This window comes from Burkholderia singularis, assembly GCF_900176645.1.
In the GTDB taxonomy this organism is placed as follows: Bacteria; Pseudomonadota; Gammaproteobacteria; order Burkholderiales; family Burkholderiaceae; genus Burkholderia; species Burkholderia singularis.
The window spans coordinates 115,344-160,869 of the sequence record NZ_FXAN01000083.1 but is presented as its reverse complement, the minus strand read 5'-3'; the positions used below and the strand labels follow the sequence as shown (position 1 = coordinate 160,869).

42 protein-coding genes and 2 pseudogenes (1 of these 44 running past the window's edge) are annotated in these 45,526 nt (G+C 65.5%); 33 read left to right on the top strand and 11 right to left on the bottom strand.

Annotated features, from left to right (window positions below):
- Positions 1 to 173: 173 nt before the first annotated feature.
- Complete coding sequence (locus tag BSIN_RS18705) at positions 174 to 1,076, bottom strand: LysR family transcriptional regulator (protein WP_069235044.1); 903 nt, start codon at positions 1,074 to 1,076, stop codon at positions 174 to 176.
- A gap of 165 nt (positions 1,077 to 1,241) precedes the next feature.
- Here BSIN_RS18705 and BSIN_RS18700 point away from each other — a divergent pair, with 165 nt between their 5' ends.
- From BSIN_RS18700 to BSIN_RS18675, 6 genes and pseudogenes are all read left to right on the top strand, one after another.
- Positions 1,242 to 3,368, top strand: a complete 2,127-nt coding sequence (locus tag BSIN_RS18700; RefSeq protein WP_089341552.1) for a 3-hydroxyacyl-CoA dehydrogenase NAD-binding domain-containing protein — start codon at positions 1,242 to 1,244, stop codon at positions 3,366 to 3,368.
- Positions 3,369 to 3,458: 90 nt separating this feature from the next.
- Positions 3,459 to 4,658, top strand: a complete 1,200-nt coding sequence (locus BSIN_RS18695) for an acyl-CoA dehydrogenase family protein (protein ID WP_089341551.1) — start codon at positions 3,459 to 3,461, stop codon at positions 4,656 to 4,658.
- 17 nt (positions 4,659 to 4,675) lie between these two features.
- A complete protein-coding gene (locus BSIN_RS18690) occupies positions 4,676 to 5,815 on the top strand; it encodes an acyl-CoA dehydrogenase family protein (RefSeq protein ID WP_089341550.1) in 1,140 nt (379 codons plus the stop codon).
- A gap of 619 nt (positions 5,816 to 6,434) precedes the next feature.
- Positions 6,435 to 7,724, top strand: coding sequence for a dicarboxylate/amino acid:cation symporter (locus BSIN_RS18685; RefSeq protein WP_059517653.1), 1,290 nt, complete (start codon positions 6,435 to 6,437; stop codon positions 7,722 to 7,724).
- Between the two features lie 239 nt (positions 7,725 to 7,963).
- A pseudogene (locus BSIN_RS18680) lies at positions 7,964 to 10,035 on the top strand (sensor histidine kinase).
- Positions 10,036 to 10,069: 34 nt separating this feature from the next.
- Complete coding sequence (locus BSIN_RS18675) at positions 10,070 to 11,425, top strand: sigma-54-dependent transcriptional regulator (RefSeq protein WP_089341549.1); 1,356 nt, start codon at positions 10,070 to 10,072, stop codon at positions 11,423 to 11,425.
- Between the two features lie 399 nt (positions 11,426 to 11,824).
- Here BSIN_RS18675 and BSIN_RS18665 read toward each other — a convergent pair whose 3' ends face one another.
- Positions 11,825 to 12,346, bottom strand: a complete 522-nt coding sequence (locus BSIN_RS18665; RefSeq protein ID WP_059518015.1) for a peroxiredoxin family protein — start codon at positions 12,344 to 12,346, stop codon at positions 11,825 to 11,827.
- Between the two features lie 294 nt (positions 12,347 to 12,640).
- Here BSIN_RS18665 and BSIN_RS18660 point away from each other — a divergent pair, with 294 nt between their 5' ends.
- A complete protein-coding gene (locus tag BSIN_RS18660; RefSeq protein ID WP_256583873.1) occupies positions 12,641 to 13,261 on the top strand; it encodes a hypothetical protein in 621 nt (206 codons plus the stop codon).
- A 376-nt stretch (positions 13,262 to 13,637) separates the two neighbouring features.
- Here the strand turns inward: BSIN_RS18660 and BSIN_RS18655 are convergent, their stop codons facing one another.
- Both BSIN_RS18655 and BSIN_RS18650 read right to left on the bottom strand, forming a co-directional pair.
- Positions 13,638 to 15,359 carry a YifB family Mg chelatase-like AAA ATPase gene (locus BSIN_RS18655; protein WP_089341546.1) on the bottom strand — a complete coding sequence of 574 codons (1,722 nt, stop codon included), beginning with the start codon at positions 15,357 to 15,359 and terminating at the stop codon, positions 13,638 to 13,640.
- Between the two features lie 158 nt (positions 15,360 to 15,517).
- On the bottom strand, positions 15,518 to 15,763 hold the full coding sequence (locus BSIN_RS18650) for an accessory factor UbiK family protein (protein ID WP_059518016.1): 246 nt from the start codon (positions 15,761 to 15,763) through the stop codon (positions 15,518 to 15,520).
- Positions 15,764 to 16,128: 365 nt separating this feature from the next.
- Here BSIN_RS18650 and BSIN_RS18645 point away from each other — a divergent pair, with 365 nt between their 5' ends.
- The 7 genes from BSIN_RS18645 (at position 16,129) to ptsP (ending at position 23,616) form a co-directional block, all read left to right on the top strand.
- Positions 16,129 to 16,467 (top strand): P-II family nitrogen regulator, encoded by a 339-nt coding sequence (locus BSIN_RS18645; protein ID WP_089341545.1) that lies wholly within the window; start codon positions 16,129 to 16,131, stop codon positions 16,465 to 16,467.
- Between the two features lie 43 nt (positions 16,468 to 16,510).
- Positions 16,511 to 17,962: an ammonium transporter gene (locus tag BSIN_RS18640; RefSeq protein WP_173678713.1), complete on the top strand. Its 1,452-nt coding sequence runs from the start codon at positions 16,511 to 16,513 to the stop codon at positions 17,960 to 17,962.
- A gap of 299 nt (positions 17,963 to 18,261) precedes the next feature.
- Entirely contained in the window at positions 18,262 to 19,551 is a 1,290-nt protein-coding gene (gene gshA, locus BSIN_RS18635; protein ID WP_089341544.1) for a glutamate--cysteine ligase, read from the top strand.
- A 26-nt stretch (positions 19,552 to 19,577) separates the two neighbouring features.
- A complete protein-coding gene (gshB, locus tag BSIN_RS18630) occupies positions 19,578 to 20,534 on the top strand; it encodes a glutathione synthase (protein WP_089341543.1) in 957 nt (318 codons plus the stop codon).
- Positions 20,535 to 20,793: 259 nt separating this feature from the next.
- Positions 20,794 to 21,270, top strand: a complete 477-nt coding sequence (locus BSIN_RS18625) for a PTS sugar transporter subunit IIA (RefSeq protein ID WP_059517669.1) — start codon at positions 20,794 to 20,796, stop codon at positions 21,268 to 21,270.
- A gap of 82 nt (positions 21,271 to 21,352) precedes the next feature.
- Positions 21,353 to 21,622 (top strand): HPr family phosphocarrier protein, encoded by a 270-nt coding sequence (locus BSIN_RS18620; RefSeq protein WP_059517671.1) that lies wholly within the window; start codon positions 21,353 to 21,355, stop codon positions 21,620 to 21,622.
- 221 nt (positions 21,623 to 21,843) lie between these two features.
- Positions 21,844 to 23,616: a phosphoenolpyruvate--protein phosphotransferase gene (gene ptsP / locus BSIN_RS18615; RefSeq protein WP_089341567.1), complete on the top strand. Its 1,773-nt coding sequence runs from the start codon at positions 21,844 to 21,846 to the stop codon at positions 23,614 to 23,616.
- A 313-nt stretch (positions 23,617 to 23,929) separates the two neighbouring features.
- Here ptsP and BSIN_RS18610 read toward each other — a convergent pair whose 3' ends face one another.
- From BSIN_RS18610 to gpmA, 3 genes are all read right to left on the bottom strand, one after another.
- Positions 23,930 to 24,688 carry a HesA/MoeB/ThiF family protein gene (locus BSIN_RS18610; protein ID WP_069235034.1) on the bottom strand — a complete coding sequence of 253 codons (759 nt, stop codon included), beginning with the start codon at positions 24,686 to 24,688 and terminating at the stop codon, positions 23,930 to 23,932.
- A gap of 122 nt (positions 24,689 to 24,810) precedes the next feature.
- Complete coding sequence (locus BSIN_RS18605; RefSeq protein WP_059517675.1) at positions 24,811 to 26,379, bottom strand: S41 family peptidase; 1,569 nt, start codon at positions 26,377 to 26,379, stop codon at positions 24,811 to 24,813.
- A 297-nt stretch (positions 26,380 to 26,676) separates the two neighbouring features.
- On the bottom strand, positions 26,677 to 27,426 hold the full coding sequence (gene gpmA, locus BSIN_RS18600; protein ID WP_059517677.1) for a 2,3-diphosphoglycerate-dependent phosphoglycerate mutase: 750 nt from the start codon (positions 27,424 to 27,426) through the stop codon (positions 26,677 to 26,679).
- 140 nt (positions 27,427 to 27,566) lie between these two features.
- Here gpmA and BSIN_RS18595 point away from each other — a divergent pair, with 140 nt between their 5' ends.
- From BSIN_RS18595 to BSIN_RS18575, 5 genes are all read left to right on the top strand, one after another.
- Positions 27,567 to 27,974: a rhodanese-like domain-containing protein gene (locus BSIN_RS18595; protein WP_089341542.1), complete on the top strand. Its 408-nt coding sequence runs from the start codon at positions 27,567 to 27,569 to the stop codon at positions 27,972 to 27,974.
- 11 nt (positions 27,975 to 27,985) lie between these two features.
- On the top strand, positions 27,986 to 28,252 hold the full coding sequence (grxC, locus tag BSIN_RS18590; protein ID WP_089341541.1) for a glutaredoxin 3: 267 nt from the start codon (positions 27,986 to 27,988) through the stop codon (positions 28,250 to 28,252).
- A 110-nt stretch (positions 28,253 to 28,362) separates the two neighbouring features.
- Entirely contained in the window at positions 28,363 to 28,836 is a 474-nt protein-coding gene (gene secB / locus BSIN_RS18585; RefSeq protein ID WP_059517683.1) for a protein-export chaperone SecB, read from the top strand.
- Positions 28,837 to 28,886: 50 nt separating this feature from the next.
- Positions 28,887 to 29,885, top strand: a complete 999-nt coding sequence (locus BSIN_RS18580; RefSeq protein WP_089341540.1) for an NAD(P)H-dependent glycerol-3-phosphate dehydrogenase — start codon at positions 28,887 to 28,889, stop codon at positions 29,883 to 29,885.
- A gap of 123 nt (positions 29,886 to 30,008) precedes the next feature.
- The gene (locus tag BSIN_RS18575; RefSeq protein ID WP_089341566.1) at positions 30,009 to 30,536 is read left to right on the top strand and encodes an O-acetyl-ADP-ribose deacetylase; all 528 of its coding nucleotides are present in this window, start codon (positions 30,009 to 30,011) and stop codon (positions 30,534 to 30,536) included.
- A gap of 53 nt (positions 30,537 to 30,589) precedes the next feature.
- Here the strand turns inward: BSIN_RS18575 and BSIN_RS18570 are convergent, their stop codons facing one another.
- From BSIN_RS18570 to BSIN_RS18560, 3 genes are all read right to left on the bottom strand, one after another.
- On the bottom strand, positions 30,590 to 31,513 hold the full coding sequence (locus BSIN_RS18570) for a class I SAM-dependent methyltransferase (protein WP_089341539.1): 924 nt from the start codon (positions 31,511 to 31,513) through the stop codon (positions 30,590 to 30,592).
- A gap of 175 nt (positions 31,514 to 31,688) precedes the next feature.
- On the bottom strand, positions 31,689 to 32,159 hold the full coding sequence (gene trmL / locus BSIN_RS18565; protein ID WP_059517688.1) for a tRNA (uridine(34)/cytosine(34)/5-carboxymethylaminomethyluridine(34)-2'-O)-methyltransferase TrmL: 471 nt from the start codon (positions 32,157 to 32,159) through the stop codon (positions 31,689 to 31,691).
- A 70-nt stretch (positions 32,160 to 32,229) separates the two neighbouring features.
- Positions 32,230 to 33,132, bottom strand: coding sequence for a ComF family protein (locus BSIN_RS18560; RefSeq protein ID WP_369828204.1), 903 nt, complete (start codon positions 33,130 to 33,132; stop codon positions 32,230 to 32,232).
- Positions 33,133 to 33,229: 97 nt separating this feature from the next.
- Here BSIN_RS18560 and BSIN_RS18555 point away from each other — a divergent pair, with 97 nt between their 5' ends.
- The 8 genes from BSIN_RS18555 to BSIN_RS18520 all read left to right on the top strand — a co-directional run bounded on the left by BSIN_RS18555 (position 33,230) and on the right by BSIN_RS18520 (position 40,281).
- The gene (locus BSIN_RS18555; RefSeq protein ID WP_059517692.1) at positions 33,230 to 34,195 is read left to right on the top strand and encodes a methyltransferase domain-containing protein; all 966 of its coding nucleotides are present in this window, start codon (positions 33,230 to 33,232) and stop codon (positions 34,193 to 34,195) included.
- 269 nt (positions 34,196 to 34,464) lie between these two features.
- Positions 34,465 to 34,941 (top strand): DUF2244 domain-containing protein, encoded by a 477-nt coding sequence (locus BSIN_RS18550; protein ID WP_059517694.1) that lies wholly within the window; start codon positions 34,465 to 34,467, stop codon positions 34,939 to 34,941.
- Positions 34,942 to 34,988: 47 nt separating this feature from the next.
- Positions 34,989 to 36,581 (top strand): cytochrome c oxidase subunit II, encoded by a 1,593-nt coding sequence (coxB, locus tag BSIN_RS18545; RefSeq protein WP_089341536.1) that lies wholly within the window; start codon positions 34,989 to 34,991, stop codon positions 36,579 to 36,581.
- A gap of 43 nt (positions 36,582 to 36,624) precedes the next feature.
- The gene (ctaD, locus tag BSIN_RS18540; protein WP_059517699.1) at positions 36,625 to 38,232 is read left to right on the top strand and encodes a cytochrome c oxidase subunit I; all 1,608 of its coding nucleotides are present in this window, start codon (positions 36,625 to 36,627) and stop codon (positions 38,230 to 38,232) included.
- 74 nt (positions 38,233 to 38,306) lie between these two features.
- Complete coding sequence (locus tag BSIN_RS18535) at positions 38,307 to 38,447, top strand: cytochrome oxidase small assembly protein (protein WP_069235029.1); 141 nt, start codon at positions 38,307 to 38,309, stop codon at positions 38,445 to 38,447.
- A gap of 22 nt (positions 38,448 to 38,469) precedes the next feature.
- Positions 38,470 to 39,072, top strand: coding sequence for a cytochrome c oxidase assembly protein (locus BSIN_RS18530; RefSeq protein ID WP_059518024.1), 603 nt, complete (start codon positions 38,470 to 38,472; stop codon positions 39,070 to 39,072).
- 20 nt (positions 39,073 to 39,092) lie between these two features.
- Positions 39,093 to 39,293 carry a DUF2970 domain-containing protein gene (locus BSIN_RS18525; RefSeq protein WP_059518026.1) on the top strand — a complete coding sequence of 67 codons (201 nt, stop codon included), beginning with the start codon at positions 39,093 to 39,095 and terminating at the stop codon, positions 39,291 to 39,293.
- A 130-nt stretch (positions 39,294 to 39,423) separates the two neighbouring features.
- On the top strand, positions 39,424 to 40,281 hold the full coding sequence (locus BSIN_RS18520; RefSeq protein ID WP_089341535.1) for a cytochrome c oxidase subunit 3: 858 nt from the start codon (positions 39,424 to 39,426) through the stop codon (positions 40,279 to 40,281).
- Between the two features lie 162 nt (positions 40,282 to 40,443).
- Here BSIN_RS18520 and BSIN_RS18515 read toward each other — a convergent pair whose 3' ends face one another.
- The gene (locus BSIN_RS18515; RefSeq protein ID WP_089341534.1) at positions 40,444 to 40,653 is read right to left on the bottom strand and encodes a twin transmembrane helix small protein; all 210 of its coding nucleotides are present in this window, start codon (positions 40,651 to 40,653) and stop codon (positions 40,444 to 40,446) included.
- A gap of 87 nt (positions 40,654 to 40,740) precedes the next feature.
- On the opposite strand from BSIN_RS18515, the gene BSIN_RS18510 reads away from it, so the two are divergent.
- From BSIN_RS18510 to BSIN_RS18480, 6 genes and pseudogenes are all read left to right on the top strand, one after another.
- Entirely contained in the window at positions 40,741 to 41,475 is a 735-nt protein-coding gene (locus BSIN_RS18510) for an SURF1 family protein (protein WP_089341565.1), read from the top strand.
- 244 nt (positions 41,476 to 41,719) lie between these two features.
- Complete coding sequence (locus BSIN_RS18505; RefSeq protein ID WP_059517708.1) at positions 41,720 to 42,370, top strand: SCO family protein; 651 nt, start codon at positions 41,720 to 41,722, stop codon at positions 42,368 to 42,370.
- Positions 42,371 to 42,413: 43 nt separating this feature from the next.
- Positions 42,414 to 43,523 carry a COX15/CtaA family protein gene (locus BSIN_RS18500; protein WP_089341533.1) on the top strand — a complete coding sequence of 370 codons (1,110 nt, stop codon included), beginning with the start codon at positions 42,414 to 42,416 and terminating at the stop codon, positions 43,521 to 43,523.
- Between the two features lie 12 nt (positions 43,524 to 43,535).
- On the top strand, positions 43,536 to 44,438 hold the full coding sequence (gene cyoE, locus BSIN_RS18495; protein WP_089341532.1) for a heme o synthase: 903 nt from the start codon (positions 43,536 to 43,538) through the stop codon (positions 44,436 to 44,438).
- Between the two features lie 19 nt (positions 44,439 to 44,457).
- Positions 44,458 to 45,064 (top strand): annotated as a pseudogene (locus BSIN_RS18490) (SCO family protein).
- Positions 45,065 to 45,300: 236 nt separating this feature from the next.
- Positions 45,301 to 45,526, top strand: the beginning of a protein-coding gene (locus BSIN_RS18480; protein WP_089341531.1) for a MetQ/NlpA family ABC transporter substrate-binding protein. The gene runs 593 nt beyond the window's last position; only the first 226 of its 819 coding nucleotides appear in the window; the start codon lies at positions 45,301 to 45,303; its stop codon lies beyond the right edge, outside the window.

Below are 45,526 nucleotides of genomic sequence, written 5' to 3'. Positions count from 1 at the left end.
GCGTTCACAGGATCGTTCGGGTTCCGTAAGAATGAAAGCGGATCGCGATCTGCCGGCAAGCGGCTTCTTGCTTCTTGTGCCGCTCAAAATACTATCAACCCACTGCTTCGGCAATATCGCGAGTCCCGAATGCACGGTCGCTCGAAACCGTTGGACATCGCCCGCATTGTCGGCTATTCGCCGCGTCCCGCGCCGCGTGCATGATCGAGCACGAAATCGATGAACGTCGACATGGCGCGCGTGTGATGCCGGTTCGGCATGGACAGCATATACATGTGCGTGCCGAAGATGCTGAGCCGGTACGCATCGAGCGTCGTGACGAGCGCGCCGCGCCGCACGTCGTCGTGGACGACGTAATCCGGCACGATGCCGACGCCAAGCCCGGCAAGAATCGCGTCGCGCAGGAACAGGAAATTCTCGGAGATCAGCGTCGGCTCGAGCAGAACTTCATGCCGCTCGTCGCCCAGGTAGGCGGCGACGCGCAATTGCCGGCCGATCACCGCCGCCGTGATGACGGGCGCGCCGAAAAGCTGGTCGAGTTCGGTCGGCATCGGGTGTGCCGCGGCGAAGCCCGGCGACGCGCACGCGACGTAACGCACCGCGCCCATGTCGCGCGCGACCAGGTTTTGCGGCGGCTCGGACATCACGCGCACCGCGATGTCGACTTCGTCGCGCATCAGATCCTCGACCCGGTTCTCGAACACGACGTCGAGCACGATGCCGGGGTAGCGCCGCTTGAAGGCGATCAGCCACGTAGACATCACAAGCTGCCCGTAGCCGCTTGGTACCGACAGCCTGACACGGCCTTGCAGATCCTGGCCGAGCGTGGTCACCGCCTCGCGCGCGGCGAACAGCTCATGCTGAATCCGGCGGCCGTGCTCGTAGAGCTTGAGCCCGATCTCGGTCGGCTCGATGCGCCGCGTGGTGCGCCGCACGAGTTGCAGCCCGATCGATTTCTCGAGCTGGTTGAGCCGGTAGCTGACGTTCGCGCGGCTCATCTTGAGTCGGCGCGCCGCCTTGCTGAGATTGCCTGCATCGAGGATGTCCACGAGCAGGGTGAGTGCGTTCAGATCCATTTTCGAACGTAGGACATAGCCGCCTTTGTCAAATTTTCTTTGACAGGTTGTAAAGGAATGCGGGAATTGTCAATCCATCTGGATCAATCGAGAATCGGGGCATACCCCGCGCGTGGCCGTGCCCGATCGCTGCCGCCGCGCGCCTCATTCAGCACGGAGACAAACATGACTCACCCATCAGCCGATGAAACCGGTACGGTCACGCACGAGCGGCGCGACAAGGTGCTCGTCGTCACGATCGATCATCCGCCCGTCAACGCGCTGTCCGCATCCGTGCGGCACGGTCTCGTGCACGCGCTCGACGCCGCGGCGGCCGACGCCGCCGTCGCGGCCGTGCTGATCGTGGGCGCGGGGCGCAACTTCATCGCGGGCGCCGACATTCGCGAGTTCGGCAAGCCGCCCGTGCCGCCGTTGCTGCCGGACGTGTGCAATCGGATCGAGGCCAGCGACAAGCCGGTTGTCGTCGCGCTGCACGGTGCGGTGCTCGGCGGCGGGCTCGAAATCGCGCTCGCCGCGCATTATCGGATCGCCATGCCGGGCGCGAAGCTCGGCCTGCCGGAAGTGCAGCTCGGTCTCTTGCCCGGTGCGGGCGGCACGCAGCGCACGCCGCGCCTGATCGGCGCGCGGGCCGCGCTCGATCTGATGCTGAGCGGCCGGCACGTTGCGGCGGGCGAGGCGCTCGCGCTCGGGCTCGTCGATCGCGTCGCGCAGAGCGACGACACGCTCGCCGAAGGCCTCGCATATGTTCACGAACTGCTCGCGGCCGGTGCGCCGGTGCGCCGCACGCGCGACGCGCAGGGGCTCGCGGACCGCGCGGCGGCCCAGGCGGCGCTCGACGCGGCGCGTGCCGATGTCGCGAAAAAAACGCGCGGGCTGTTGTCGCCGGGCAAGATCGTCGACGCGGTCGCCGCCGCGCTGACGCAGCCGTTCGACGAGGGGCTGCGCACCGAGCGCGCGTATTTTGCCGAGTGCGTCGCGAGTCCGCAGCGCGCCGGGCTCGTGCATGCGTTCTTCGCCGAGCGCGAGGCGGCGAAGTCGCCCGAGGCGCGCCGCAGTGCGCCGCGCCCGCTTGAGCGGATCGGCGTGGTCGGCGGCGGCACGATGGGCGCCGGGATCGCGTTGGCCGCGCTCGACGCGGGTTTGCCGGTGACGATGGTCGAGCGCGACGACGCATCGCTCGCGCGCGGCCGCGCGCATATCGAAAAGGTGTACGCAGGCCTCGTCGCGAAGGGGCGGATGACGGCAGGCGATCAAGCCGCGCGGCTCGCGCGTTTGGAAGGCAGCACGTCATACGACGCGCTCGCGCAAGCCGATGTCGTGATCGAGGCGGTATTCGAGGACATGGCGGTGAAGCAGGCCGTGTTCGCCGCGCTCGCTCGCGCGTGCAAGCCCGGCGCGGTGCTCGCGACCAACACGTCGTATCTGGACATCGATGCGCTCGCCGCGAGCACCGAGCGCGCATCCGACGTGATCGGGCTGCACTTCTTCTCGCCCGCGCACATCATGAAGCTGCTCGAAGTGGTGGTGCCGGCGAAGGCGGGCGCGGACGTCGTCGCGACCGCGTTCGCGCTTGCGAAAAAACTGCGCAAGACGCCGGTGCGCGCGGGCGTGTGCGACGGCTTTATCGGCAACCGCGTGCTCGCCGTCTACCGGATGGCCGCCGATCACATGATGGAGGACGGCGCGTCGCCGTATCAGATCGACCAGGCGATCCGCGCGTTCGGCTTTCCGATGGGGCCTTACCAGGTCGTCGATCTTGCGGGCGGCGATATCGGCTGGGCGGCGCGCAAGCGGCGCGCGTCGACGCGCGACCCGCGGCTGCGCTATGTCGAGATCGCCGACCGCTTGTGCGAGCGCGGCTGGTTCGGCCAGAAGACCGGGCGCGGCTTCTATCTGTATCCGGACGGCGCGCGTACCGGCGTGCCCGATCCGCAGGTGGAGGAGATCATCGACGCCGAGCGCGCGCGCAAGGGCGTCGTGCCGCGCGCGTTCACCGACGACGAGATCGTGCGCCGCTATCTGGCCGCGATGATCAACGAAGGCGCGAACGTCGTGCGCGAGCGCATCGCGCTGCGCCCGCTCGACGTCGACACGGTGTTCGTGCACGGCTACGGCTTTCCGCGCTACCGCGGCGGCCCGATGCATTACGCGGACACCGTGGGCCTGGCCAACGTGCTCGCCGACATCCGCGCGTTCGCGCGGGACGATCCGTTCTTCTGGCAGCCGTCGCCGCTGCTCGTCGAGCTGGTCGAGCGCGGCGAGAACTTCGCGAGCCTGAACCGTATCGACTGACGCCCCGGCTTCGTCGCCGAGCGGTGGCGCGCTCCCCGGCGAAACCGGGCGTCCGCTTGTGCAATTCAACACGCATTCGAGGCACGCCAGATGGATCTGAATTTCACCGCAGAAGAGGAAGCGTTTCGCGCCTGCGTACAGCGCTTTCTCGCCGACAAATTGCCGAAGCGCCTATCGAGCAAGGTCAAGGGCGGCTTGCGCCTGACGCGCGACGACATGCGCGAATGGCATGCGATTCTCAACGAGCAGGGCTGGCTCGCGAGCCATTGGCCGCGCGAGTGGGGAGGCCCCGGCTGGAGCGTCGCGCAGAAGTTTCTGTTCGACAACGAATGCGCGCTCGCCGGCGCGCCGCGGATCGTGCCGTTCGGCGTGAACATGCTCGGCCCGGTGCTGATCAAGTACGGCAGCGATGCGCAGAAGCGCTACTGGCTGCCGCGCATCCTCGACGGCACCGACTGGTGGTGCCAGGGCTACTCCGAGCCGGGCGCGGGCTCCGATCTCGCGTCGGTGCAAACGCGCGCGGTGCGCGACAGCGGCCATTACGTCGTCAACGGCCAGAAGACCTGGACCACGCTCGGCCACTACGCGAACATGATCTTCTGCCTCGTGCGCACCGCGAGCGGCGCGCGCAAGCAGGAAGGCATCAGTTTCCTGCTCGTCGACATGAATTCGCCCGGCGTCGAGGTGCGCCCGATCGTCACGCTCGACGGCGAGCACGAAGTCAACGAAGTGTTTTTCACCGACGTGCGCGTGCCGCTCGACAACCTCGTCGGCGAAGAGAACCACGGCTGGACCTATGCGAAGTATTTGCTGACTTACGAGCGCACCAATATCGCGGGCGTCGGCTTTTCGGTCGCGGCGCTCGACAGGCTGCGCGCGGTCGCGGCGAAAGTCGTGAAGAACGGCCGGCCGCTTGCCGACGACCCGCTCTTCGCCGCGCGGCTCGCGCGCGTCGAAATCGACCTCGAGAACATGAAGACGACCAACCTGCGCGTGCTCGCGTCGGTTGCGGGCGGCGGCGTGCCGGGGGCCGAGAGTTCGATGCTGAAGATACTCGGCACGCAGATCCGCCAGGAAATCACGTCGCTGATGCGCCGCGCGATGGGGCCGCACGCGCTGCCGTTCGTCGACGAGGCGCTCGACGGCGGCTACGACGGCGATGCGCCGGGCGGCCTGCCCGAAGCCGCGAGCGCGGCGATGCAGTATTTCAACAATCGCAAGCTGTCGATTTTCGGCGGCTCGAACGAAATCCAGAAGAACATTGTCGCGAAGACGATGCTCGGATTGTGACGAAGGAGCGCGCACACATGGACTTTCGACATACCGACGAGCGCCGGATGCTGGCCGACAGCCTGCAGCGCTTCATCGCCGAACAGTATCCGTTTGCCGTGCGCGACAGGATCGCGCGGTCGGACGCGGGCTACAGCGACGAGATGTGGCGGCGTTTCGCCGAGCTGGGCGCGATCGGCGCGCTCTTTACGCAAGATTGCGGCGGCTTCGGCGGCGCGGGCTTCGATATCGCGCTTGTGTTCGAATGTCTTGGGCGCGGGCTCGTCGTCGAGCCGTTCGCGGGCGCGCTGATGGCCGGGCGCGCGCTGGCCGAGGCCGGCGGCGCCGCGCACCGCCCGCTGCTCGACGCGCTGATCGACGGGCGCGCGATCGGCGCGTTCGCGCATACGGAGCCGGGCACGCACTACGAACTGCACACGGTGCGCACCCGCGCCGTGCACGACGGCTGCGCGTGGGTGCTCGACGGCGAAAAGGCCGTGGTCGATTGCGGCGAACACGCGACGTTCTATGTCGTCAGCGCGCGCGTGGCGGGCGCCGACGACGCGCCGGCGGGCCTCGCGCTGTTCGTCGTGCCGAAGGCGGCGCCGGGCCTGTCGGTGCGTGGCTATCGGAAGATCGACGGTGGCCGGGCGGCCGATTTGCGCTTCGAGCGCGTGGTGCTCGGCAGCGACGCGTTGCTCGGCGCGCCGGCCGGCGTGCCCGATGCGGGCGAACTGATCGAACGCACGATCGGCTACGGTCTGCTCGCGCTCGCGGCGCAGGCGCTTGGCGCGATGGACGCCGCCAAGGAATACACGCTCGATTATCTGCGCACGCGCAAGCAGTTCGGCGTGCCGATCGGCAGCTTCCAGGCGTTGCAGCACCGGATGGTCGATCTGCTGATCGAGATCGAGCAGGCGCGCTCGGCGGTGATCAACGCGGCCGCGCGGCTCGACGCACCACGTGCCGCGCGCGAGCGCGCGCTCGCCGCCGCGAAGTACAGCGTCGGCCGGATCGGCGCGCTCGTCGCGCAAGAGAGCATCCAGTTGCACGGCGGAATCGGGATGACGTGGGAACTGCCGCTGTCGCATTATGCGAAGCGGCTCGTGATGATCGACCATCAGCTCGGAGACGAGGATCATCATCTCGCGCGCTATATCGCATTGTCGAATGCGTGACGTGCGGGCAGGGCGCGAGCGCTAACGGCGCCGGGCATAAAGAGTGCGAATGTGCGCGGCGGTTGCCCCGGGCCGGGATGAGGAGCGGGCGGCCGAGCGCGCGCAACGGCGATTGCCGCGCACCGAAAAATCAGACAATATCGCGCGATCGTCCGATAATCCGGATCGATGGATTCCGGTTTTCCGGAAAATCGGAACGCGGGTGGGGGAAAGGTCCGGAAAATCCGGATAAATCAACAGGCCGGCGCTGACTTTCAAGCTGGCATCGACCTTGCTCTAGATGTCGTCACGGCCGCTCTTGGCCCGATAAATACAGTAACTTTGAATGGGGTAGGAGTAAGTGCTGAAAGGCGCTGACTCTGGCCGACCGCCGAGGGGTTGGAGTAAGCGCTGAAGCGCCCACTCCAACCAGCCACGGCATGGGGCCAGAGTAAGTGCTGAAGCACTAACTCTGGCCGACAAGGAGACAACCGATGACCACTGCCATCCATCCCCCCCGGATTCCCTGAGGCCATCGCTTGTTGCGGCACGGCAGCCGCGCGGGCGAATGGCGCTCCCCTGACATTCGCCCGCGCGCGTGACGCCGCCCGTTCCCGATTCATCTCCCTTCTGCGGAACCATCGTGAAGAAACCGTTCTATAAAGTGCTTTACGTGCAGGTGATTTTCGCCATCGTCATCGGCGTGATCCTCGGCCATTACTATCCGTCGCTCGCGATCGACATGAAGCCGCTCGGCGACGGCTTCATCAAGCTGATCAAGATGGTGATCGGGCCGATTATCTTCTGCACGGTCGTCACCGGCATCGCCGGGATGCAGGACATGAAGAAGGTCGGGCGCGTCGGCGGCAAGGCGCTGCTTTACTTCGAGATCGTGTCGACCTTCGCGCTCGTGCTTGGTCTCGCGGCCACGCACCTGCTGCGCCCGGGCGCCGGCTTCAACATCGATCCGGCAACGCTCAACGGCAAGGAGGTTGCGTCATATGCGGCGAAGGCGCACGGCCAGTCGACGGTCGATTTCCTGTTGCACATCATCCCGAACACGATGGTCGACGCGTTCGCGCAAGGCGAGATCCTGCAGATCCTGCTGATCGCGCTCCTGTTCGGCAGCGTGCTCGCGCATCTCGGCGAGCGCGGCCGCGCGGTCACCGATTTCATCGATGGCATCACCCGCGTGCTGTTCGGCATCGTCCATATCGTCACCAAGCTCGCACCGATCGGCGCGTTCGGCGCAATGGCTTTCACGATCGGCAAGTACGGCGTCGGCTCGCTCGTGCCGCTGCTGAAGCTGATCGGCACGTTCTACCTGACGTCGGTCGTATTCGTGCTTGTCGTGCTCGGCGCGGTCGCGCGCTTCACCGGCTTCTCGATCATCCGTTTCATCGGCTACATCAAGGAAGAACTGCTGATCGTGCTCGGCACGAGTTCGTCCGAAGCGGCGCTGCCGCAACTGATGGAGAAGCTCGAGAAAGCCGGCTGCTCGCGCTCGGTCGTCGGCCTCGTCGTGCCGACCGGCTATTCGTTCAATCTCGACGGCACCAACATCTACATGACGATGGCCGTGCTGTTCATCGCGCAGGCGACCAACATCGAACTGACGTGGATGCAGCAGCTCACGCTGCTCGCGGTGGCGATGCTGACTTCGAAGGGCGCGAGCGGCGTGACGGGCGCGGGTTTCATCACGCTTGCCGCAACGCTCGCCGTGGTGCCGACCATTCCGCTGTCGGGCATGGTGCTGATTCTCGGCATCGACCGCTTCATGAGCGAGTGCCGCGCGTTGACGAACATCGTCGGCAATGGTGTTGCGACGGTCGTCGTGTCCGCGTGGGAAAAGGAACTGGACCGCGCGAAGCTGCAGGCGGCGCTGTCCGGGCGCGGCCAAGAGGCGGCAGGCGAGACCGCCCAGGTTTGACGTGCGTGGCCGGGCGTCCGGCGGCGCATGCGCCGCCGTGCGAAGGCGCGCTTGATGCGGGCGAGCGGGCTTGCACGGTGCGGATGGCGCTGAATCGATGCGGGCCGATGCGCGCGCGCTCGGCCCACGGCGGCTCGAGCCGGGCGCACGCGACGCAAGCTGGGTTGCATCGATGAGCAGCAGCGAGCCCGGCCGGCGCGACGCAGCGTCGCTCGAGCGCCGCACCGCCGGACGTAACGCTGCCCGTCCCGTCCGATGCGGCGCGATTGCGCGTCGCGGCGTCCCGGCGCGGCCGCTATGCCACAATAGCCGATTCCTACCGCTCGGAAGACGCCACCGTGAAGCGCCGCCTGATCGTCGTTTTCGCGCTCGCCGCGATGCTCGCGGCAGCGTGTGCGCTCACATGGACTCTCACGTGGCAGCGCGGCGTAGACGACTTGCGGCGCAATGCGGCGGCGCGTGTCGACCGCACGACGAACGCACTGAAGAGCACGCTCGACCGCTACGAATCGCTTCCTTATCTGCTCGGCGGCCATCCGTTCGTGCAGGACGTGCTCGCGGCGCCGGGCAACCACCGCTATGTGAATCGCGCGAACCGGTATCTCGAAGACATGAACCGCCACGCGCACGCGACGGCATCCTACGTGATCACCGCCGACGGTCTGTGCGTTGCCGCGAGCAACTGGCGCGGCCCGGACAGTTTCGCCGGCATCGACTACCGCTTCCGTCCGTATTTCGTCGAGGCGGTCAAGGGCGGCACTGGCCGTTTCTTCGGGATCGGCACGATCTCGCGCGATCCCGGCTACTACATCTCGCAGCCGGTACGCCGCAACGGCAGGATCATCGGTGTCGCGGTCGTGAAGCTCAATCTCGAATGGTTTCAAGGGGCGGACGCGTCGGAGCCGCTGATCGTCGCCGACGATCATGGCGTGATCTTCCTGTCGTCGGTGAGCGCATGGAAATACCACACGCTCAAGCCGTTGCCGGCGCCCGTCGCGGCCTCGATCCAGCAGACGCGCCAGTACGCCCGGTATCCGGTGACGCCGCTGCCGATTCGCGTCGAGCGGGAGCTTGGCCCGGATGCGCAGATCATCCGGCTCGGTCCGGCCGATTCCGCAAGCAATGGGGCGAGTCCGGCCGGATTCGCCGCCGCCTTCGATGCGCCCGGCGCGCCGGCCTCGGGCGGCCTCGACGCGAGCCGGCGCGCGCCGCGCTACCTCGCGACGCGCCGGCAGCTCGGCGAACCCGATTGGCAGCTCGTCACGCTCGCGCCGCTCGCGAGCGTCGACGCCGACGCGCTCAACGCGACGATCGTCACCGCGTTCGGTTTCGTGTCGCTGTGCCTGCTCGGGTTCTACTGGCGGATGCGCCGCGCGCGCGTCAACGAGATGATGCGCGGCCGCGTGCTGCTGCAAAGCGCGTATGCGGAACTGAACCGGCGCGTCGAGGAGCGCACGGCGGATCTGTCGCAGGCCAATGCGCGGCTGCAGAAGGAGGTGGGCGAGCGCATCCGCGCCGAGCAGGAGTTGCGCGCCGCGCACGACGAGCTGATTCAGGCGAGCAAACTGGCCGCGCTCGGCCAGATGGCCGCGGGCATCACGCATGAATTGAACCAGCCGCTTGCCGCGCTGCGCAGTTTCTCGGACAACACGCGCGTGCTGCTCGAACGCGGTGAACAGGCGCCGCGCGCGAGAATCTCGAGGCGATCGCGGCGCTCACCGAGCGAATGGGCAAGATCACCAATCAGCTCAAGCTGTTCGTCGGCCGCGCGCGGCCGCGCAACGAAGCGGCGCACGTCGCGCGCGCGCTGCGCAACGTGCTGTCGCTGCTCAAGGAGCGGCTCGCGGGCGTCGAACTTGCGCTCACGCTGCGCGATGCGACGCGCGGCTGCGCCGAGACCGCGCGCTTCGATCCCGCGCTCGATCATCCGTCGCTCGTCGCGCACTGCGAGGATCTGCGGCTCGAACAGGTGCTGATCAACCTGCTCGGCAATGCGCTCGACGCGGTCGCAAACGTAGCCGGGCCGCGCATCGACATCACGGTCGACGCGAGCGCCGACGCGCTTGCGATCATCGTGCGCGACAACGGGCCCGGCATCGCGCCGGAATTGCTCGCGCGGCTGTTCGAGCCGTTTTTCACGACGAAGGAAATGGGGCGCGGGCTCGGGCTCGGCCTGGCGATCTCATCGTCGATCGCGCGCGACGCGGGCGGCTCGCTCGCCGCGCGCAACGCATCCGCGGGCGGCGCGGAGTTCGTCTTGACGCTGCGCCGCGTGCGCACGCATCATCCGGACACTTCCGCCGCGCGCTGAGCGCCGGGAACCGAAAGCATCATTGGGTGACGAGATGGCGAACCGCCTGCAAGTGATTTATATCGAAGACGACGAACTCGTGCGCCGCGCGAGCGTGCAGAGCCTGCAACTCGCTGGGTTCGACGTCGCCGGGTTCGGCTCGGTCGAGGCGGCCGACAAGGCGATCGCGGGCGACACGGCCGGCGTGATCGTGTCCGACATTCGCCTGCCCGGCGCAAGCGGCCTCGATCTACTCGCGCAATGCCGCGAGCGTGGGCACGACGTGCCCGTCGTGCTGGTCACCGGGCATGGCGACATCTCGATGGCCGTGCAGGCGATGCGCGACGGCGCATACGATTTCATCGAGAAGCCGTTCGCGACCGAGCGGCTGACCGAATCGGTGCGACGCGCGCTCGAACGCCGCGCGCTCGTGCTCGAGAACCACGCGCTGCGGCGCGAACTGGCGGGGCAGGGCGTCGTCGCGCCGCGCATCATCGGCCGCAGCCCCGCGATCGAGCAGGTGAGGCGGCTGATCGCGAACATCGCGCCGACCGACGCGTCCGTGCTCATCAACGGCGATACCGGCGCGGGCAAGGAGCTGATCGCGCGCAGCCTGCACGAACTGTCCGCGCGCCGCGACAAGCCGTTCATCGCGGTCAACTGCGGCGCGCTGCCGGAGCCGATGTTCGAATCGGAGATGTTCGGCTACGAGCCCGGCGCGTTCACCGGCGCGGCGAAGCGGCGCATCGGCAAGCTCGAATATGCGTCGGGCGGCACGTTGTTTCTCGACGAGATCGAAAGCATGCCGCTCGCGTTGCAGGTGAAGCTGCTGCGCGTGCTGCAAGACGGCGTGCTCGAACGGCTCGGCTCGAATCAGCCGATTCGTGTCGATTGCCGCGTCGTTGCCGCGGCAAAGGGCGATATGAGCGAGCACGTCGCGGCGGGCACGTTCCGGCGCGATCTGCTGTACCGGCTCAACGTCGTGACGATCGCGCTGCCGCCGCTTGCCGAGCGCCGCGAGGACATCGTGCCGCTGTTCGAGCATTTCATGCTCGATGCGGCCGTGCGCTACGGCCGGCCTGCGCCGCTGCTCACCGACCGCCAGCGCGCCGGCCTGATGCAGCGCGATTGGCCCGGCAACGTGCGCGAGCTGCGCAACGCGGCCGATCGCTTCGTGCTCGGCGTCACCGAAGACATCGCGAGCGGCACTCTCGCGGAAGACGGACGCGATGCCGAGCAGTCGCTGAAGGAGCGGGTCGAACAGTTCGAACGCGCGGTGATCGCCGAGACGTTGAACCGCACCGGAGGCGTCGTCGCCGCGACGGCCGACAAACTGCACGTCGGCAAGGCGACGCTCTACGAGAAGATGAAGCGTTACGGGTTGTCGGCGAAAGGCGACGCGGAGCGTTGATGCGCGTCCGGCCGTCAAGTTCATGCGCCGACGGCGGCGCGTGCGGCGCTTGTCGAAAGCCGTCGCCGGTTGGGCAGCGCGGCGGAAATACGTCTTTGCGCGAACGTTTTTGCGTGCGGGATGACGGCGCTTTTCGATCCGGAAGCCACCTCGGTGAAAGCGCGCTGCGCAATCCGCCGCGTGGGCAAGCGCACCGTGCGCGGCAATAGAGGCGCGATGCCGCCCGATTTATCTGGAGCGGGGCGTCTATCCAGCCCCGCTCGATTTCATCGCTGCCTGCCGATCGGCAAGCCTCACGCCGATCTGCGCATATCGGTCAGTAGCCGCAATCCGCCCCGGCCGATCGCGGCGGCTTTGGGGCGATTCGCGGGCCGCCGCGGCCGTTTGAACGGCCGTCGCTCAGGCGTCGAGTGCCTTTTGCAGCAGCGCGTCGAGTTCCGCGAACTGCGGTGCGCCGACATAGCGCTTCAGGATCTTGCCGTCCTTGCCGATCACGAAGGTCGTCGGCGTGAGCTGCACGTTGCCGAACTGCTTCGCGACGCTGCCGTCGTCGAGCGCGACTTTGAACGGCAACTGACGCGTTTGCGTGTAGTTCGCGACGTACATCGGCGGATCGTAGTTCATCGCCACCGCGACGAATTCGACGCCCTTGCCCTTGAAGCGGTTGTACGTGTCGACCATCTGCGGCATTTCCTTCATGCAGGTCTCGCAGCTCGTCGCCCAAAAATTGACGAGATAGACCTTGCCTTTCAGATCGGCATCGGTGGAAAGCTTTTGGCCGGACAGCAGCGTAAACGTCGCGTCGGGCGCGCTCGACTTGCCGTTGACCGCGAAATAGCCGGCGACGCCAATGGCGACGGCGGCAACAGCGATCGCGACGAAGCGCAACGGACTGCGGCGGCTGGCGGAAGCGGGACTCATCTGCGAAACCTCTCGGATGCCGGCGAATGCGTGCCGGTCGTGCTGCGTGGTGATTGACGAATGGAACGGCGCATATTGTACCGTCAACCGGCTGGAGGCGATGATGGCGGCGGTCTGTGGCCGGTGGCGATGGCGATGAAGGCGATGGCCGGTCGCAGCGCGCGGCCGAGGCGCGCTTATCGGACATCCAGCGGACAGCGAGCTCCGGGCAATGCGCGTGCGGCGATAATGACGCGGCCTATTTTTCCATTGATTCGATTTCGAGGCAGTCGTTTGGATTGCCCTTTTCCGCCCATGATCCGTACTGGTTTTCGTCTCGCCCGCCCATGTTCTCGGCCGGGTCATTTGCGCGCCCCGTTGCGTGCCCCGTTTTCCGCCCGCGCGCGTCGCGCGGCGGTCGTGCTGGGGGCACTCGCCGTGCTTGCCGCGTGCTCGCCCGCTTATGACTGGCGCACGCTACACAGCGATGCGGGCTACACGATCGATCTGCCCGCGAAACCCACTGTCGACGAGCATGCGATCACCATCGCCGGCGTGCCGATGACGATGCGGATGCAGGCGGCGCATGTCGGCGGGGCGGTGTTCGCGGTCGGCACGGTCATGCTGCCGGACGATCGCGATGCAACCCAGCATGCCGCGCTGGCCTACCTGCGTGCCGGTTTGGCGCGCAACCTTCGCACGCAGCCGGCCGAGCGGGCGGTGCTCGTGCCGCTCGCGGCGGGCGGGCAGGCCACGGGCACCGAGCTGACGATGAGCGGGACGCCGGAATCGGGGAGCGATGCGCTCGCGCCGAAAACTGTGATCGCGCGCATTGTCGCGCGTGGCCGGCATGTCTATCAGGCGGTCGCGATTTCCGATGCGCCGTTGCCCAATGAGCTGCTCGAACAATTTTTCGGCTCGTTGAAGCTCGATTGAACCGGTAAATCGGCGCCCTGAGAGTGAGCTTCGAACTGAAAGTTCCTTCGCAAGAATAGTGGCTAGTTGGCGGATTCTGCGGGGTTTTTTGGGTTACCCACAGAGACTGTGGATAACTATGTTGAAAAGTTTGACGAGTGCTCGGCAAACGCCCGCCAGAGCGCCTTTCAGTTAGTTTGCCTGGAATCTTGGCACCCAAAAAAACTTATATAAATCAATGTATTGGAAGTCGAGTTTCAAGTGATGGCTGGCATGCGCGGCGCGCCCCTCGGATACTGGCAATTGTGTATAAGTCAAGTCTTGACATCGAAATTTTTACTGTGATGTCTGCCGGCAATACGAGTCGGCCACAGTAATCGCAAGCTGGTGTGAGGCCTCAGCCAAGCGAAAAAGCTCGCCGATACCGAATCGCTTCAGCGATATGTCCCGAATTTGCCGAATCGTCACCTGCCAGATCCGCGATCGTGCGCGCGACCTTCAGCACCCGGTAATACGCGCGCGCCGACCAGCCGAAGCGCTCGCCCGCCTCGCGCAGCAGCGTTTCGCCCGCGCTGTCCGGGCGACAGAACGCATCGGTTTCCCGGCCGGTCAGCCGATGGTTGGTCTTGCGTTGGCGCGCGAATTGACGCTCGCGCGCCCGCGCGACGCGCTCCGCCACCGCCGCACTCGGTTCGCGCGTCGCGGGTGAACGCTCGGCGAGTTCCGCGGGCGTCAGCGCGGGAAGCTCGATCTGGATGTCGATCCGATCGACGAGCGGCCCGGACAATTTGCGCAGATAACGTGCGGCGACATCCGGCGAGCAGCGGCAGCGGCCCGATGGATCGCCGCGCCAGCCGCACGGGCATGGATTCATTGCGGCGATGAGCTGGCACGCGGCGGGGAAATCAGCCTGCAGCGCGGCGCGCGAGATCGTGATGTGCCCGGCTTCGAGCGGCTCGCGCAGTGTCTCGAGCACGTTCCGGTCGAATTCGGGCAGTTCATCGAGAAACAGCACGCCGAGATGCGCGAGCGTGATTTCGCCCGGTTGAGGCGGATTGCGGCCGCCGACGAGCGCGGCCGGGCTCGACGAGTGATGCGGCGCGCGAAACGGGCGCCGCCGCCACTGCGCGGGCGAGAAGCCCGCGCGGCTCGATGAAAGGATGGCCGCCGACGTCAGCGCCTCGTCGTCGGTCAACGGTGGCAGCAAGCCGGGCAGCCGTGCGGCCAGCATCGATTTGCCGGCCCCCGGCGGGCCGATCATCAGCATGTGATGGCCGCCCGCCGCAGCGACCTCGAGCGCGCGTTTCGCGGCGCACTGGCCGATCACGTCGGCGAGATCGGGCGCGCCCGCATCGGGCAACTCGTCGAGCCGGGGTGCGGCGACGGGCGACAGCCTGGCGTCCGGCCTACCGGCAAGATGCGCGCATAGTGCCTGAAGATCGGCCGCGCCGTAGACGGTAACGCCCGGCACAAGCGCCGCTTCGGCTGCGCTCGGAAGCGGCAGATAGAGTTCCAGTACGCTCCCGCGGGTTCGCGACGGGGACGCTGGCACAAATCCGGCCGACATGGGCGCGGCCCACGCCGATCCGGCCGTTGGCATGTCGGCTGCGGGTATCCCGGCCGATGTAATGCCGGTCGGGATTGCCGTTGCAGCCCGCGCATCCCCGGCCTGCGCGGATTCCGGCGCCGTGCTCGCCGCAGGCTCGGGCGTGTCCGGCTGCTCGCCGCGCGCGGTGCCGCACGCCATTGCGAATGCGCCCCGCATCGGCCGTAGCGCGCCGGTGAGGGACAGTTCGCCCGCGAATTCGCGATGCTCGAGCGCGCCGGCCGGAAGCTGCTGACTTGCAGCGAGGATGCCGAGTGCGATCGGCAGATCGAAGCGGCCCGACTCCTTCGGCAGATCGGCGGGCGCGAGATTGACGGTGATGCGCCGCACCGGGAATTCGAAACCGCAGTTCGACAGCGCGGCGCGCACGCGTTCGCGGCTTTCGCGCACTTCGAGATCGGGCAGCCCGACGATCGAGAACGACGGCAATCCGTTGGCGAGATGGACTTCTACAGTGACTTCCGGCGCACGGCCGGCAGCCGGCGCGCGGCTGCGTACCACGGCAAGCGACATGATCGGACTCCTCGTCAACCGGACGGGCGGCGCCGATCGATGATCGGCGCCGCCCCGGTTTCTGGTGTTTACGAACGATTTCGATGCGCGTTTGCCGGCGATGCGCGAATTTGTGACTGCTCGGCCGCCGCTCGGGCGAGCGGCGGCGTACTTCGATATCAGGCCTCGGTCAGCTTGCGTTCGAGCTCGGCGACGCGTTTTTCGAGTTCTTCGAGCCGCGCGCGGGTGCGGGCGAGCACTTGCGACTGCGTGTCGAATTCCTCGCGGGTGACGAGATCGAGCTTCGAGAAGCCTTGCGAAAGCACGGCCTTCACGTTGCGTTCGACATCCTTGACCGGCGAGTTTTTCAGCAGATCGCCAATGCGCGATTGCAGGTCGTTGAAAACGTCGCTGGGTTGCTTCATGGTGTTCCCCTTCCGAATGCACAAAAAATGTGCAACTGCAGTTGCGTTCGTGCCCGCGAAATGCGCATGACCGAAGTTGGTGCGTGCGCGGGCCCGCTTTCCGGGCATTCGAGCGCGAAACCCGCGTTCGCCGTGCGCCGGACGTGCAAGCACTCTAACAACCTTCCTTTCGGTACGCCAGCCAACCATGTCCGCGTTGGCCGTTCGGCCAGGGGCGGGATGCGCCGCCGCCGCGCCCGCGCGCATCGTCGAAATCCGCCTGAAAGTCTGACAACACGGCGCTTGCCGACATGGCATGCGAGTTGCTGAGGATATTCCGCTACACATTGCAGCGGCGATGGGCAACCACATAGCGAGAGGACTTCATGAAACTGATTACTGCAATCATCAAGCCGTTCAAGCTCGATGAGACGCGTGAGGCCCTGTCGGCCCTGGGCGTCTCGGGCATCACGGTGACGGAGGTCAAAGGGTTCGGCCGCCAAAAGGGGCACACCGAGCTGTATCGCGGGGCCGAATACGTCGTCGATTTCCTGCCGAAGATGAGGATCGAGGCCGCCGTGCCGGAGGATCTCGTCGAGCAGGCGGTCGAGGCGATCGAGCGGGCGGCGCGCACGGGCAAGATCGGCGACGGCAAGATCTTCGTTACGTCGATCGAGCAGGTGATTCGGATTCGCACTGGGGAGACGGGCGCCGACGCCCTTTGATTTCAACGACACGAGACATACGAACGACAAGAGGAAAACCAAGATGCGCAAGATTCTGATGTCCCTGCTGATGGCCGGCTCGCTGCTCGCGGCCGGCATCGGCGCCGCGATGGCCGACGATGCCGCGTCGGCGGCCGCCGCATCCGGCGCGCCGGCGAGCGCCGCGGCTGTCGCGACCGACGCCGCATCCGCGAGCGCCGCCGCATCGGCTGCCGTGCCGGCTTCCGCTGCCGCCGCGCCGGCCGCGCCTACCGCGCCGTTCTCGGTCGATGCGTCGAAGATCAGCGCGGGCGACACCGCATGGATGCTGACGTCGACCGCACTCGTGTTGTTCATGACGATTCCGGGGCTGGCCCTTTTTTACGGCGGCATGGTCCGCAAGAAGAACGTGCTCGCGACGGTGATGCAGAGCTTCGCGATCACGGCGCTCGTCACGGTGCTGTGGACCGTGATCGGTTACAGCCTCGCATTCACGCCCGGCAGCGGCTTCATCGGCGGCTTGTCGCGGGTGTTCCTGTCGGGCATGAACTACATCCACGGCGACAAGGCGACGACGCTGACGGTGAGCCATCTCGCGGCGACGATTCCGGAAAGCGTCTACTTCGTCTATCAGATGACGTTTGCGATCATCACGCCGGCGCTCATTTGCGGCGCGTTTGCCGATCGGATGAAGTTCTCGGCGATGCTCGTGTTCATGACGCTCTGGTCGCTGATCGTCTACGTGCCGGTGGCGCATATGGTCTGGGAGCCGACCGGCTGGCTGTCGTCGGACGGCGTGCTCGACTTCGCGGGCGGCACGGTCGTGCACATCAACGCGGGCATTGCGGGCCTCGTGTCGTGTCTCGTACTCGGCAAGCGCGTCGGCTACGGCCGTGAGGCGATGCCGCCGCACAATCTCGTGCTGACGTTGATCGGCGGCTCGATGCTGTGGGTGGGCTGGTTCGGCTTCAATGCCGGCTCGGCGGTGGCGGCCGACGGCCGCGCCGGTTTCGCGATGCTGACGACGCAAGTGGCCACCGCGTGCGCGGCGCTCGGCTGGATGTTCGCGGAGTGGATCGCCAAGGGCAAGCCGTCGGTGCTCGGCATCGTGTCGGGCGCGGTGGCGGGGCTCGTGGCGATCACGCCGGCCGCCGGCTTCGTCGGCGTCGCGGGGGCGCTCGTGATCGGTGTCGCGGCGGGCGTCGTCTGCTTCTGGTCGGCGACGTGGCTCAAGTCGAAGCTCGGCTACGACGATTCGCTCGATGCGTTCGGCGTGCATGGCGTCGGCGGCATTCTGGGCGCTTTGCTGACGGGCGTGTTCGCGGTGAAGGATATCGGCGGCGCGGACGGCAGCCTGCTGCTGCAAGCGAAGGGCGTCGCGATTACGCTGGTCTACAGCGGCATCGTCAGCTTCATCCTGCTGAAGCTCATCGATCTCGTCATCGGCTTGCGGGTGACCGAGGAGGAGGAGCGCGAAGGGCTCGACGTGATTCTGCACGGCGAGCACGTCGAATGATTGACCGGCGCGGGCAGATGTTCCGGGCCGGCGGCGGCCAACCGTATGTACTTTGGCCGCCGCATGCACCAGTATGAGCGCAGCGATTTCGACCCGCCTTCCGGCGGGTTTTTTTTCGGGGCCGCCGCCTGCTTCCCGCACCGCCCGGCGCGCTTGCAGATACGGTATTGGCCATATCCCTGCACTCAATCAGGTCAATAGCGACAAACATTCGGTCATATCTTGTGTTTGCGGGAACAATCCCCAAATGCAGCAAGCAATTGCTCTACAATCTTTTTTCTCCCGTCCGCGAGTCACACATGGTTCCCCATCTCGTTACGGCGTTAAATGGCCCGCTGCTCGAACTCGAGCGCAAGATCCTCGACGCCACGCCTGCGATCGAACGCTGGTTCAGGCTCGAATGGCAGGAGCACACGCCGCCGTTTTATTGTTCGGTCGATTTGCGCAATGCGGGCTTCAAGCTCGCGCCTGTCGATGCGAACCTTTTTCCGGGCGGCTTCAATAACCTGCCGCCCGAAGTGCTGCCGCTCGCGGTGCAGGCAGCGATGGCGGCGATCGAGAAAATCTGTCCGGACGCGAAGGGGCTGCTCGTGATTCCCGAGCTGCCGACGCGCAATGCGTATTACCTCGAGAACGTCGCGCGCCTCGCGACGATCATGCGCCAGGCGGGCCTGAACGTGCGTTTCGGCTCGCTCGATCCAAGCATCGTCGACATCACGCCGATCACGCTCACCGACGGCCAGCGGATCGTGCTCGAACCGCTCGAGCGCACGCCGCGCCGCCTTGGCCTGAAGAATTTCGATCCATGCTCGATCCTGCTGAACAACGATCTGTCGGCAGGCATTCCGAGCGTGCTGGAAAATTTGCACGAGCAGTATCTGCTGCCGCCGCTGCATGCCGGCTGGGCGGTGCGCCGCAAGTCGACGCATTTTTCGTGCTATGACGACGTCGCGAAGAAATTCGCGAAGATGGTCGGCGTCGATCCGTGGATGCTCAATCCGTATTTCTCGACCGTCGAGGGCGTCGACTGGCACGCGCCCAACGGCGGCGATGCGCTTGCCGAAGCGATCGACGCGGTGCTCAAGAAGATCGCGCGCAAGTACCGCGAGTACGGAATCGGCGAGCGGCCGTATGTCGTCGTGAAGGCCGACGCGGGCACGGCGGGCCGCGGCGTGATGACCGTGCACGACGCGGCGGAGATCGGCCGGCTGTCGAAGCCCGAGCGCGTGAAAATGGCTGAATCGAAGGCGGGCGCGCCGGTGCGCGACGTGATCGTGCAGGAGGGCGTGTATACGTTCGAGCGCATCGGCGACGAGGTGGCCGAGCCGGTCGTCTATATGATCGACCGTTATGTCGTGGGCGGGTTCTATCGCACACATGGCGCGCGCGATCGCGACCAGAATTTGAACGCGCCCGGCATGCATTACGTGCCGCTCGGCTTCGAACACACGGCGCTGCCGGATACGCACGCGAAGCCGGGCGTGGCGCCGCCGAACCGCTTCTATATGTATGGCGTCGTCGCGCGGCTTGCGCTTATCGCGTCGTCGGTCGAACTCGAGAAGACCGACCCGGAAGCCATCCAGGTGTGACGTCGCCTTTTCCGCATCAGGTACGCATGGACATTCTCTTTATCGCCGACCCGCTCGAGCGCTTCAAGATCTACAAGGATTCGACCTACGCGATGATCGCGGAGGCCGCGCGGCGCGGGCACGCGGTGTATGCGTGCGAGCCGCGCGCGCTCGCATGGACCGGCGCGGGCGTCGAGGCCGACGTGTATCGTGTGACGATCGTCGGCGATACGGCCGATCTGCATCGCGAGCGCTGGTACGAAGCGGGCGCGCGCGAGGCGCGCGCGCTGCCGTCGTTCGGCGCGATCTTGATGCGCAAGGATCCGCCGTTCGACATGGAGTACGTGACGTCGACGTGGTTGCTCGAGCTTGCCGAGCGTGCGGGCGCGCACGTGTTCAACCGGCCGCAGGCGATTCGCGATCATTCGGAGAAACTCGCGATCGGCGAGTTCGCGCAGTTCGTCGCGCCGTCGCTCGTCACGCGCGACGCCACTCGGCTGCGCGCGTTCCATGCCGAGCATGGCGACGTGATCATCAAGCCGCTCGACGGCATGGGCGGTATGGGCGTGTTCCGTGTGAAGCCGGACGGAATGAATCTCGGCTCGATCATCGAGATGCTGACGCACGACGGCGCGCGCACCGTGATGGCGCAGAAATTCATCCCGGAGATCAGCGCGGGCGACAAGCGGATCCTGCTGATCGGCGGCGAGCCGGTGCCGTATTCGCTCGCGCGGATTCCGCAGGGCAACGAGGTGCGCGGCAATTTGGCGGCGGGCGGCGTCGGCATCGCCCAGCCGCTCGGCGCGCGCGACCGCGAGATCGCGACCGCGCTCGCGCCGGTGCTCGCGGCGCGCGGGCTGCTGCTCGTCGGCCTGGACGTGATCGGCGATGCGTTGACCGAAGTGAATGTCACGAGTCCGACTTGCTTTCGGGAAATCATGGATCAGACGGGGTTCGACGTCGCGTCGATGTTTGTCGACGCGTTGGAGCAGGCGGTTCGCTAACGTCTGTTTTGGCCCCCTCGGCTCGGCGGCGCACGCGCAGGCCCATCGCCGCCGGCATGGTCGACCGGCCTGCTACAATGCCCGCTCGCCGGCACGTTATCGTGCGCGAGGCCCGGCGGTCGGGCCGCACTCGTTGTAAGGCTGATATGAAACGACCCCCACGCTTACTTCGTTCGCCGCGCCTGCAAAGGGCGGTCAGCTCTTCTCCGTCGACGGAATTCGTTTCGGGGCGACGGATGGCGGTTCGGCGGAGGTTGACATGGCAGGCATTCTGATCATCGCGCACGCGCCGCTCGCTGCCGCGTTGCGGGACTGTATCGTGCATATCTACGGCGGGCTGCCCGCGCGTATCGGTTGCATCGACGTGCAGCCGAGCAGCGATCCGGTCCAGGTCATGGCGTTCGCACATGCGGAACTCGCGCGCCTGAAGGAAGACAACGGCGTGCTCGTGCTGACCGACATGTACGGCGCAACGCCCGCGAACATTGCAGGGCAACTCGCGAAGGTCGAAGGCGTCAGAGTGTTGGCGGGCGTCAATCTGCCGATGCTGGTGCGCGCGGTGTGCTACCGCACGACGCCGCTCGATACGCTTGTCGACAAGGCGCTCGCCGGCTCGACGAAGGGAATCCACGAAATCGCGGCGGGCACGCCGCCGCCGCGTTCGGGCACGTTCGGCTGCGGCGAATGCGCGCCGATTCCGCCCGAACCGAAAGCGCGAGCCGAAGAGCCGCATTGAGCGGCCCGCGGCAATCGCAATCGCCTCCGTGCGGCTGGCAGGCAGGCCGGCCGCAAGCTCGTTTTGACCTCATTGGAACACCATGCTTCAACAAGAAACGACCATCGTCAACAAATTGGGGCTCCATGCGCGCGCGTCGGCCAAGCTTACGCAGCTCGCAGGCAATTTTCAGTCGGAAGTCTGGATGACGCGCAACGGTCGCCGGATCAATGCGAAGAGCATCATGGGCGTGATGATGCTGGCTGCCGGGATCGGCAGTACGGTGACGATCGAGACGGACGGGCCGGACGAGAAAGAGGCGATGGACGCGCTGCTCAAACTGATCGCCGACAAATTCGGCGAAGGTCAGTAACCGGCCGGGCGGCCGCGGCGGGCAGCCGCCGCGTTATGCTGAAAAAATGCCGCGCGCCGCCGCGGCATTTTTTTCATCATGCGTTCGTTTCTGGCGTACTTGACCGGCTGCCATGTTGCGCCGCATGCAGCCGCGCGCGGGGTGCGGAATTTATAATCGTCAGCCGGGGTCATAAGCGCATCGCGACGGTGCGTCGCGGCTCACGTCTTTAGGAGGTGCGCGTGTCCTTCACGCTGCAGGGCATTCCCGTTTCAAGAGGTATCGCGATCGGACGCGCGTATCTGATCGCGCCGGCGGCGCTCGATGTCGCGCATTATCTGATCGAGGCCGACCAGATCGAAGCCGAGGTGGCGCGCTTACGCGCGGCGCTGGGCGCCGTGCGCGGCGAACTCGATGCGCTGCGCGCCGACCTGACTCACGATACGCCGAGCGAAGTGGCCGCGTTCATCGACGTGCACGCGATGATTCTCGGCGACGCGATGCTCGTTCAGGAAACGATCGATTTGATCCGCACGCGCCGCTATAACGTCGAATGGGCGTTGACCGAGCAACTCGACGTGCTTGCGAGTCACTTCGACGACATCGAAGACGAATATCTGCGCGAGCGCAAGGCCGATATCGAACAGGTGGTCGAGCGGGTGCTGAAAGCGCTCGCGGGCGCGCCGTCGGCTGCGCAGGCGCTCGACAAGGCGGCGAAGAGCCGCGACGAGATGATCGTCGTCGCGCACGACATCGCGCCTGCCGACATGATGCAGTTCAAGACGCAGTCGTTTCAGGCATTCGTCACCGATCTCGGCGGACGCACGTCGCATACGGCGATCGTCGCGCGCAGCCTCGGTATTCCGGCCGCGGTCGGTGTGCAGCATGCGAGCGCACTGATTCGCCAGGACGATCTCATCATCGTCGACGGCGACGCCGGGATCGTGATCGTCGATCCGGCGCCGATCGTGCTCGAGGAGTATTCGTACCGGCAATCGGAAAAGGCGCTCGAGCAGCGCAAGCTGCAGCGGCTGAAGTTCTCGCCGGCGCTCACGCTGTGCGGCGCGAAAATCGACCTGCTCGCGAACATCGAGCTGCCCGACGACGCGAAAGCGGCCGTCGATGCGGGCGCGGTCGGCGTCGGCCTGTTCCGCTCCGAGTTTCTGTTCATGAATCACAAGAACCAGATGCCGGAGGAGGAAGAGCAGTTCGCCGCGTACAAGCGCGCGGTCGAACTGATGCAGGGCAAGCCCGTGACGATCCGCACGATCGACGTCGGCGCGGACAAGCCGCTCGACGCGCACGACGAAGGTTACGAGACCGCGCCAAACCCGGCGCTCGGCCTGCGTGCGATCCGCTGGAGCTTGTCGGAGCCGCAGATGTTCCTCACGCAGTTGCGCGCGATGCTGCGCGCATCGGCGTTCGGGCAGGTGAAGATCCTGGTGCCGATGCTCGCGCACGCGCAAGAGATCGATCAGACGCTCGACCTCATCAACGAGGCGAAACGCCAGCTCGATGCGGCGGGGCTGGCCTACGATCCGAACGTGCGCGTCGGCGCGATGATCGAGATTCCGGCCGCGGCGATCGCGCTGCCGTTGTTCCTGAAGCGCTTCGATTTCCTGTCGATCGGCACGAACGATCTGATTCAGTACACGCTCGCGATCGATCGCGCGGACAACGCGGTCGCCCATTTGTACGATCCGTTGCATCCGGCGGTGCTGCATCTGATCGCCTTCACGCTGCGCGAGGCCAAGCGCGCGGGCGTGCCGGTATCGGTGTGCGGTGAGATGGCGGGCGATCCGGCGCTCACGCGGCTGCTGCTCGGCATGGGGCTCACCGAGTTCTCGATGCATCCGAGCCAGTTGCTCGTCGTCAAGCAGGAGATCCTGCGCGCGCATCTGAAGGCGCTCGAGAAGCCGACCGCGGACGTACTCGCGGCATTCGAGCCGGAGGAAGTGCAGGCGGCGTTGCAGCGGCTCGCGAGCGCGGAGCCGAAGGCGGACGTCGCGGCTTGAGGGTGGGCTGGGCATGCATGGCGTAGGCGTCGTGTGCCTGACGCAGGCTCGCCGGACTTCGGCGTGATCGTCGCGCGCACCGGCGAGTATCGTGATTCCCGCGATAGTGGCCGATGGTGGCGACTGCCGGGATTGCCGCGGGTGACTGCGGCTCGGTTGACTGTCTGCGTGGTGGGCTATCGGCATCGTCGCGCCGGCTTTGCGGCAGCGTGGTTATCGCGCGATGTGCCAAAGCGTGCACGGTGTGCCGCGTTGCTTGCATTGCGTCGGCACGCTCGCGTGCACTGACCGACGTGGCGACGCGCGACCCGCGTCAGTGCGTGCCGCCCGCGCCGCATACCGCGCAATCCGGCTGCCGCGCGATTCTCATCGTGTTCCATTCCATGCGCAGCGAATCGAGCATCATCAGCCGGCCGGTGAGCGTCGTGCCAATGTTGCCGATCACGCGCAGCGCCTCGGCCGCCTGCATCGCGCCGATGATGCCGACCGTCGGTGCGAACACGCCCATCGTCGCGCATGCCACTTCCTCGAACGGCTGGTCCTCCGGGAACACGCACGCGTAGCATGGCGAGTCCGGATCGCGGAAATCGAACGTGCTGATCTGCCCGTCGAAACGCAGCGCCGCGCCGCTAACGAGCGGCACGCGGTGCGCGACGCAGGCGCGGTTGATCGCGTGGCGGGTCGCGAAGTTGTCGGTGCAGTCGAGCACGACGCTTGCGCGCGGGACGTGCGCCTTCAGCCATGCATCGTCGACGCGCTCGGCGAGCGCGTTCACCTTTACGTCGGGATTCAGGCGCGCGAGCGTGTCGCGCGCCGATTCGACCTTCGTGCGGCCGACCGACGCCGTCGCGTGCAAGATTTGCCGCTGCAGGTTCGTCAGATCGACCGTGTCGGCGTCGACGATCGTGATCGTGCCGACGCCCGCCGCGGCAAGATACATCGCCGCGGGCGAACCGAGGCCGCCCGCGCCGACGACAAGCGCGTGCGCTTCGAGAAAGCGCTGCTGCGCTTCGATACCGATTTCGTCGACGAGGATGTGGCGCGAGTAGCGCAGAAGTTGATCGTCATTCATGGTGGACGGGCGCGAGGGCGGAGAACCGGTGTGGGCTTATTTTAGGCGCGCAAAGAAAACGGGCCATCGCGGCGGCTTGCCGCGATGGCCCGTGTGCGGGCCGGATGCTTGCACGCTGCGGCTTACTGGGGCGCCGACGCGGGCTTGGGCGCCGTTTTCGGTGCCGCTTTGGCCGCCGACGCGCCCTTGGCCGCCGAAGCCGCCGTCTTGCCGGCCGCGTCTTTCGAGGCCGCGCTATCGGCGGCGAGCATCTTCGACTGCTGGAACGGCTTGCCTTCGAGCTTGTTGAGCGCCTGCTGCATCATGAAATCGTCGGCGCTGCCGAACTCCACCGGCTTGCGGTCGCGATCCTTCTGCCGCTCTTCAGGCGTCTTCTTGTCGTTCTGCTCCTCGAGGATGCGCAGTTGCTCCATCCGGCGCTGTTCGCGTTCCTCGAGTTCCTTCTTCTCGTTCGGGTCCTGCGTGTTCGCGAGGTGGTTCGTGTAATCGACCTCGCGCGTGACGAGCGCGTCGTCCGGATCGCCGTCCGCGAATTGATCGACCGGGATGTCCGGCACGATGCCCTTGTTCTGGATCGAGCGGCCGCTCGGCGTGTAGTAGTACGCGGTCGTCAGGCGCAGCGCGCTATCCGCGGTCATCGGCCGCACCGTCTGCACCGAGCCTTTGCCGAACGTCGCCTTGCCCATGATGGTCGCGCGGTGCGCGTCCTGCAGCGCGCCCGCCACGATCTCCGAAGCCGACGCTGAATACGCGTTGGTCAGCACGATCATCGGCACGGTCTTATAGATCGCCGGCAGATTTTTCAACGGATCGGTATCGAATGTCGGCAGACGGTAGTTGTCGAAATTGTCGCGGTAGACCTGCTTCGAATCCGGGATCTGGCCGTTGGTCGACACGACGACGGAATCCGGCGGCAGGAACGCGCCCGCGACGCCGACCGCGCTTTGCAGCAGGCCGCCGCCGTTGTTGCGCAGATCGAGAATCAGGCCCTTCAGATTCGGCTGCTGGCGCGCGATGTCCTCGAGCTTCGCGGCGAGATCGGGCGTGGTGCGCTCCTGGAAGCTCGTGATGCGCACATACGCGTAGCCCTGATCGAGCAGCTTCGCCTTCACGCTCTGCACCTTGATGATCGCGCGCGTGACCGTGACGGGGAACGTGCGATCATCGCTTTTGCGGAAGATCGTCAGCGTGACCTTCGTGCCCGGTTCGCCCCGCATCTGCTTGACGGCCTTGTCGAGCGTCATGCCGCGCACCGGGCGATCGTTGATTCGCGTGATCAAGTCGCCGGGGCGGATGCCGGCGCGGAACGCGGGGGTATCCTCGATCGGCGAGATCACCTTGACGAGCCCGTCTTCCTGCGAGATTTCGATGCCGAGGCCGGCGAAGCGGCCCTTCGTCTGTTCCTGCAATTCCTGGTAATCGGTCTTGTCGAGAAACGACGAATGCGGATCGAGGCTCGATACCATGCCCTTGATCGCGGCGGTCAGCAGTTTCTTGTCGTCGACGGGCTCGACGTATTCGCGCTTGATTTGCCCGAACACTTCGGCGAACAGGCGCAACTGATCGAGCGGCAGCGGCGCGGCGACCGACGTTGCGGCCTGCTCGGCCGATGCGGAAATCTGCAGCGTCGCGAAGACGCCGGTTGCGAGGCCCGCGGCAATCAGGCCGATGTTCTTCAATTTCATACGCATAGAGTTGGGTACGATCGGAAAGCGCTTGGCTGTCGCGGGAGCAACGGGACGAGCGAACGACGGTCAAGTATAACTGTTCACCCGGATGCCTTGTGGATCGGGGCGAAACGGGATGCGGCGGTGAATTCGACCGTGCCGCGGCGCACAGGTTCGCCGCGGCACGGCACGGGCGGACAGTATTTTGCGTGGCCGAGGCGGCGTGCGTGCGCTGCACCGCCGTCGGCCGTGCGCATGGCGCCGGCTTGCGTGGGCTCGCGCCGGTTTGCCCGCGCAGCTTACGCTTGCAGCTTACGCTTATTACGCCTGCGCCTTGCCCTGCTGGGCGACGGCCGCCTGCGCTTTCGCGATTGCGTCCTGGTCGCCGAGATAGTAGTGCTTGACGGGCTTCAGGTTGTCGTCGAGTTCGTAGACGAGCGGCACGCCGTTCGGGATGTTCAGGCCAACGATATCGGCATCGGAGATACCGTCGAGATACTTGATCAGCGCGCGCAGCGAATTGCCGTGCGCGGCGATCAGCACCTGCTTGCCGGCCTTGATCGCCGGGGCGATCGATTCGTTCCAGAGCGGCAGCACGCGCGCGACCGTATCCTTCAGACATTCGGTGAGCGGCAATTGCTCGCGCGGCACCTTCGCGTAACGCGGATCGCCGTATGGCGCGCGCTCGTCCGACGCGTCGAGCGCGGGCGGCGGCGTATCGTAGCTGCGGCGCCAGACCAGCACCTGCTCGTCGCCGTACTTCGCGGCGGTTTCCGCCTTGTTGAGCCCCGACAGCGCGCCGTAATGGCGCTCGTTGAGCCGCCACGAATGGACGACGGGCAGGTACATCAGATCCATCTGGTCCTGCACGTGCCAAAGCGTGCGGATCGCGCGCTTGAGCACCGACGTGTAGGCAATGTCGAACGTGTAGCCGGCTTCCTTGAGGAGCAGGCCGGCCTGTTGCGCTTCGCGGTTGCCTTGTTCGGTCAGGTCGACGTCAACCCAGCCGGTGAAGCGGTTTTCCTTGTTCCACGTCGATTCGCCGTGGCGGATGAGAACGAGCTTGTACATGGATGCTTGCGGTCGGTAGTGAGGAAGCGGTAAGCGGATGCGGCCCCTCGCGGGACGGTATCGTAGACAGGAGGTTATTTTATAATGGCGGGATTGTCCTGATTCGATTTCTCAGTTTTCTCTTTTCCGACGGATTTTCCGTGACGTTCTTCACCGATTACACGAATCTCGCGCTCATCGCGATCCTGGTGGTTTCCGGCGGCCTGCTTGCATGGCCCGCGTTCAAGCGCGGCGGCGGCGGGCTGTCCGCCGCCGAGGCCACTCAATTGATCAACCGCCGTAACGCGATCGTCGTCGATCTGCGCACGGCGGCCGCGTTCGATGCGGGGCACCTGCCGTCCGCGCGCTCGATCGCGTTCGACGAACTCCAGACAAAAGTCGGCCAATTGTCGAAAAACAAGGGTACGCCGGTGCTGCTCGTGTGCGAGAACGGTCAGCAATCGCACAAAGCGCGCAAGCTCGTCGAGCAAGCCGGTTACCAGGACGTTCATGTGCTGCAGGGCGGCCTCGCCGCATGGCAGCAGGCCGGCATGCCGGTCGTCAAATAAGGAGTGGCGAAGTGAACAAAGTGGTCATGTACAGCACCCAGGTGTGCCCGTATTGCATCCAGGCCGAGCGGCTGCTCAAGCTGCGTGGCGTCGAGCGCATCGAGAAGGTGCTGGTCGACAAGGAGCCGGCGCGCCGTGCGGAAATGATGGAGCGCACCGGCCGCCGCACGGTGCCGCAAATCTATATCGGCGACACGCACGTCGGCGGCTACGACGATTTGTCGAAGCTCGATCGCGAAGGCGGCTTGACGCCGCTTCTCGAAACCGCTGCCGCTTGATCCTCGCAGCGCGGTGCGCCGCCGCACGACGGGCGGCGCACGACCTTAGCATGACCATACCGGGCGGCCGGAGGGTTCCGGCCGCCACGATTATTTTTTAGGGAACCACCATGTCCGACGTCGAAAACCAACCGTTCTTCAACATCCAGCGCATCTACCTGAAAGACTTGTCGCTCGAGCAGCCGAATTCGCCGGCGATCTTCCTCGAGCAGGACATGCCGTCGGTTGAAGTCGAAGTCGACGTGAAGGCCGAGCGCCTTGCCGAAAGCGTCTACGAGATTGCCGTGTCGGGCACCGTCACCGCGAAGGTCCGCGATAAAGTCGCGTTTCTGATCGAGGCGAAGCAGGCCGGTATCTTCGATATCCGTAACATCCCGGACGACCAGATCGATCCGCTGTGCGGGATCGCATGCCCGACCATCCTGTTCCCGTACCTGCGCTCGAACATCGCCGATGCGATCACGCGCGCGGGCTTTCCGCCGATCCATCTTGCCGAGATCAATTTTCAGGCGCTGTACGAGCAGCGTCTCGCGCAACTCGCGCAACAACAAGGCGGCGCGCCGAACGGCTCGACGCTCAACTGAGCGCGGGCGAGCGTCATGAACGATCGGCTCGCGCGCAACCGGTGCGCAGCATGAAGATTGCGGTTCTGGGCGCGGGCGCGTGGGGCACCGCACTCGCCGCGCATCTCGCCGCGCGGCACGACACGCTGCTTTGGGCGCGCGATGCCGCACTCGCGGCGGAACTTGCCGCTCGGCGCGAGAACGTCCGTTATCTGGGCGGCGTCACGTTGCCGCCGGTGTTGCGTTACGGCGCCGATCTCGCCGAGGCGTTCGCGCATGCGCAGGCGGATGACGCGCTGTGCGTGATCGCCGCGCCCGTGGCCGGGCTGCGCGCGTTGCTTCGCGAGATGCGCGGCACGGGCCGTGCGCCCGCGCATTTCGTCTGGGTTTGCAAAGGTTTCGACGCCGACACGCGACTGCTGCCGCATCAGATGGTGGCCGGCGAGTTGCCCGCGCACGCGAGCCACGGCGTGTTGTCGGGGCCGAGCTTCGCACGCGAGGTCGCGCAAGGGCTGCCTGTCGCGTTGACTGTCGCGAGCGCGTCTGCCGCGTGCCGCGAGCGCACGCTCGCCGCGTTTCATCATGGCGCGATGCGCATTTATACCGGCGACGACGTCGTTGGTGTGGAGGTCGGCGGTGCGGTGAAGAACGTGCTCGCCATCGCCACGGGCATTGCCGATGGGCTCGGTCTCGGTCTCAATGCGCGCGCGGCGCTCGTCACGCGCGGGCTCGCCGAGATGTCGCGGCTCGGCGTCGCGCTCGGCGGCCGGGCCGAGACGTTCACGGGGCTGACTGGTCTGGGCGATTTGATCTTGACCGCCACGGGTGATTTGTCGCGCAATCGGACGGTGGGCATGCAGCTTGCGGCAGATCGCTCACTCGACGACATCCTCGCGGCGCTCGGGCACGTTGCCGAAGGCGTGCGATGCGCGCGGGCGGTATTGTCGATCGCGCAAGAGCGCGGCGTCGAGATGCCGATCACCGCGGCAGTGTGCGCTGTGCTGTTCGACGGCGTCGCGCCGCGCGATGCGGTGAGCGGATTGCTGCGCCGGGACGCGAAAGCGGAGTGAGGGCGGCGCGAATCAAACGCGGGCTGGGTTGGGCCGCGGTCTGTAATCGATGAATTGACCGGCGGCGACGCGGGAGCGCAGGCTTGTTTGTCTGGCGTTCACGCGCTGTGGACGGAGAACGTGATGCCGATCATCGGTTCAACGTTTGTCGACGCAAGCATCGTCGATATCACGACACTTCCGCTCGATGCGATCGTCAACGCGGCAAACGAGTCGCTACTGGGCGGCGGCGGCGTGGACGGCGCGATTCATCGCGCGGCAGGGCCGGCGCTCGTGGCGGAATGTGCGACGTTGGGCGGTTGCGCGACGGGCGATGCGAAGCTCACGCGCGCGTACCAATTGCCCGCGAAATATGTCGTCCATACGGTCGGCCCGGTATGGCGGGGCGGCGGGCATCGAGAGGCCGAGCTGCTCGCGTCGTGCTACCGGCGCTCGCTCGAAGTCGCTGCCGAAGCGGGATGCGTGTCGATCGCGTTTCCTGCGATCAGTTGCGGCGTCTATCGCTTTCCGCCGGATGCCGCGACGGCGATCGCCGTGCGCATGGTGAGCAACGCGCTGTCGTCCGGCGCGCGTTTTCAGCGCATCGTATTTGCGTGCTTTTCCGACGACATGCTGGCGCATTATGCAGCCGAGCTCGCGCGGCTCAAGTGAGATCGAGGGGCGCCGCTGCCCGCCGTCGTGCGCGGTCAGCGGCGCGGGTTCGTCTACACCGGCTTGCGCGCCACGACGGTCGGAAACATCCGGCCGCGATCGTCGACGAATCGGATCTCGGCAAAGCCGGCTCGTTCGAGTTGCGTCCGGGTCTGCGCATGCGTGCGGAAAACATTCCATTTCACGTCGAGCACGTGCACGAACAACGTTTGTTGCAGTGCGAGCGCATCCGGCGTGGTCACGCTCAGATCCCAGGGCGATTCATTCGATAGCGCCGGCGGCGGTGTCAGAAAGCTCGTGATCAAATGACCGCCGGGCTTCAGTGCGTCGAAGAACCGGCGATACAGCGCGATCACGCGGTCGTCGTCGGGTTCGTAGATATTGAGGCCGTTGCTCGTCAGCGCATCCACCTGCGCATGCAGACCCAGCGACCACGCGTCGCCACGGCGTAGCGACAGCCGATCGGTCAAGCCGCGCTCGGTTGCCAGCGCCCAAGCACCATCCAATGCGCGTGGGTCGAGATCGATGCCGAGCAGCTTTATATCGTCATAGCCGCGGTGGTCGAGCAGCAGCAGATCGCCCATCCATCCGCATGGCACGGACGCGAGTGTGATGCCAGGCTTGAGTAACGCTTGCAGTTCCCGGCGAAAGACGCCGAAGCGTTCGCGCGTGGCAAGCCCGGCGGGCAGACGCTCGAATAATCGATATTCGAGATCGGTTGTCGCGCCCGGTTTCAACGTGCCAGGTTCGTAGGTCACGAGGCGATGTGTCCATTCACCGTCGAGCCCGCGATTGACGAGCAGGAAGCGTCCGAATTCGAATGTGGCGAGCTGATCGACCAGCGCGAGCTGTTGGCCGAGCGTCGCGGCCGGAAGATCGTCCTGTGCGCGCAAGCGGGCCTGGATCGTGGCGATGGCGGATTCGACGGTGTGATCGGAACCGGTGCGATGGGAAATCAATTGATTGGCGCTGTTCATTGCGATGATGACCTCATCTCGTTGAGTGCCCTGACGATCATAGAAAGCGAGTCGATCAACCGAAAGGTGACGTTGCGACAACCTAACTTGCTTTGGCGCGGAACTCAGGCGACGTTGCCGAAACCGATTGATTGACCACCATCCGGCGGCAATTGGCGGTCGATGCTGCGTTTCATCACGCACCGCCTTCGAATCCCGCCTGGCGCCACGCCTCGAATACGACCACCGCAACGGTATTCGACAGATTGAGGCTGCGGTTGCCCGGCCGCATTGGCAGCCGCACGCGCTGGGGCGCGGCAAATCGTTCGACCAGCTCGGCGCGCAGCCCGCGCGTTTCCGAGCCGAACACGAACCAGTCGCCCGGCGCGAACGCCCGATCGTGAAAGCGTCCCGAGCCGCGCGTCGTGAACGCGAACATCCGTGCGGGGTCCGGTGCTTCGGCGGCGACGAATGCGTCCCAGTTCGGATGAACTTGCATTTGCGCGTACTCGTGATAGTCGAGCCCTGCGCGCCGCATTTTCGCATCGTCGAGCGGAAAGCCGAGCGGCTCGATCAGATGCAAGCGTGCGCCCGTATTCGCGCACAGGCGGATGACGTTGCCGGTGTTCGGCGGAATTTCGGGTTCGACTAGGACGACGTTGAACATGATTCGATCGATGTTTGCTGGTGAGCGCGTGTCGCGGCTCCGTGTTTTCCGACGGCGCGAGGTGGCGCCGTCAATCCTTCGCGGTGCGCAGCGCGACGAAATTCGTCACGCGGCGCGCGCCCGCGTCCTTCAATGCGCGCGCGATCGCGTCGAGCGTCGCGCCTGACGTCATCACGTCGTCGACGATGCCGATGTGCAATCCCGTCACCGGCCGCGCGATTGCGAACGCAGCCGCGACGTTCATGCGCCGCGCGTCATAGGCAAGCCGCGATTGCGGCGCGGTGTCGGTGACGCGCGCGACCAGCGTCGGGTTGGCCCGCACGCACAATGCCTGCGCGAGCGGTCGCGCGATTTCCCATGCCTGGTTATAGCCACGCTCGACGAGACGCCGCGCTCCAAGCGGCACAGGGGCGATCGCATCGAGCGGCGGCGCGTCGTCGAGCGCGTCCGACGCAAGCCGTGCGAGCCGCGCGCCGAATTCGCGGCCGAGCGCGAGATGCGCACGGAACTTCAGTTCTAGCGCAAGGCCGTCGAGCGGCGCGCGGTAATCAGCGAGCGCGAGCGTCGCGTCGAATCCCGGCGGTGCGTTCGCGCACGCGCTGCAGTAATAGCGCGCGGCGTGCGGCGGCCGTGCTTTTTCCGGCGCGTTCGTGGGTGGCCGCGCGAGCGCCGCTTGCAGCGGTTGCGCGCGTGCCGAGGTGCCCGTGCCATGCGGCGAACTTGCTGCCGGCAACGCATGCGCAGCGCGCCACGTCTGCATGTCATGACGCATGCGCTTGCCGGCGAGCGGCAGCGCACAGCGCGGGCAGCGCAGCCGTGCTTCGTTCCAATAGGCGTCGTCGCACCACGCGCAAATCGTCTGGTGTGACAAATTGCCGCACAGCGCGCAGCGGTTCGGCAGCGCGGCGGCAACAAGGCGCGCGAATAGATTGGCCGCACAGATCCTCGCCACGCGGATGCTGCGTCGCAAAATCGCACGGTCGGCCATCGTCGGCTCCTGTCCAAGGCCGCTTCGCTGAACGCCGCGAAGCGAGCGAGTATACTTCGGGCTCTTCGCCAGTGTGCTCCAAATGTCCCCAGCTCCCGCACAAACCGGCCGTCCGGCCGATGACCCGCGGCGTTTGCGGCAGATCTTCGATCGCCGCGCCGCCGGATTCGGCGCCGTGTCGTTTCTGCCGCGCGAGATTGCGCAGCGCATGCGCGAGCGTCTCGATTACATCAAGATCAGTCCCGCGAGCGTGCTCGACGCGGGCTGCGGCACGGGCGACGACCTGCCCCTGCTGCGCGCGCGCTTTCCCGAGGCGCCGGTGTTCGGTGTCGACGTGTCCCACGGGATGCTCGCGCGCGCGGCCGAGCGCGATGCCGCCGATACCAACTGGCGCCGCTTCCTCCCCGCGACGCTTGCCAAGGCGCTCGGCCAGCGCGGCCCGCGCGTCGCGCAGGCCGATTTCTCCATGCTGCCGTTTGCCGGCGGCGCGTTCGATCTTCTCTGGTCCAATTGCGCTTTGCATTGGCATGCGCGTCCTGATCTCGTGCTGCCCGAATGGCACCGTGTGTTGCGTGTCGATGGGCTGCTGATGTTCAGCACGCTTGGGCCCGATACGCTGCGCGAGCTGCGCGCGGCCTGGGCGGACGCGGCTCGCGCAGTCGACGCGGCCGCACCGGCGCGCATCGTGGATTTCGTCGATATGCACGATTTGGGCGACATGCTCGTCGAAAGCGGTTTCGAGATTCCGGTGATGGATCAGGAGGTGCTGACCGTCACCTACAAGTCTCCCGCTTCGCTGCTCGCGGATGTGCGCCGCTGGGGCGCGTATCCGTTCGAACGCGACGAGGCGTCGGCGCGGGCGTCGCGGCGGCTGCTTGCGGCGCTGCACGATGCGCTCGATGCGCGTCGGCGCGACGATGGCACGATCCCGCTCACCTTCGAGGTGATCTACGGTCACGCGTGGAAGGCGGCGCCGCGCACGACGGCCGAAGGCCACGGCATCGTGCGTGTGCAGGACATCGGAAAAGGGCGTTCGAAGCGCCCGTGAAAGTGCGTTTGAGGGGGCGCGCAGCGGGTCGTGCGCAGCCGGGAAAGATTGGGCAATGCACAGCCCGCACGGATGGAAAGCGTCCTCCGAAATGGCCGGAAAGCTTGTCGCGCTTGGCTCGCCGGGCACCGCCGCTTGCTTGTGGATGACTTTGAACCCGCCTATAATGCGACAGTTTGTCGTCCTGGGGGTGTCCCACAATACCGGTCGGACGGCGCTTTGACGAGCAGTTGGAGCCAAGCATCAGACGTCGTTCGCGAGAGGCAGCGATGGAAGCAGCGGAAGGTTTGCCGGATGCCGAGCCGGTCCTGAAGGACTGGTTGATGAAACGCAACTGCTCGGTGTCGCCGCGTCAGTTCGTGACGTTCTATGTCTCGCTCGCCGCATGCTCGCTGATGATTGCGGTCCTGTTGTTTTGGCGCGGAGCATGGCTCGTGCTGCCATTTACTGGGATCGAGCTGTTGGCGGTAGGCGTCGCGTTTATCGTTTATGCGCGCCATGCAGTCGATTACGAGCGCATCCGGCTGTTTCGTCACCGGCTCATCATCGAGCGGATGAGCGCGGAGCGGCTGACGCAGATCGAATTGAACCCGGACTGGGTGAGGGTCGAGCCGGGCGAGTCGCCGTGCGATCCGATCAGATTGGTATCGCGTGGCGAAGCGTTCGTGATCGGGCAGCATCTTGCGCAATACCGGCGCGCTCAGTTTGCGCGCGAGCTACGTGCATCGTTGATGCGCGGTGGCTGAAACGGGTGGCCGGTGTAGCGGGCGGCCTGCGGCGGGGCAGGGTTTGAATGGAAATTTTGGGTAAGGAAGCTATGAAAACAATCAAGCGAGCCCTCACGGGCGTGCTGGCATGCAGCGGGCTGCTCTTCGCCGGTGCCGCTGCGGCGGTCGGCGACAGCCCGGGCGGCCCCCGCGTCAACGAGATCAATCTCCAGCCGCCCGTGACGAAGATTGCCGAGGAGCTTTACGACCTTCACACGATGATGCTGATCCTCTGTACGGTGATCTTCGTCGGCGTGTTCGGCGTGATGTTCTATTCGATCTTCGCGCACCGCAAATCGAAAGGCCACAAGGCCGCCAATTTCCACGAAAGCACCACGGTCGAAATCATCTGGACGATCGTGCCGTTCATCATCGTCGTGCTGATGGCGCTGCCCGCGACGAAGGCCGTCGTCGCAATGAAGGACACGACGAACGCCGATCTGACGATCAAGGTCACCGGTTACCAATGGAAGTGGGCGTATGACTACGTGAAGGGTCCGGGCGAAGGCATCGGCTTTTTGTCGACGCTGACGACGCCGCGCAGCGAGGTCAACGGCCAGAAGCCGATTTCCGATACCTATCTGCAGGAAGTCGACAATCCGCTCGTCGTGCCGGTTAACAAGAAGATTCGCATCATCACGACCGCGAACGATGTCGTCCATTCCTGGTATGTGCCCGCGTTCGGCGTGAAGCAGGATGCGATTCCCGGCTTCGTGCGCGACACGTGGTTCAAGGCCGACAAGGTCGGCACCTACCGCGGTTTCTGTACCGAGCTGTGCGGCAAGGAGCATGCGTACATGCCCGTCGTCGTCGAGGTGCTGTCGGACGACGATTACGCGAAGTGGGTGAGCGCGCAGAAGGCCAAGCTCGCCGCGGGCGCGGTCGATCCGAACAAGGTCTATACGCGCGCCGAGCTGATTGCGCACGGCGAGGAAGTCTACAAGGCGAACTGCGCGGTATGCCACCAGCCGAATGGCAAGGGTCTCGGCGCATTCCCGGCAATCGATGGCGGCCAGATCGCGAACGGTCCGATCGCCGCGCATGTCGAGCGCGTGCTGAAGGGCAACGGCGCGATGCCGTCGTGGGCGTCGCTGTCGGATCTCGACATCGCGTCGGTGATCACGTTCGAGCGCAATTCGTGGGGCAACCATAAGGGCGATTCGCTGCAGCCGAAACAGGTGGCCGATGCGCGTAACGGCAAGTTGCCGGCGGACAGCGCGCCGGCCGCGGGCGAGGCCGCCGCGGCACCCGCCGCCGAAGCCGCATCGGGCGCCTCCGCACCGGCGCAGCAGGCTCAAGCCCAGGCGCTGCCGGCTGCGATCTACTTCGAGATCGGCAAGAGCGAGCTGCCCGCGGACGCGAAGGGCGCGATCGCCGCAGCCGTCGATTACGCGAACGCACATCCGGACGCGAAGCTCGTGCTGTCGGGCTATACCGACAAGACGGGCTCGGTCGCGACGAACGAGGAGCTGGCGAAGCATCGTGCGCAGGCGGTGCGCGATGCGCTGAAAGCCGCGGGCGTCGCCGAAGCGCGCATCATCATGAAAAAGCCGGAAACGATCACGGGCGGGGCGGACGCGAAGGAAGCCCGGCGGGTCGAGATCGGTCCGGCGGCTTGACGTGTCGCTGTGTTTGTCGACGTATTCGCATTAGGAGATTCTCATGTCTAGCATCGGGCACGACGTAACCGCGGGCCACGCGCACGACGACCACGCGCACGAAACGCCGCACGGCTGGCGGCGGTGGCTGTATGCCACCAACCATAAGGACATCGGTACGCTGTACCTGTTGTTCTCGTTCATCATGTTCCTGTCGGGCGGCGTGATGGCGCTCGGCATCCGCGCCGAGTTGTTCGAGCCGGGGTTGCAGATCATGCGTCCGGAGTTCTTCAACGAACTCACGACGATGCACGGCCTGATCATGGTGTTCGGCGCGATCATGCCGGCGTTCGTCGGCTTCGCGAACTGGATGATTCCGCTGCAAATCGGTGCATCCGACATGGCGTTCGCGCGGATGAACAACTTCAGCTTCTGGCTGCTGCCGGTCGCGGCGGTGCTGCTCGTCGGCTCGTTCTTCGCGCCGGGCGGCGCGACGGCCGCCGGCTGGACGCTGTACGCGCCGCTGTCGACGCAGATGGGCCCGGGCATGGACTTCGCGATCTTCGCGGTGCACATCATGGGCGCGTCGTCGATCATGGGCTCGATCAACATCATCGTGACGATCCTGAACATGCGCGCGCCGGGCATGACGCTGATGAAGATGCCGATGTTCGCGTGGACCTGGCTCATCACCGCGTACCTGCTGATCGCCGTGATGCCGGTTCTGGCCGGCGCGATCACGATGGTGCTGTTCGACCGCCATTTCGGCACGTCGTTCTTCAATGCGGCGGGCGGCGGCGATCCGGTGATGTACCAGCACATCTTCTGGTTCTTCGGCCACCCCGAGGTGTACATCATGATTCTGCCGGCGTTCGGGATCGTGTCGCAGGTGATCCCGGCGTTCGCGCGCAAGCCGCTGTTCGGCTATAGCTCGATGGTGTACGCGACGGCGTCGATCGCGATCCTGTCGTTTATGGTCTGGGCGCACCACATGTTCGCGACCGGCATGCCGGTCACGGGCCAGCTCTTCTTCATGTACGCGACGATGCTGATCGCGGTGCCGACGGGCGTGAAGGTGTTCAATTGGCTCGCGACGATGTGGCGCGGTTCGATGACGTTCGAAACCCCGATGCTGTTCGCGATCGGCTTCCTGTTCGTGTTCACGTTCGGCGGCCTGACGGGCCTGATGCTCGCGATGGCACCGCTCGATATCCAGTATCACGGCACGTATTTTGTCGTCGCGCACTTCCATTACGTGCTCGTCGCGGGTTCGCTGTTCGCGCTGTTCGCCGGCTGGTATTACTGGTCGCCGAAGTGGACCGGCTGGATGTACAACGAAACGCGCGGCAAGATCCATTTCTGGGCGTCGATGATTTTCTTCAACGTCACGTTCTTCCCGATGCACTTCCTGGGCCTCGCCGGCATGCCGCGCCGTTATGCGGACTATGCGGCGCAGTTCACCGACTTCAACCAGGTGGCGACGATCGGCGCGTTCGGCTTCGGCCTCGCGCAGGTGTACTTCCTGTTCGCGGTCGTGCTGCCCGCCTACCGCGGTGGCGGCGAACTGGAGAAAGCAAGTGACAAGCCGTGGGATGGCGCGACGGGCCTCGAATGGACGATCCCGAGCCCGGCTCCGTTCCACACGTTCGAGCAGCCGCCGACGGTCGAGTAACGATTGTCCGGTATTTGCCGCCCGCGTCGCATGACGCGGGCGGCGGTTCCGATCGAAGCAATACGAACCTACGCATGACCCGGAATCCACAACAAAGACGCACGCCCGAGCAGATCAGCGCGGGCAACAAGCGGATGGGGCTGATCCTCGTGATCGTCGCCGCCGTCTTTTTTGTGGGTGCCGTCGTGAGGCAGTGGATTGCGTCCACGTCCTGACGCAGTACTTGAGGAAGTCGTGATGTCGAAGTCCGGCGCGCATGTCGATCGCGCGTTCAACCGGTCGATGCTGTTGAAGCTCGTCGTCGTGGCGGGGTTGATGTTCGGCTTCGGCTTCGCGCTGGTGCCGATGTACCGCGCGATCTGCCAGATCACCGGCCTGAACAACCTGCTGCAGCGCGACGTCAGCGCGAGCGAGGCGAAGAATACGCAGGTCGATTACAGCCGCAAGGTGTCGATCGAACTCGATGCGAACGCGCGTGGGCCGCTGGGCTTCAAGCCGAAGCTCGGCAGCATTGATGTGCATCCGGGCGAATTGACGACGGTTGTCTACGAAGTCACGAACGGCCAGGGCAGGACGGTGGTCGCGCAGGCGATTCCGAGTTACGCGCCGAAGCAGGCCACCGAGTTTTTCAAGAAAATCGAGTGTTTCTGCTTTACGCAACAGACGCTCGCGGCGCACGAGACACGTGACATGCCGGTCGTGTTCGTGATCGACCCGAAGTTGCCGAAGGACGTGAAAACGATCACGCTGTCGTACACGTTCTTCGAATTGAATGCGCCCGCGCCTGCTCGCGGTGCGGCGCAAGAGCCGGGCCGCGCTGCGGCGAAGCCCGCCGCGTAAGACCGAGGGAGGCGACGATGATGAGCGAAATGGGTAGAAAAGGCACATTCGCACAGTCGATGAAAGCGGTGCTGTGGTCGTTTTTCGGCGTGAGGCGGCGGCGCGATCTCGAGGCCGACGCGACGCAGTTGAACCCGCTGCACGTGTTGAGCGCCGCGCTGATCGGCGCGGCGATCTTCATCGCCGTGTTGATCCTCGTCGTACACGCGGTGGTGGGGTAGGTCAATACGGATTGAGACGGTGCGCCGATTGCGCGTGCCGGGATGCAACAAGCGAGACGGCGCCGCGTGCGTCGCCGAGAAATAAGCCGGAGCGTTCCGGAACAAATTGGACTGAAGTGGAGAATCAAGCATGACCGGTCAAAACGAGAGCCCGTACTATTTTGTGCCGCATCCGTCGCAGCACCCGATCAGCGCGGCCATCGGCCTGCTGGTCATGCTCGGATCGTTCGCGCTGTGGATCAACGGTGAGCCGTGGGCACCCTTTACCGCGCTCGTCGGCCTGCTTTGGCTGCTGTTCACGCTGTATCACTGGTTTGGCGATGCGATCGGCGAATCGGAAGGCGGGATGTACGGCAAGAATGTCGACAAGTCGTTCCGCTGGAGCATGAGCTGGTTCATCTTCTCCGAAGTGATGTTCTTCGGCGCATTCTTCGGCGCGCTTTTCTACGCGCGTGAAATCGCGCTGCACCAGCTCGGCAGCCTCGACTACAAGCTGATCTGGCCGGATTTCTCCGCCGTTTGGCCGAACGAAGGGCCGGCCGCGCTCGCGGGCCATTTCAAGACGATGGGCCCGTGGCCGATTCCGACGCTGAACACCGCGTTGCTGCTGTCGTCGGGCGCGACGCTGACGGTGTCGCACCACGCGCTGCGTGAAGATCACCGGAGCAAGGCGATCGCATGGCTTGCCGCGACGCTCGTGCTTGGGGTCTGCTTCTTGTTCCTGCAAGGTTTCGAATATTTCCACGCATACAACGAGTTGAACCTGACGCTCGGCTCCGGCGTGTACGGCTCGACGTTCTTCCTGCTGACGGGCTTCCACGGTTTCCACGTGTTCCTTGGCGGCACGATGCTCGCGGTCGTGCTGGTGCGGATGATCCGCGGTCACTTCAAGCCGGATCACCACTTCGCATTCGAAGGCGCAGCGTGGTATTGGCACTTCGTCGACGTCGTCTGGCTGGGTCTTTACGTCGTCGTCTACTGGCTGTAACGGAAACGGCCCACGCGATGCCCGCGCGGGCCGCTGGCTTGATTTGCCGATGCGCTGTGTACGCGCCGCCGGCAACTGGGCCGATGCGCCGCACCGACTTTGTCGGGCGGCGTTTTTGCTTGATGGTGGCGTGCGTGCGGCGATATGCCGCACCCGGTTGTATCAGCGGCCGATCGGAATGCCGGTCGAATGGATCCAGCCCATCCAGTTTGCGACCAGGATGAACAGGAACAACGAGATCGACAGTCCGACGCGCATCGCGAGCGACCAAACCATCCGCTTCGTATGGCCCCGGTCGTGCATCATGAAATACAGCGCGGATGCCATGCTGGCAACGATGAGGACGAAGGCGATCGGAACGAGAATGTGCATGAAGCTGGCCGGAAAGCGGCAGTTCGTAACGGAGATCTCGATTATCTCATTTCGGCCGCGCGGCGGCTGCCTCCGGAGGCAGCCGCGATGAAGGTCCGCTGGTTGCCCGCGCTGCTGATTCTTGCCGTGATCGCGGTGACGGTGCGGCTCGGCTTCTGGCAGCGCGACCGCGCGCATCAGAAGGAGGCGCTCGATGCGCAGATCGCGCGCTATGAGCACGCGAGCCCGGTCGATGTGCCGCGCGAACGCGTCGAACTCAACGAGATCGAGTTCCATCGCGTGCGCGCGACCGGGCGCTTCATGCGTGAAGCCGCTGTTTTTCTCGACAATCGGCCCTACCGTGATCAGCCCGGCTTTTACGTCGTGATGCCGATGAAGCTGGCCAACGGCGCTTATGTGCTTGTGAACCGCGGCTGGTTGCCGCGCAACATCGCCGACCGTACCGCGATCCAGCCGTTCGTGACGCCCGCGGGCGAGGTGACGCTCGGCGGCATCGCGCGTCGCGACGCGACTCGCGTATTCGAACTCGGCAGCGGCGGGTCGGCCGCGGGGCAAAGGATTCGGCAGAATCTCGACGTTGCCGCCTATGCGCGCGAAACCGGCTTGCCGCTGCAGCCGTTCGTGATTCAGCAGACGAGCGACGACGGCGACCACCTGGTGCGCGACTGGCCCGCGCCGACGATGGGCGTCGAGCGCAACTACGGCTATATGTTGCAGTGGTGGGCGATGGCGGCGGCGGCGGCCGGGTTGGGCCTTTATGCCGCGTGGCGAGCGGCGAGGCGTCCGGGAAAAAAGCAGGCCGGGCGTGCCGATGCGGCTTGAAGCCGGCCGATTCGTCATTCAGGTGCGGCAGGCGGGGGCGGCCATTGGACGGCAACGCGGCGAATGGTGCGCGCATCGTCTGAATCCCGCCGGCATGCCGTAAAGCCTATGACGTAAGGTGCGCGCCGTCTGGCTAAGCGTCGGCTTGATTCGCCATAGTTTGGACGATCCGGCGCGGTGCGGCCGAACCGGCCGGCTTGCGTGGCGTGGCGCCGCGTTCCGTTTTCAATGTTTCAAGAGGTTTATGAACATGCATTCTTCTCGTCCGACGCAGCAGTCAGCCGATGCTCCGCGAACGGCATCCGCGCAGCGCGGCTCCTGGCAGCGGGGCCGCTGGGTGTTGCTCGCGCTTGCGCTCGTCTGCGCGGCGCCCGTGATTGCGTCGTACTTCACGTATTACGTGATCAAGCCGAACGGCGGATCGACAAACTACGGTACGTTGATCGAGCCGCAGCGGCCGATTCCGCCTGAGCTGACCGTGGTCGATGAGGCCGGGCGGACGGTGCCGCTTGCGTCGCTGCGCGGCGTCTGGCTGTTCGTGATGGAGGACAGCGGCGCATGCGATGCCGCGTGCGCAAAGAAGCTCTATTTCATGCGCCAGGTGCGCGCGACGCAGGCAGGCGAGCGGCAGCGGATCACGATGGTCTGGCTGAAGAGCGATGCGGCGGCGGTGCCCGCGACGATCGAGCGCGCGTATCCGGACACCCGCAAGCTGCGCGCCGATCCGGCCGCCGTGGCGGCATGGCTGCCGGCCGATGCGGGCACGCGCGTGACCGACCATATCTATATCGTCGATCCCAGCGGGAACCTGATGATGCGTTTCCCGAAAGACCCGGACCCGAGCAAGATCAAGCGGGACGTGACCAAGCTCCTCAAGTGGTCGAGCATCGGCTAAAGCGCCGGCCGCGCCCGGCGACGAAGGTAGGAGAGAAGAACCGATGTATCTACTGCAACTCGGCCTGATCGGCCTCTGTATCGCGTTGCTGCCGTTGTCTTACGTATGGGTGAAGGCGGACGACGACAAATTCCGCAAGCTCGTCTGGGTGACGACTTTCCTGACGCTCGATCTCGTGATGTTCGGCGGCTTTACCCGGCTCACCGATTCCGGCCTCGGTTGCCCGGATTGGCCGGGTTGTTACGGGACGTCGTCGCCGTTCATCGCGCATGCGGCGATCACCGCCGCGCATCAGGCGATGCCGACCGGCCCGGTCAGCATGACGAAGGCGTGGATCGAGATGGTGCACCGCTATTTCGCGATGGCCATCGGCGTGCTGATCATCGCGCAGATGGTCATTGCATGGGCGGCGCGGCTGCGCGGCCGGACGCTGCGCGTGTCGCCGTGGTGGCCGACCGGCCTGCTGATGCTGATTCTCGTGCAAGGCGCGTTCGGCGCGTGGACCGTGACGATGAAACTGCAACCCGTGATCGTGACGATCCATCTGCTGCTCGGGCTGACGCTGCTCGGCTCGCTCGGCTGGCTGGCCGCGCGGCTCACGCCGCCGCCCGCGATCGACGCCGCCGCCGGCCGCTACCGCGCGGCGGCGCTCGCGGCGCTCGTGCTGCTGGTGGCGCAGATCGCGTTGGGCGGCTGGGTCAGCACGAACTACGCGGTGCTCGCCTGTACCGATTTCCCGACTTGCAACGGTGCGTGGATTCCGCCGATGGATTTCCGCAACGGCTTTCACCTATGGCGCGCGCTCGGCATGACAAACGACGGCGACGCGATCACGCAGGACGCGCTCGTTGCGATCCACTGGACGCACCGGACTTTCGCATTCGTCGTCGTGACCTATTTGGTCGCGTTCGCGCTGAAGGTGCGGCGCATCGCGTCGTTGCGGCGGCCGGCCGATGGGGTGCTCGCCGTCGTCGCGCTGCAATGCGCGACGGGCCTGACGAACATCGTGCTACAGTGGCCGCTGCCCGTCGCCGTCATGCACAACGGCGGGGCTGCGGTCCTGCTGCTGCTCGTCGTCATGTTAAACTTGCGCATCCTTTCAAGCCGTTCCGGCCGCATCGCGCAACCCGCGCGCGATACCGCGCCCGCGTGACGCCTACCAAGCATGGACACCACGCTTTCCCGACATCCCGGTAACCGCCTATCCCAATACCTTGCGCTGACGAAGCCGCGTGTCACGCAACTTGCGGTGTTTTGTGCCGTGATCGGGATGTTCCTCGCGACGCCGGGGATGGTGCCGTGGAAGGTGCTCGTCGGCGGCACGGTCGGCATCTGGCTGTTGGCCGGCGCGGCGTTCGCGATCAATTGCCTTGTCGAGCAGAAAATCGACGCGATGATGCGGCGCACCGCGTGGCGCCCGTCCGCGCGCGGCGAGATCACCACCGTGCAGATCCTGTTGTTCTCGGCCGTGCTGGGCGGTGCCGGCGCGTTCACGCTGTACACGTTCACGAATCCGCTGACGATGTGGCTGACGATCGCCACGTTTGTTGGTTATGCGGTGATCTACACGCTGCTGCTCAAGCCCGCCACCCCGCAGAACATCGTGATCGGCGGCGCATCGGGCGCGATGCCGCCGGCGCTCGGCTGGGCGGCCGTCACGGGCGCGGTGCCGGGCGACGCGTGGATTCTCGTCCTTATCATCTTCGTCTGGACGCCGCCGCACTTCTGGGTGCTCGCGCTGTACCGCCGCAAGGATTACGAGAACGCGGGGCTGCCGATGCTGCCCGTCACGCACGGCGAAAAATTCACGCGGCTGCATATCTTGCTTTACACGCTGATTCTGTTTGCCGTGTCGATGATGCCGTTCATCTCGGGCATGAGCGGAATCGTTTTTCTGACGAGCGCGGTGCTGCTCGGCGCGATCTTCGTCGGCTACGCGTGGAAAATCTACCGCGATTACTCGGATGCGCTCGCACGCAGTGCGTTCCGTTACTCGATCGTGTATTTGTCGCTGCTGTTCGCGGCGCTGCTCGTCGATCACTACGCGCGTCCCGTGATCGGGATGTGACTCTTTCGCTTCGACTGCGATGCTCAAATCCCTGTTTGCACGCCGCGCGCGCCGCGGCTGGTTGTTCGCCTGCGCGCTGGCACTCGCATTGACGGCTGCGGGCTGCGACCGCGTTCCAGAATCTCGACATCACCGGCAACACGCAGTTCGGCGCCGACTTCGCATTGCCCGATACGGCGGGCAAGATCCGCACCCTCGGTGAGTTCAAGGGGCGCGCTGTCGTGCTGTTTTTCGGCTACACGCATTGCCCGGACGTTTGCCCGACGACGCTCGCGGAGCTTGCGCAGGCGATGCAGCAGCTCGGCCCGGACAGCAAGCGCGTGCAGGTGCTGTTCGTCACCGTCGATCCCGAGCGCGATACCGCGCAGATCATGTCGCAGTACGCGAGCGCGTTCAATCCGGCTTTCGTCGCGCTGAGGCCCGCCGACGATGCGCAACTGAAGAAGATCGCGAAGGACTTCCGCATCTACTACGCCAAGGTGCCGGGCAAGACGCCCGACAGTTACACGATGGACCACACTGCCGCGAGCTACATGTTCGATCCCAGCGGCAAGCTCCGCCTGTTCGTGCGCGATGGCCAGGGGCCGGGGCCGTGGGTCCACGATCTGAAGCTGCTGCTCGATTGAGCGGTGGCGGCGCGCGCCGGCCTCCGGCGTCGGCGCTCGATGTTTGAGGCGGCAATACGCGGGCGGTTTGGAGCCGGCCCGCGCATGACGCTGCTCCATACCCATATAAGCGGGATGTATTTCACAGCGCTTCGATCTTGTGACACCATCTGCGTTTTCCAAGGCGCGGCTTGGCCTAACAGGCTGTCGCGCTCCTTTTATCGAGCCTGAATGGTTCCAGTAAGCGAGAAAAACAGATGAAGCGTCGCACTCTCCTGAAGGTGGTTTCCGCGGTGGCGGCCGGTGCGGCCGCGCTGTCCGTTTCTGTCGGCGCATATGCGCAGAGCAAGACGATCAAGGTCGGCACGGTGTCGGGGCCCGACGCCGAGGTTTGGCAGGTCGTGCAGAAAGTCGCGAAGGAGAAAGAAGGGCTCGATGTGAAAGTGATCGAGTTCAACGACTACGTGCAACCGAACGCCGCGC

Bases quoted from the DNA above. Each gene is read 5' to 3' on its own strand.
- BSIN_RS18705 (WP_069235044.1), bottom strand. From the start codon at position 1,076: ATGGATCTGAACGCACTCACCCTGCTCGTGGACATCCTCGATGCAGGC.
- BSIN_RS18700 (WP_089341552.1), top strand. From the start codon at position 1,242: ATGACTCACCCATCAGCCGATGAAACCGGTACGGTCACGCACGAGCGG.
- BSIN_RS18695 (WP_089341551.1), top strand. From the start codon at position 3,459: ATGGATCTGAATTTCACCGCAGAAGAGGAAGCGTTTCGCGCCTGCGTA.
- BSIN_RS18690 (WP_089341550.1), top strand. From the start codon at position 4,676: ATGGACTTTCGACATACCGACGAGCGCCGGATGCTGGCCGACAGCCTG.
- BSIN_RS18675 (WP_089341549.1), top strand. From the start codon at position 10,070: ATGGCGAACCGCCTGCAAGTGATTTATATCGAAGACGACGAACTCGTG.
- BSIN_RS18665 (WP_059518015.1), bottom strand. From the start codon at position 12,346: ATGAGTCCCGCTTCCGCCAGCCGCCGCAGTCCGTTGCGCTTCGTCGCG.
- BSIN_RS18660 (WP_256583873.1), top strand. From the start codon at position 12,641: ATGATCCGTACTGGTTTTCGTCTCGCCCGCCCATGTTCTCGGCCGGGT.
- BSIN_RS18655 (WP_089341546.1), bottom strand. From the start codon at position 15,359: ATGTCGCTTGCCGTGGTACGCAGCCGCGCGCCGGCTGCCGGCCGTGCG.
- BSIN_RS18650 (WP_059518016.1), bottom strand. From the start codon at position 15,763: ATGAAGCAACCCAGCGACGTTTTCAACGACCTGCAATCGCGCATTGGC.
- BSIN_RS18645 (WP_089341545.1), top strand. From the start codon at position 16,129: ATGAAACTGATTACTGCAATCATCAAGCCGTTCAAGCTCGATGAGACG.
- BSIN_RS18640 (WP_173678713.1), top strand. From the start codon at position 16,511: ATGCGCAAGATTCTGATGTCCCTGCTGATGGCCGGCTCGCTGCTCGCG.
- gshA (WP_089341544.1), top strand. From the start codon at position 18,262: ATGGTTCCCCATCTCGTTACGGCGTTAAATGGCCCGCTGCTCGAACTC.
- gshB (WP_089341543.1), top strand. From the start codon at position 19,578: ATGGACATTCTCTTTATCGCCGACCCGCTCGAGCGCTTCAAGATCTAC.
- BSIN_RS18625 (WP_059517669.1), top strand. From the start codon at position 20,794: ATGGCAGGCATTCTGATCATCGCGCACGCGCCGCTCGCTGCCGCGTTG.
- BSIN_RS18620 (WP_059517671.1), top strand. From the start codon at position 21,353: ATGCTTCAACAAGAAACGACCATCGTCAACAAATTGGGGCTCCATGCG.
- BSIN_RS18610 (WP_069235034.1), bottom strand. From the start codon at position 24,688: ATGAATGACGATCAACTTCTGCGCTACTCGCGCCACATCCTCGTCGAC.
- BSIN_RS18605 (WP_059517675.1), bottom strand. From the start codon at position 26,379: ATGCGTATGAAATTGAAGAACATCGGCCTGATTGCCGCGGGCCTCGCA.
- gpmA (WP_059517677.1), bottom strand. From the start codon at position 27,426: ATGTACAAGCTCGTTCTCATCCGCCACGGCGAATCGACGTGGAACAAG.
- secB (WP_059517683.1), top strand. From the start codon at position 28,363: ATGTCCGACGTCGAAAACCAACCGTTCTTCAACATCCAGCGCATCTAC.
- BSIN_RS18580 (WP_089341540.1), top strand. From the start codon at position 28,887: ATGAAGATTGCGGTTCTGGGCGCGGGCGCGTGGGGCACCGCACTCGCC.
- BSIN_RS18575 (WP_089341566.1), top strand. From the start codon at position 30,009: ATGCCGATCATCGGTTCAACGTTTGTCGACGCAAGCATCGTCGATATC.
- BSIN_RS18570 (WP_089341539.1), bottom strand. From the start codon at position 31,513: ATGAACAGCGCCAATCAATTGATTTCCCATCGCACCGGTTCCGATCAC.
- trmL (WP_059517688.1), bottom strand. From the start codon at position 32,159: ATGTTCAACGTCGTCCTAGTCGAACCCGAAATTCCGCCGAACACCGGC.
- BSIN_RS18555 (WP_059517692.1), top strand. From the start codon at position 33,230: ATGTCCCCAGCTCCCGCACAAACCGGCCGTCCGGCCGATGACCCGCGG.
- BSIN_RS18550 (WP_059517694.1), top strand. From the start codon at position 34,465: ATGGAAGCAGCGGAAGGTTTGCCGGATGCCGAGCCGGTCCTGAAGGAC.
- coxB (WP_089341536.1), top strand. From the start codon at position 34,989: ATGGAAATTTTGGGTAAGGAAGCTATGAAAACAATCAAGCGAGCCCTC.
- ctaD (WP_059517699.1), top strand. From the start codon at position 36,625: ATGTCTAGCATCGGGCACGACGTAACCGCGGGCCACGCGCACGACGAC.
- BSIN_RS18535 (WP_069235029.1), top strand. From the start codon at position 38,307: ATGACCCGGAATCCACAACAAAGACGCACGCCCGAGCAGATCAGCGCG.
- BSIN_RS18530 (WP_059518024.1), top strand. From the start codon at position 38,470: ATGTCGAAGTCCGGCGCGCATGTCGATCGCGCGTTCAACCGGTCGATG.
- BSIN_RS18525 (WP_059518026.1), top strand. From the start codon at position 39,093: ATGAGCGAAATGGGTAGAAAAGGCACATTCGCACAGTCGATGAAAGCG.
- BSIN_RS18520 (WP_089341535.1), top strand. From the start codon at position 39,424: ATGACCGGTCAAAACGAGAGCCCGTACTATTTTGTGCCGCATCCGTCG.
- BSIN_RS18515 (WP_089341534.1), bottom strand. From the start codon at position 40,653: ATGCACATTCTCGTTCCGATCGCCTTCGTCCTCATCGTTGCCAGCATG.
- BSIN_RS18510 (WP_089341565.1), top strand. From the start codon at position 40,741: ATGAAGGTCCGCTGGTTGCCCGCGCTGCTGATTCTTGCCGTGATCGCG.
- BSIN_RS18505 (WP_059517708.1), top strand. From the start codon at position 41,720: ATGAACATGCATTCTTCTCGTCCGACGCAGCAGTCAGCCGATGCTCCG.
- BSIN_RS18500 (WP_089341533.1), top strand. From the start codon at position 42,414: ATGTATCTACTGCAACTCGGCCTGATCGGCCTCTGTATCGCGTTGCTG.
- cyoE (WP_089341532.1), top strand. From the start codon at position 43,536: ATGGACACCACGCTTTCCCGACATCCCGGTAACCGCCTATCCCAATAC.